We start from the raw sequence: 55,350 nt of genomic DNA, 5'->3' as shown, positions 1-55,350 counted from the left end.
TGCGGTCGGCATACGGTTCGTCCATGTAGGCGGTCCAGCTATCCAGAACACCGTCCATGAAGGCCTTTACCATGCCGGAGGATAGCCATTCAGACCGGTAGCGCTCGGCCATGACGGAGGCCTTTTCCAGCACATCGGGCGTCATGAAATTCTTGTAGTGGAAGGGAATCTGGGCCCGCACCGAGAGCGCGCCTTCGGCTTCGATCTCGGCCAGCAGTTCGAGCTGGTAGAGATTGCCGTCCATGTTGTGCAGCGACGTAATGCCCTGGCTCGCGCAATAGTCAAGGCCACGCTTGGTCATCTGCCTGTCGGCCGCGCGCTCGACGTCCGTCGGCGGACGATCGGGTTCGCCGCCGGTGATGAGACCGAGCGACAGGCGCAGTTCACCGCTCAGCTCCAGCACGGGCTCGAAGGCGCCCCATTCCCGTAGCTCGCCGCCGGCAAGCCCGTCCGCGCCCATGAGGATCTCGTTGCCGGGCGGCAGGTCCTTGCCATGCAGCAGGCCGGCCGCCTCCAAGGCGCGGGTGTTGGCCCACATCGTATGCCCCTCCGCCGCGGTCATGGCGAAGGGGCGGTCGGCGACGATGCGGTCGAGATGATGCCGTGTGATCCGCTCGCCATTGGGTAGTATTTCGTGATCCGCACCATTGGCACGAAGCACCGTAACCTCAGGATTGGCCTTCGCATGGTCGCCGATCTTCTGCGCCAGCGCATCGAAGCCACGCACACCTCCCAGATCGAGACCGCCCAGTCCCATGGCACCCCAGGCAAGATGCATGTGCGACTCGATGAACCCAGGCAGGACGGTTGCGCCCCGCGCGTCGACCATCTCGGTCGAGCCGTTGCGCAGGCCGAGAATCGCGGCCCGCTCGCCGATGGACAGGATCTCGCCGTCCTTGACGGCGATGGCCTCCGCGCGCGGAAGAGACGGGTCCATGGTCAGGATTCTGGCATTCTCGATGATCATATCGGCGGACATGGCGCAAAGCTCCATTTGGTTGTCATGCGGGGTGGCGCGGCGGTCAGCGGGACTGCAGACGCAGCCTTGTCGTGGTGAGGATCGCGATGAGCGCCAGACCGAGGAGAACGGCGGCGGTCAGCGTCATGGAGGCGACGGCGAGTTGCGGCGTGGCGGCCGAGCGCAGCGACAGCCACATCAGAACCGGCAAAGTCTGGCTATCACGGTCCGTCAGGAAGAGCGCCATGATGAACTCATTGAGCGAGATGACGAAGGCAAAGAGCGCCGAGGATAGGATGCCCGACAGGCAGCTCGGTAGCACGACCTCGATGAAGACGCGCAGCGGCCGCGCGCCGAGATCGAAGGCGGCCTCAACAAGGCGCTGGTCAAGGGTGCGAAACACCGCCTCCATCAACAGGAAGACGAGCGGCATCGCCCAGAGCGAATGGGAAAGGATCACCAGATAAGGCGACCCGAAAGGCGACGCGCCGAACATCTCTATCCTGCTGAAGGTCATGGCGATGCCGAGTGCGAGCACAACGCCTGGCATGAACAGCGGCACCACGATGGCAAGGTATAGCACCGACGCGCCGAAGAACCGATGGCGGGTGAAGACCCATGCGGCGGCAACGCCGGTACAGGTGGACAGAACCATCGTGCCGGTGGCGATGAAAAGGCTGTTCGTCAGCGCGCGCACCCATTGCGGGCTGCTCGCGAACGTGACGTACCATTTCAGCGACCAGCCGGTGATGGGAAACCGCAATTGCTGACTGCCGCTGAACGACATGACGAGCGTGACGATAATCGGGATCAGGATGTAAGCAACCAGCGTGAGGCAAAAGGCAATTCCCGCAAGGCGCAGCAGGCGGCCGCCCAGCGGCGAGGAGGCACGGACAAGGCTAGACATGGAACGACCTCTGTTCAGGTTGCAGCCAGCGAACGAGCAGGATCATCAACGATACCGCGAGGGTCAGCGCCATGGAGAGTGCTGCGGCCATCGGCCAGTGGTGCTTGCCCAGCATCTGGTCCTGGATGAAATAGCCGAGCGTCCAAAGCGTATCGGGACCGAGTGCCAGCGGCGTCGCGTAGGCGCCCATCGTCCAGATGAAGGCCTGCGCGAAGGCAGCAAGCAAGCCGACCCGCGTCTGCGGCAGGATGATCTCGGCAAAGGTCGTCCAGGGCGGGCCGCCGAGGTCGGCCGAGGCTTCGAGCGTGCGGCGATCGAGCCCGTCAAAGACGGACAGCAGGATGAAGAAACAATAGGGCAGCGTGACATAGACGAGCCCCACCAGCGCGGCGCTCTCGGTGTACATCAGGCTGATCTTGTCCTGGAAGAGCCCGGACGAAACCAGCGCATAGCTGAGCAGGCCGTTTTTGGGAAAGATCGTCCACCAGCCGAAGATCGTCGCGATTTCCGAAACCAGCATGGGAAGCAGCGCGACGCCGACGAAAAGGAGACGCCAGCGCCCCGGCCGCAACCAGACCAGCAGTGCGAAGGCATAGGCAATGGCCACCGTGGCGACGGAGGCGACGAGCGCAAGGCGCGCCGTGTTCCAGATGACCGTGAGGATCAGCGGATCGGACACCAGCCGGTGATAGTTTTCGAAGGTGAAGCCGGGCGAGAAGGCGGTTTGCGGCTCGTGCTCGTTGAAACTCATGCGCGCCATGTAGAGCGCCGGAATCCCGAAGCCCGCGACGGAGAGACAGAGCGCAGGAGCCATCACAAGCCAGGCCGCCAGGCGGCTTTCGCCGGGCCGTCTCATGAGAATATCCGCATCGCCGCGGCCTCCCAGCCGAGGGTAACATCCGCACCGGGACCGAAACCCAGATCCGCATGATGATCGGCGACCAGCGCAACCTCGCCGGCAGCCAGGTGGTAGCGCCAGCTGTCGCCGAGATATTCGACGGTATCGACGCGCATTTGCAGCCGGTTGGGCGCGGCTTCCGCATCCGGCCCGAGGCGAAGGCGCGCAGGACGCAGATAGAGCCGGTGCGATCCCGGCGGCAGGCGCTCGGCGAGGGCCAAGGGAAGAGGCACACGGCCGCTGTCACGATACCCCTCCGCGTCGGCAAGGATGTCGAGACAGGAGCTTTCGCCAACGAAGCCGTGGACGAATTCCGTGCTGGCCGCGCCGTAGACGACATCCGGGCGATCGATCTGCTCGATGCGCCCACGGTTCATCACGGCTACCCGGTCGGACAGGGCCATCGCCTCGTCCTGGTCATGCGTGACGTAAACTGCGGAGAAACCGATCTGCTGGTGGAGACGGCGGATTTCCGCGCGCAGCTGCAATCGCAGCGACAGGTCCAGCGCGGAGAGCGGCTCGTCGAAGAGCAGCACGGACGGACGGACCGCAAGCGAGCGGGCGAGCGCGACACGCTGGCGCTGGCCACCCGAGAGCTGTTCGGGATACCGGTCCTCCTTGCCGGTGAGCCTTACGACATCGAGCGATTCAGCGATCCTGCGTGCGATCTCGTCGCGCGGCACGCCCCGCATCCGCAGGCCGAAGGCGATATTGTCCGCCACGGTCTTGTGCGGAAAAAGCGCACCCGACTGGAAGATCGTCGCCGTGTCGCGCAGATAGGGCGGCAGGTGCTGTGCCGGGGCGCCATTAATGCGGATTTCACCGCCATCAGGCGCCTCGAAGCCGCCAATCATCCGCAGCGTCGTCGTCTTTCCCGATCCGGACGGGCCGAGCAGGGTCAGAAACTCGCCCTTTGCAAGCGAGAGAGTGACATCATCGACCGCGACCACCGCGGCATAAGCACGGTGGAGCCGGTCGAGTTCGAGAGCTGGTTCGGAGCGGATCATTGATCGGCCGACCGGGAGATGGACAGTTTCATGCGGCTGTCGAAGGTCGCGTAGTCGGCGGTGATCTTCTCCCAGCCCTTCATGGTGATGAGTTGGAAGCGGCCGTGAACGTCCTCATTGGTGCGCGGATAGTCCTTTGAGTGATCGGGAGCGGTGACGTCCTTGCGAGACATGAAGACCATGGATTTCGACAGGAAGCGGTCCTGCGTCTCCTTCTCCAGAAGATAGTTGGAGAAGAGATTGGCGAGATCGTTGTGCCGCGTGCCGCGGACCTTGAAGAAGCGGTCCGTCCAGCCCGAGGTGCCCTCCTTAGGCACGGCGGCGACATATTCGTCGGGGCTGTCCTGCAGGAAACCGAAGGCGTCGGAGGAATAGGTCTGCGCAGCGTCCGCCTCGCCCTGATTGAGCACGGTCGCCTGTTCCGCACCCGTCATGTACCAGCGCGCCGGGCGCAGCTTGTCGATCTCGGCAAACAAAGGTTCAGCGCTTGCCAACGAATACATCTCGTCGATCTTATGGCTCGCTCCCTTGGTCAATGCCGTCAGGGAGAGCGGCCAGTGCCAGGCAGAGCCATCCACAGTCACCTTCCCCGCGAGCCTTTCGTCCCACAGGAGATTCCAGCTGTCCGGCGCGATGTCGAGCGACTTGCGCATGAGGAGCATGCAGGTGCCGATGGCGAAGGGCACGCCAAAACCTTCCGCACCCGGCCGGGTTTCGTCGAAATAGGGATAGACGGCACCCAGATTGGGAAGAGCAGCCACTTCGTTCTTGAGGAACAGACCCTGGGCGATGCCTTGGATGGACACATATTCCTCGCCTATGGTGATATCGAAAGGCGGCGTGTCTGCCGGCGCGGCCAGAATCTGCGGTACCATCTGGTCCCAGCCGCCGGTGCTTTCCACCGCAGTTCCATATTGCGCATTGAATGGGTCGATCACGGTTTCCTTGAACACGGTCTCGTAGTTTCCGGACCATGACATGACGATCAGTTCTTCCCCCGCGAAGCTCTTCTCGGCGGAGGCGACGGATGCGCGGCCTATGATGGCCGGCGCAGCGATCAGCGCGGCGCCCGCGCCCAGAAATCTCCGGCGGGAGAGCGGGATGCTTTTGAGGTCATTGCTCATTCTGGTGTTCCCCTTTTTTAACGATGAGCGTTTGCCGAACGGCCGCTAGCGGCCGGACGACCGGGCGATTGTCATTTTCATCCTGCTGTCGAAGACCTGATAATCCGCGTTGATCTCGCCCCAGCCCTTCATCGTGATGAGCTGGAACATGCTATGGAGATCCTCGTTCGAGCGCGGATAGTTGTGCCAATGGGCGGGCACGGCGACATCCCGGCGCGACATGAAGACCATTGATTTCGCGAGGAAGCGGTCCTGGGTTTCCTTCGCCAGAAGATAGTTGGAAAAGAGGTCGGCGAGATCGCCGTGGCGTGTGCCGCGGACCTTCACGAACCAGTCCGTCCATGCCGATGTGCCCTCGTCCGGCACCGCGGCGATGTACTCGTCGGGGCTGTCCTGCAGAAAGATGAAGGCATCAGACGAATAGGTGAGCGCAGCATCCGCCTCGCCCTGGTTCAGCACGGCCGCCTGCTCCGCGCCGGTCATGTACCAGCGGGCGACCTTCAGCCTGTCGAGTTCGGCGAAGAAAGGTTCGGCGCTCGTCGTCGAATAGAGCGCATCTAGCTTCGCGCCCTGCTTCAGGGCCGCCACGGAAAGCGTCCACCACCAGGAGGAGCCGTCCAGTGTTGTCTTGCCTGCAAGCCTGTCCTCCCACAGAAGCGACCAACTGCTGGGAGAAAGGTCGAGGGACTTGCGTAACATCAGCATGCAGGTGCCGCCGGCAAAGGGCACGCCGTAGTCCTCGGCTCCCGGCCGTGTTTCGGCGAAATAGGGATAAACCGCATCGAGATTGGGAAGGGCGGCCCTGTTGTTCTTAAGCCAGATCTTCTCCGCGACACCCTGAAGCGTGATGGCCTCTTCCGTAATCGTGATGTCGAAAGGCGGATTGTCGGCCGGTGCGGCGAGGATCTGCGGCACCATCTGGTCCCAGCCGCCGACGCTTTCGACGCGGGTGCCGTATTGCGCGTTGAACGGGTCGACCACCGTCTCCTTGAAGACGGTCTCGTAATTGCCGGACCAGGGGACCACGATCAGTTCCTCGCCCGCAAAACTCGTTTTGGCCGAAGCCACGGAAGCACGCCCGATGATGGCGGGCATGGCGAACGCGAAGGCGCCGGCGCCGAGGAACTGCCGGCGCGACAATGCGGTTTTTCCTTCAATGCCCTTCATGCTTTCCTCCCTCTGTTCCTTGCGCGCGATGGCAGGCACATCACATGGCGTCGGCCGGTACAGGCTCGCCGCGAGCATTTGCCAGCAGCGCCGCCGCGAGCGTGTCCCGCTCCTGCGCATAATCCCGGGTGATCGCGTCGCCCCGCTGGCGGGTGCGCCAGTGCGGATCGGCCAATAGCGGGGCATCCGTCGCTTCCGGCAGATGCCGGCCGCGGATCAGGTCGGCCATCCGCTCCGCCAGAACGAGGGTCGGCGCGTTGAGATCGCCGGCGGTCGCCTGGGGCATCAGGGAAGCATCGACCACCCGTAGTGACGCGATGCCGCGAACGCGCCCTTGCGGGTCGGTGACCGCGCCGTCGTCCGTTCCCATGCGGCAGGTGCCGCAGGGGTGATAGGCGCTTTCCAGCTTCGCCTTGAGGAAATGATCGAGCGCCTCGTCATCCTCCACCGCGGCCCCCGGCGCCAATTCCCGGCCCCGATAGGGCGCGAAGGCCGGCTGGTCGAAAATCTCCCGCGACAGGCGGATGCAGGCGCGGAACTCGTCCCAGTCGTCGGGATGGCTCATATAGTTGAAGCGAACGCGCGGCAGGCTCTCCGGCCGCCCGTCCCGCAGGCGCACCCAGCCACGGCTCTTCGAGCGCTTGGTGCCCACATGCACCTGGAAGCCATGGCCGGAGGCCAGCGTCTTGCCATCGTAGGAGATGGCGAGCGGCAGGAAATGGAACTGGATATCGGGATAGACGATGCCTGCGCGGCTACGGATATGGCCGCCTGTCTCGAAATGATTGGTCGCGCCGAGGCCGCGCTTCATCGTCAGCCACTCGATTCCGATGCGCCCCTTGCCCCAGAGGCTTTGCGTCGGAAAGAGGCTGACGGGCTGCGTGCATTCCATCTGGAGATAGAGTTCCAGGTGGTCCATCAGATTCTCGCCGACTTCCGGTAGATCAGCCACAACCGCGATGCCATGCCGCGCAAGCTCCCCCGCCGGTCCGATGCCCGAGCGCTTGAGGATCGCCGGCGACATGATCGAGCCGGCGGAAAGAATGACCTCCCGCGTAGCCGTCGCATATCGAAGTTCGCCGGCGACCATGAAATCAACGCCCGTCGCACGTCGCCCCTCCATCGCGACCCGATTGACCAAGGCGCCGGTGACGATGCGGACATTGCCGCGCGCCTCGGCCGGGCGAAGATAGGCACGCGCCGCACCCATCCGCCGACCGCCACCGACATTCATCTCCATCGGCCCGAAGCCTTCGTGCTGGCGCTCGTTCATATTCGCGCTGCGCGCATAGCCGGCCTGGCAGCCGGCATCCACGAAGGCACCGTAGAGCGGATTTGCCGCCGCGCCACGCCGCACCGTGACCGGGCCGGCCGTTCCCCGGAGCGCGCCCCCGCCTTCGACATTCTCAAGCCGCTGGAAGTAGGGCAGAACGTTCGACCAGCGCCAGCCGGATGCTCCGAGCGCCTCCCAAAGCTCATAGTCCATCGGATTGCCGCGAACCCAGCACATGCCATTGATGGAGGAGGAGCCGCCGAGACCCTTGCCGCGCGGCAGGTTCACCTCGCGACCGCCAAGATGGGGCTCGGGATCGGTCTTCATGCCCCAGTTGAAGCGGGCGGTGTTCATGGGGATCGACAGCGCCGCCGGCATATCGACGAAGATCGACTTCTCGCTGCCACCCGCCTCGATGACGAGGATGCGCGTGGCGGGATCTTCCCCGAGACGGTTCGCCAGCACCGAGCCGGCGGACCCCGCGCCAACGATGATATAGTCGTATCGTCCTTCGTTCAGCACGGCCGGACCTATTCGATGATCACGTAGAATTTCAGCATGTCGACCGGCTGGCGCCACACGCCCTTGAACCCCTTCGGCACGAGGAAGCTGTCCCCCTTGCGATAGGTCTCGTGGAAGTCGTCCGCCTCCAGCGAAACCTCGCCCTCCAGGACGACCATGAACTCGTCGGTCGGATAATCCTCGTAACGCTCGGTATAGGCCGTCGACCGCCAGATACCGGCGCGGACACCCTTCTCGGGCCGCGAGAAATAGGCGTGATCGAGACCCAGCGGCTTTCCCGAAAGCAGCTCCGCATGCTCGAGCGCAAGATCAGGAAGGCCAAGCCAACCATCTGGTCCGGTTGATGAAAAGCGAACGGGTTTCGGCACGGGAAGTCTCCGGGATGCAGTGGTTTCGAATGGGTCCAGACTGTGGCACCCCTCCCCCGTTGACAAGTGACAAGTTTTCCCGATTCAGTAACCTGAAGTAACGGAGAAGACGATGCGCCGGCACTATTCCCTGACCGCATTGCGCGCCTTCGAAGCCGTAGCGCGACTGAAGAGCATCTCGGCCGCAGCGCAGGAACTGCACGTGACGCGACCTGCCGTCTCCAAGCAGGTGACGCTGCTGGAAGCCGATATCGGACGCTCCCTGCTTCTGCGCGTTGGCAACGCAATCGAGCTGACGCCCGCCGGCGGCGAACTTTTCGCCGGGCTACGGCAGGGGCTTGAGATCATCTATTCGACGACTGAAGCGGTCAGCCGGCGGGCGCCGGACGAGCGGCATATTCGCGTGCTCGTCTGTCGCGACTTCGCGTCAAGCTGGCTTGCCAGCCAGATCGGCACGTTCCTCGTCGCCAATCCCGGCATCTCGGTCGAGATCACCGCGGAAAGGAATGGCGTCCTTCGGCAAGATGAGGATTTCGACTTCCGTATCTTCTATGCGAACGAAGGCGCGCTTGCCTCAAAGACATTTCAGGAAAGCGTCCTCTGCCGCTGGATCGACATGCTGGTCTGCACCCCGGATTTTGCGACGAACCATCTCGGGCCTGAAAAGCCGCTCTGCGAGGCGCCCTATCTGGCTGATGCGAACTACGACATGTTCGAGGAATGGTGCAGCCTGACCGGCATCGACGCCGGCGGCGCCCGGCAACACATCACCGTCTTCAATGAGACGACGCTCTGCCTCTCCGTCGCGGCGTCGGGCGGAGGACTGACGATCGGCGATAGCTTCCTCGCTCTGCCGCCCATCCAGTCAGGCGGCTTCGTCGTGCCCTACCGGGTCGGACTCGTCAGCGCGCAGTGCTACCTTCTTTTCAAGCACAGGAACCGCCCACCGACCGTCGCGCATCGCAAGTTCGAGACCTGGCTGCGCGGCGCCATCAAGCACTACCAGTCATCGCTGCTGCAGGTTCTCGCCGACAAGGGAATCCGGATCATCGAGCGCGCCGGGCCGCCGGCGCACGAAAACGCCCCCTAGCCGGAAGAGCCGGCGAGAGGCCCGCCTTCACCGGAAAGATCGGCCGCGATGGTATCGGCAAGCCATGACCGAAACAGGGAGGCCGACCGGCTTTCCTGCGCCGCGGCGGGGCTGATCAGGCCATAACGCGATCCGTCGGGGGTAAATCCCAGCGGTGCGACGAGGCGGCCCTTGGAAACATCGTCGATCGCGAGGATCCGGGGGCACATGCAGACGCCAAGCCCCGCAAGTGCGGCCTCCACCATGAGGAAATGGTGGTCGAGAAACCGCGTGGATTCCGGCCTGTGGCGATCAGGATGGGCCGACAGCCACTTTTGCCACGCGTCCGGCCGCGTCCGCGCCGCCAGGGCCACATAGTGGCCAGCCGCGAAACGCTCGGCCATATCGGGATGCATCACGGGGCCGACCGCTTCCTCGAAAAGGGACTCGACCCGCCAATTCGCGTCGATCGAAAAATCCAGTCGCCGGATTGCCAGCGTGATGTGATCACGGGTGAAGTCGAAAGCCCCGCCGCCCACGGACAAATGCAGGTCCACGTTAGGATATCGTCCCTGGAAGGAAGCAAGGCGTGGAATGAGCCAGCGCATGGCGATCGAACGTTCGCTGGAGATGACCACGGGGGCCTCGGCGCGCGCCGAGCGCAGCCTGGCAAGCACCGTCGAGACCATGGACATGGCACCCGTTGCCGCCGCAGCCAGTTCCGCCCCGGCATCCGTCAATTTGATCCCGCGCCCCGAAGGCTCGATGAGCCTGATACCCGTATCGAGCGAGAGTTTCGCCACCCGGCGGCTGACGGCCCCGTGGGTGAGATTGAGCTCTTCCGCGGCGGCGCGCACGGAGCCCAGACGCGCCACCACCTCGAAGGCGCGCAGGTCATCCAGAGATGGGAGTTCAGCTCGTTTCATTGGTGATTTTTTATCACCGATATTCGTCAGATCATATCGATTTTTTCCTGTTTCACCGTGGCCTACTGTTCACGCATGGAACAGACAATTGACAGAAGAGAACGAATTGGAATCGTCGCCGACGATCTGACGAGTGCAGCGGACGGCGCCGCTGCCTTCCTGGCGCGCGGCTATGCACCCCTCATCTGCCGGCAGGAACACCCGGCAACCCGGGAGCTGCTGGTGTCCATCGACACCGGCAGCCGCATGCTGGACGAAGCGGCGGCCGGACAGGCGACCGGCCGGGCCGTTGCGGCACTCGCCAAACGCACTACGCTCTACAAGACGATCGATTCAACCCTGCGCGGCCATATCCGGTCGGAGATCGCCGCGGCGTTCCGGGCGAGCGGCCGGAGACATCTGGTCATCGCCCCGGCCTTCCCGGCGGCCGGCCGCACGACGGTGGCCGGCATACAGCTGCTGGATGGCGTGCCCGTCGCAGAGACCGCCTATGGCCGCGATCCCGTGCACCCCGCAGGCACATCGGCCATCAGGGACCTGATCGAGCCGGAACTGGGCAGGATAGTCATCGTTCCGGCCGACCTTGCCGAAGCCGAGATCGGCCGGCACATCGCGGATGCTCCGGTCGTCATCCTCGACGCGACCAGCCAAACGATTCTCAATCGCCGGGTGGCAACGCTTGCCCCGCGCGGATCCACGCTCTGGGTCGGTTCGCCCGGCATGGCGGCGGCTCTGGCGACGATCGTACCCTCGGCGCCGGCGACACATACACCCCAGGCAAATGCCCTCGCCCGTGTTCTCGTGCTCGTGGGCAGCGCAAACCCGGTCAGCCACGAGCAGTGCGACCGGCTAGCGGCGACGGACGTTGCGATCGCCGACCGTTCGGCGGAGATAGACACCGAGGCTTCCGTCGCCTGCCTTCGCGCGCCGCAAAACCGCTCCAGCGATCCGGCAACCGTACTGACCACGCTGATCGACGAAGCCCTGACGACGCTTTCCCGGCAACGTTACGACGCGGTCATCGCGACCGGCGGGGAAACGATGAACGCCCTGATGGAGCGGCTGTCGATCCGTAGCTTCACGCTTTTGCGCGAAATCGAGCCCGGCTTCCCGCTCGGCAGGGCGCTGTTCCCAAGCGGCCGCGTCCTTCTGCTGGCCATGAAGGCCGGCGGTTTCGGCTCGGCGGAGACGCTTCGCCATGCGGCCGACACCATCCTTGATATTGGAAGGAAGCATTCATGACGACGCTGCTGAAACCTCTCGCCCTCACCATGGGCGATCCGGCCGGCATAGGTCCCGAGATCATCGCAAGGACGATGCTGGAGAAACCCGAACTGCGGGCCAATCTCGTCATCGGCGATCCCAGAGCGATGTCGCGAGCCATTGCCATGCTCGGCGGCACGCTCGATCTCAATGTGGTCGAACACTCCGAAGCGCCCCTCCAGGAGGGCGCCGTGAATGTCCTCACATCCTCTACCCTCACCAAGCTTCCTCCAATGGGCACCGTCAGCGCCGAGGCGGGCAGGATGGCCTACGATGCCATCATCGCGGCCATCCGGCTTGCAAAGGCCGGCAAGGTCGCGGGGATTGTCACCGCCCCCATCCATAAAGAGGCGTTTTCCGCCGCCGGCATATCCTATCCCGGACACACCGAAATCCTGGCCGAGCATGGCGGCCGCGGGCGTGTGGCAATGATGCTGGCCAATGACGATATCCGCACCGTGCTCGTGACCATCCACTGCTCGCTTGCGGAAGCGATCCGCCGTGCGGATTTCCCCGCCCAGATGGCGGCAATCCGGCTTGCCCATCAGGGCGGCCGGGCGCTCGGCATCGAAAGGCCGCGCATCGCCGTGGCGGGCCTCAATCCCCACGCCGGCGAAGGAGGCCTGTTCGGGGACGAGGAGATCCACATCATCCGCCCGGCGATTGCCGCCGCGCGCGCGGAAGGCATCGATGCCAGCGGCCCCTGGCCCGGCGATACGGTGTTCATGCAGGCCCGCAATGGCCGCTTCGATATCGTCGTCGCCCAGTATCACGACCAGGGGCTGATCCCGGTGAAGTATCTCGGGCTGGAAAGAGGCGTGAACATCACGCTCGGCCTGCCCTTCGTTCGCACAAGCCCGGATCACGGTACCGCGTTCGATATTGCTGGCCGGGGTATCGCAGACCCCGCAAGCCTGCAGACCGCCATCGACTATGCCCGCCGGCTGGCCGGCACCTCATCCGATCAGGAATAACAACATGGCCCATCCCGCTTTCATCTTCATGCTGACCAGCAATGACCGCACCATTCCCGATGCACTGGAACAGCTTCCCGCCGTCATCGCCGCCGGTGTGCGCCATATCGGTTTCAAGGATATCGGCCTGCCCTTCGACGATCTCGCCACCCTGCAGCGCGCGATCAAGGCGGCAGGCGCAACGAGTTATCTCGAAGTCGTCTCGCTCGATCGTGAAAGCGAGCTTTCCTCCGTTCGCTCCGCACTCCGCCTCGGCGTCGATTATCTGCTTGGCGGCACCCATGTCGACGACGTGCTGCCTCTGATCAAAGATACAGGCATCCGTTACTACCCCTTCCCCGGCCGGATCACCGGCCATCCGAGCATCCTTGAAGGCGCGCCCGAGGACATAGTCGCAAGCGCCCGGATGCTGGCCGCACGGGAGGGCGTTCACGGCCTGGACCTGCTTGCCTACCGCGCCGCGGTCGATGTTCCGGAACTGATCAGGGCCGTCTGTGAGGCTGTCGGAAAACCGGTGATCGTCGCCGGATCGATCGACCGCCCGGAGCGCATTCACGCGGTCATCAGCGGCAAGGCCGCCGGCTTCACGGTTGGAACCGCCGCTCTCGACGGGCGCTTCCCTGCCGCCTTCCCCGGCCTCACGCACCAGCTCCTTTCCATTGCGGCCATCAAGTCGCAAGCACTGCGGCTCGCGGAGCTGTGAAGCGCATTCCCAAGTGCCATTCGATGATGTCGCTGATAAGCTCTTGAAAGGACTCGAACCGCCAACCGCGTAGTTCAGTGGGTTTTATTGGCAGCATCTTCCCAATCCGGGTAACAGGTTGCTTGCCGGAGTGGCCGGTTTAAGGCCGCAAGCAGACTGCCTGGTGTTTGTTGTCGAGAGGCTAGAGCGGACATTGTAGGATCTGGTGCCCTTGTCCGAGTTCGCCCAAAGCGGCCATTGCAACGCGACGTGCGTCACGCGTCAGCATAGCGGCTTAGGAGGCATCTGATCGGCTCCACCAACGCACGCTTGCTGGGCAGCATACATTGGCGTGCATGGAACCGTAGACGGGACGTCAGAAACATGAAGGACGCTAGCGAGAAGTGGATCGCGCCCTTCAGAACCGGGTCAGCCAGCCGTCCTGTGAAGGATCAGGATTTTTCGGGGGACTCGACATCCGAGAACACCTGGACGGCGGCGGGCAGTCTTTCGCCCCTGATTTCGATGGCGGCCACGGCCGCATTCAGTTCCGCGATTTCGGAAGACGAGAAGCTGATCGCGGGCGCGCCGATATTCTCGATCATGTGCGCCATCTGGGTGGTTCCGGGGATTGGCACGATGAACGGCGTCTGGGCCAGCAGCCAGGCCAGGGCGATTTGGCCGAGGCGCGCCTGCTTGCGTTCCGCCCAGACTTTCAGGAGCTCGACGAGAGCCAGATTGTTCGGAAGGTTGTCCGGTGCAAAGGCGAATTTGCGCCGCCTCGTCTTCGCAGACGAGAACCACGCCATGCTGTTCACGATAGCGGAAGTTGGTGGCACCCGGCGCATCGGCCGGAAGGGGTGGAAGAGCATCCTTGCTCATGGTCGATCGACCTTTTGGTTGGTCCCCACGAAGTCGAGCGCATCCTTGGCGAAGGCGTCGAGCCGTTCCGTGACCAGATCGTTATCGCCACCAAATTCGGCGGGAACATCGATCTTGAAACTGGCGAGCGCAAACCGGGCCTCAACAGCCGCCCGGAGCATATCAAACTGGTAGTGGAGGGTATGCTCAGGAGGCGATCCGCAAGAAGGTTGAGGAAACCGGCGACGGGCCAGTCTACCAGATCCCGGAAATCTTCCAGAGCGAGGACGAGGCTAAAGCTGCCGTCGAGGGCCAGCGCAACAACCAGGATCGCGAGGAGGAGAAGCTCTTACTCACGGTCCTCGGCAAGGAAACGTGCCAGGCCGAGACCATGATGACCGTTGCCGGCATTGATCGCGACGCCGATGGCCAGTGGTCGATCGACAGCATCACCCACGTCTTTACCGGCACCGCCTCTTACACCAGCACGATTGCGCGGCACGGCGCGCGCCAAGTACGGCACGATCCGTGCCCATTGGCATGACGCCCAGGAGGCGATCCGCAAGAAAGTTGAGGAAGCCGGCAACGGGCCAGTCTACGAGATCCCGGAAATCTTCCAGAGCGAGGATGAGGCGAAAGCCGCCGTCGAGGGGCAGCGTAACAACCAGGACCGCGAGGAAGAGAAGCTTTCCCTCACAGTGCTCGGGACAGAAACGCGCCAGGCCGAAGCCATGATGATGGTCGCGGGTATCCACGAACGCCTCTCAGGCGTCGTGATTGAATGCCTGCCGTGGCACTCCTTCATCGAGCGCTATGACCGGCCGGGAATGCTCTTCTATCTCGACCCTCCCTAATGGGGGAACGAAAACGATTATGGCCCGGATGCATTCGGCCGTGACCAGTTCGCGGACATGACAGTGGCCTTAAAGCGGCTTCGAGGCACCTTCATTTTGTCCTTAAACGCGGTTCAAGGCGTGTACGACACGTTCAAAGACTTCTCGATCGAGGAGCTGGACTGCTCCTACTCGATTGCCGGGAAGGGTCGAAACGGTAGCGTGAAGGAAGTTCTCATCACCGCCAAACCGCACCAGTTGGCAACGTCGCGTTGATCTGTCTAAATGACTTGAGGTTGCAGGGTGAAAGGGGGTTTGTAATGCGACGTTTCATATCAGTCTTCGCTGGGCTCTTGGCCCTATCGACGCCGGCCGTTGCCGGATTTGAAAGTTGGACCGTTGAAAGCGAGGACGACCCCTTTTCCGGGGGAAACATGACCACTGTCTCCTATTCAAGCTCAATGAGATCAGGCGTCATCATCTTCTGCGACACTGCGAAACAGGGTCTCACGGTTCGAGCTGTCCCTGGCTTCGCTTTTGAGGAAAGCCTCAATGACCTCACCCCCCGAACTAGAATTCGCGATCGACGGCAAAAGGCTGGTCGGACAGTCCGGCACTGTAGGGACGGTCGCAGACAATCTTGCAGCGTCTGAAACCGCTCTCTCTGTCGAAAATTCGGAGACCTTCGTGGTTGCGTTTTTCAAAGCTGAAAAGCAGATCGCGATCAAGGACGGTATCAGCGATCGGCCTCACCTGCTCAAAGCACGCGGATCGACCAAAGCAGGCGCCGCGCTAGTCAAATGCATGGCGGGCCAGAAAGGGTAGCGTAGCGCCATAGCTTTTGAGGGGACTAAGCCCCCTTCGGGCGACTTCGTATATCCAGTGTGCAATCCGACAGAAGTGCATATCAGCAACCTTCGCGATAATGAACATGACGAGACTTTGGGCTTATCTAGACATCTCCAATCCCGTGTGCGCTTGGGCGGCTTACCGATGCGTTTTGGTGCCGCCTCCAACAGAACCGGGCTTCCTTTCTGTGTGGTCGACGAACCTCTTACGAGACATATCGTCACCCCGTTTCGGCTATGAGGTCCAATTGGAGGAAACCAGACGCGCCGAGGCACCCCACCACGTTTCGAGGCTACACGGCTTCTATTGCTTCACCGATCAAACGAGCGCTGTTAGCGCCCGGCAATCCTGGGGCCAACACTTCAGGGCCGAGAATATGGTGGAGCTTGAGATTGATGGCGACCTTCCAGCTACGAGGCTTGATTCAAATTGGATCAAGAACTGGCGAAACCACTATCACGCCGACTGGACGTCACGTTATTGGGCGGGAGAAATCTATCCGCATGAGGAGCCGGTCTGGGAGTGCATTTTGAATGTGCCTGCCTGGATCTTCGGACAAGAATTGCGAATGAGAGCTTGGGAGCGCGTCAAAGAAGCATTTCCGCTATGTCTCGGAACACTGGAGATTAGCCGTCTGGCTGCGTTCGTCGGCTCTGATCTCGGTAGCGTCCACGCTTTCTTGGGGGGCATAAGCAGGGTGTCGAGGTCAGTTTTTTCATGAATATGCGAGATGCAGACGATCGTGACTTCCTCGATAGGCTCGGAGCGCTAGATGCCCAGGAGCACCCCATCAACCCTGAGGGGCGGGAACAGGTATTATCCGGTCAGTGGGTGACGATGGATCTCAGACCGCATAGTTTCATTGTTCCGGCCGAGGTGTCGCGTTGAACCGGGCGGGAAATCAATTGGTCTTCAAGGGGGCGTTGAGTATCGCACTAAGCCGGTTTTGACAGGTCGTTGCGATTTTCAGAAATTCGCATTCAGCGTGTCAAAAGTCGCGGCGTGCTACAGCGGTCTTTGCTGTCCGACACCGCCCCCAGAATACGAGTGGGGGATACGATGGTAGCGGAGGAGGGATTCGAACCCCCGACACAAGGATTATGATTCCTCTGCTCTAACCTACTGAGCTACTCCGCCGACCGAAGGACGATTGGAACCAAGTCCGTTTTTCATCCGGTGCGCGGCTTATAAGGGGCGGCTCCTGCGGGTGTCAAGCGACCTTTGCAGGAAAAATCGCTTTGTCCGCACAGGCCTAGGGAGACAGAGCTTTTCAGGCGGCGACCGGGGTAGCGAGGATGCGCTTCAGCGCGTCTTCGGCAGCCGCTTCCCGTTCCGAGCGCTGAATGAAGCCGCCGCCATAGATGCGGGCGTCCTCGCCTTCACCGGAATAGAGCGCGCAGGCCTGGCCGGGAGCGACGCCCGCCTCGCCTTCGGACAGCTCGACGTAGATGCCGTGCTCGTTGGAGGCGAGGCGCGCGGGGCGCGGCGGGCGGGTCGAGCGAACCTTGGCATAGCAGTCGAAGCCGCCGGCGGCTACGGCATCGAGATCACCGTCGCCGAGCCAGTTGATGTCACGCAGGTAAAGGCGGCGCGTTTCCAGCGCCTCCTTGGGGCCGACGATGACGCGGCGCGAGCGTGCGTCGAGATAGACGACGTAGAGCGGCTCGCCGGTCGCGATGCCGATGCCGCGGCGCTGGCCGATCGTATAGTGCAGGATGCCGTCATGGCCGCCGAGAACGCGCCCGTCGATATGCACGATCTTGCCGGCGAGCGCCGCATTCGGCTTCAGTTTGTTGACGATATCGGTGTACTTGCCCTGCGGCACGAAACAGATGTCCTGGCTGTCGGCCTTCTTGGCGACGACAAGACCCATCTCCTCGGCAAGCGCGCGGGTCTCGGCCTTGGAGAGATGGCCGAGCGGGAAGCGCAGATAGTCGATCTGCTCCTGCGTCGTGGCGAACAGGAAATAGCTCTGGTCGCGCTCGGCATCGACGGGGCGATAGAGCGCGCGGCGCTCCGGCGCATCCGGCTGCGGGTTCGGACGTGAGCGGATATAGTGGCCGGTGGCGAGCGCATCAGCGCCCAGGTCCTTGGCCGTCGCCAGCAGATCGGCGAACTTGACGGTCTGGTTGCAGGCGACGCAAGGGATCGGCGTTTCGCCGGCAATGTAGCTTTCGGCGAAGGGGTTGATCACCGTTTCGCGGAAACGCTTTTCATAATCGAGAACATAATGCGGAATGCCGAGCGTTTCGCAGACGCGGCGCGCATCGTCGATATCCTGGCCGGCGCAGCAGGAGCCGGCGCGGTGCACGGCGGCACCGTGATCGTAGAGCTGCAAGGTGATGCCGAGAACGTCATAGCCCTGACGTTTCAGGATGCCGGCCACGACGGAACTGTCGACGCCGCCCGACATGGCAACGACGACACGGGTATCTTCCGGCTTGCGATCGAAATCGAGACTGTTCACGCGAGGTCCGTTCCGGTGGTTTGGCCTTTGCCGCTGCGCACCTTGGCTTGGGGCCGAAACCGGCCGTTGCGGCGCCCCGCGACAACGGAGCATCCTTCGGGCGACATATAGAAACTTGCCGCACCGAGAGCAAGAGAAGGCCGGAAACCTCGTCTTTCCGGCCACGCACGGAATTGCCCTTCCGGTCCGCAGAAAGGGCAAATCTCAGCGCAAGGGGAAATCAGATGAGACGCAGGCGCAACGCGATCGCGATCGACTGCATGCGGTTGACCGCCTGCAGCTTGCGGGTCGCGCTCTTGAAATAGCTACTCACCGTATAGACCGAAATACCCAGGATAATGGCGATCTCGTCGCTGCTCTTGCCCGCCGCTGCCCAGCGCAGGCATTCGACCTCGCGGCTGGAGAGCTTTTCCCGACCGGCCGTGACCGAGACGAAGGTCTTTTCGAGGCACTCGAACAGTTGCAACGCAGTGAAATGCAGTTCCGTCAACTCGGCGCGGGCAAGCGGCGCGCGTGTGCCGGAAAACACCATCAGATAGGGATCGCCAGTCGTGGAATGCAGAAGGAAGGCGGTGGATGATGTCAGGCCGTGGCTGTCGGCAAGCGCGATTGCGCTTCCGGCCTGGGTGTTTTCCCAATCGGACGGTGCAAGGAGCGTGCTGTCGCCCTGGATCGGCAGCTTCGTCATGCCGGCTTCGATAGCGAGCCGGCTGATATGGAACAGCGTCATCGCATCATATTTGCGCACGAGGTCGGCCGGCCAGTTGCTGACGAGCAGGCGCTCGGCAAAACGCTGCTGCTCATTGGCCGGGAAGCGCGCCACCAGGAAATGGCTGAACCGGAAGTGATTTGCGCATTGGCGCATCAGGTGCAGCACTTCATATTCGGTCTGCACGGTTTCCAAATTCGCCGTGGACAAAAACTCGGGCGGCCAGCCCTGCTGCAGGAGCCTGTTGTCTGGATCTCTCATTTTCCGTTTCCAACCGCCGGCGCGCCGCGCCGGGCTCGTGTGCATTCTCGGTCCGGAAAAATCTTGGAGCATCCCTGGTCAGGCAGCGTTAAAAAACGCCACGGCCGCCGTATTCCCAAAGGAAACAGCGCGCGGAAGGAATTCATGTGGATGCTTCCAGGGAGCTCCGGTGGCACCGATCCGATACCGCCCCCTTAAATTTGGGGGCGTATTAGCAGCATTTGAATAAAATAGAAATGAAATATTTGCATGGCTCCCATGCGGCGGCCGTAAACGGGCCTCTTCCCCAACGTAGCGGAAACCAGTGCCTCGCGAGGCGAGCGCCAAGTGCGAAGCCGCTCAAAAGATTAGAAAATTGTTAGTGTGCGCTTAGGCAAATCTTAAATGTGGCGGGCTAGAGTTCCCGCATATGGTCTTGAGTTTATGTAGAGAGTCCAATGACCGAATTGATACGACCCCGCGTTAAATACGTCATCGGCCCCGATGGCAGCCCCCTGACGATCGCCGATTTGCCGCCAGCCAACACGCGGCGCTGGGTGATTCGCCGGAAGGCAGAAGTCGTCGCCGCCGTGCGTGGCGGGCTTTTGAGTCTCGAAGAAGCCTGTGAACGGTATACACTCACGGTCGAAGAATTCCTGTCCTGGCAGTCCTCCATCAACGATCACGGCCTTGCCGGCCTGCGCACCACGCGCATCCAGCAGTATCGCCACTAGCCCCGTTTTGGATCAAGACCCAAGCGGCCGCGTTTAACGCGGCCGCTGTTTTGTTGCGACTTGCGGCTCAATGCGGCCTGAGTTTCATCTGCAGAAGACCCGTCATGATCGCCGACGCTGCATAGAACCAGAGGCCGGGCTGCGTGAAGGCGGAGGCCATGCCGCTCGTCTTGGCGGCCACGATGACCAGCGCCACCAGCATCACATCCATCATCGACCATTTTCCGAGCACCGGCAGCAGCCGGGCAAGCCAATTCGCCTTGCCGCCGCCCACCTCCGCGGGTGCGGTCGCCTCCAGCGCCATGCCGAAAAGCTTGACGACCGGAAAGACGACGGAAAACAGTGCGACGAGCACGGCAAGCCCGCCGCTCCCCTGCCCCCAGAGCGAGGCGACGATGTCGATCAACGACGGCGTCTCATCGAAGAAATAGAGTTTTTCGAAGCGGACGAGCGGTAGGACGAGACCGAAGGCGAGGCAGAGGCTGGAAAGAACCAGAAGGGCTGGAGTGACGAAGATCATAGGGCGGTTCGCGTTTGAGATCGCCTTGCATAGCACCCGTTTCGGCTCGATGCAGCACGGACTGTTCACATCCTCCTGACTTGCCGGATCGGATCGAACGGGAAAGGATGGCACAGACACCCCATCAGCGAGGAGCAGACCATGGATATCCGGCACGAAGACAACGGCTCGAAGGGCCGCTATTCCGTCACCGTCGAAGGCCACGAGGCGGAAGTGACCTATTCCCGTGCCTCGGCGCAGCTGATCATCGTCGACCATACCGGCGTGCCGGATGCGCTGCGTGGCAAGGGTGTCGGCCAAGCGCTGGCGGCGCACGCAGTTGAAGAGGCGCGCAAGGGCGGCTGGAAGATCATGCCGCTTTGCCCGTTCTTCAAGGCACAGGCGCTGCGCCATAAGGACTGGGCCGACGTCGTGAACCTTTAAGCAAACGCGAAGAGCCCTCGTGAGCGGTCTTGCGGCCGCTCGCGAGGGTTCTTCAGAACCGAAACGGGATCAGGCGCGAAGCCGGACCGCGTTGTCGCGCTCTTCCAGCGCCGAAGCCTTGGCGAACTCCGCCTCGGCCTCTTCCAGCGCAAGCTCCGCAGCATCCTGCTGCACCTTCAGTTCCCGGATCGAGACCTGCAGGTTGTCAGAGCGCTGCCGCGCCGCCTTGGCGAAGGTGGGGTAAGCGAAGTGACTGGGATCGGTAATCCCGGATTTCTTCTCTTCGATAGCGATCTGGCTTTCCAGCTCCTTCGACATCCGTTCGAATTCGGACATCATGAGCTGCAATTGAGACAGCTGCCGTCTTTTGTCTTTCACCTGAAATTCCTTCAGGCGAACTAGGCTCTCACGCGACTTCATACGCAATACTCCCGTGGATAGCGAGACCCCGGCATAAAGGCTGGCGGCCGCCGAACACGATGGCGAACGCTTAACCCGGCATTTCCAAATCAGTTTCAAAACGTGGCTCTCACCACCCATTGAAGCCGGTATTTCCACCCGTGACCCGACAAAACACGTCGAGCGTTAAAAAAAACCTAGCGAGAATTAATGAATCCCTACCGCTGGTAACCTTTCGTTTACGGGCATCGTTAATCATAGGTCCGATGATTTAAGGCTCAGTAAATGCGGTTCGCGAAAAACAAGGTGGTTCGCATTGATGAGTCTAAAGAGTCGGTTAGCGTTGTTTCTTAACGAGAAAAATTAAGAGACACATTTCCGATTCACATTAGAAATCAGGAGTCTGCCTAAAATAATTAACAGATCGATACACCTTGCCAAAGTGAATCAGGATTTGTTAACCATTTCGTGGCAGCCTCCAAATCAGGCAACGACTGGATCCGTATCGCGTAGGGGGCCAGGTACCTTGAGCGGCGGAAAAGGGGACAGATATGCGGGTTCTACTCATTGAGGACGATAGCGCGACAGCGCAGAGCATCGAACTGATGCTGAAGTCCGAAAGCTTTAATGTGTATACCACCGACCTCGGCGAGGAAGGTGTCGATCTGGGCAAGTTGTATGATTATGATATCATCCTGCTCGATCTCAATCTGCCCGACATGTCGGGTTATGAAGTTCTGCGCACGCTGCGCCTGTCCAAGGTCAAGACACCGATCCTGATTCTGTCGGGCATGGCCGGCATCGAGGACAAGGTGCGCGGCCTCGGCTTCGGTGCCGACGACTATATGACGAAGCCGTTCCACAAGGACGAGCTCGTCGCCCGCATCCACGCCATCGTACGCCGTTCCAAGGGCCATGCCCAGTCGGTCATCTCGACGGGCGAGCTCATCGTCAACCTCGACGCCAAGACGGTCGAAGTCGGCGGCCAGCGCGTGCACCTGACGGGCAAGGAATACCAGATGCTCGAGCTGCTCTCGCTGCGCAAGGGCACGACGCTCACCAAGGAAATGTTCCTCAACCACCTCTATGGCGGCATGGACGAGCCGGAACTGAAGATCATCGACGTCTTCATCTGCAAGCTGCGCAAGAAGCTCGCAAACGCCGCCGGCGGCGCCAACTACATCGAGACGGTCTGGGGCCGCGGCTACGTGCTGCGCGAGCCCGATGGCGACTACGCCGAAAGCGCCTGACGGCCCGCCCTCCCCGCACAAGAATTCGACCCGCCGCTTGCCGGCGGGTTTTTCTTTGTCTGGATGAAACGCCACGTCGGAAACACAAAACGCGGCCGGCTCCTACGAGCGGCCGCGTTCGAAAATGGGGCGATTGTCGGCCGCTTAGGCGGCGATCGAGAGATTGCTGAAGACCTGGGTCAGGATCTTGCGGTCGAACGGCTTCAGGAGAAAATCGTCCGCGCCGGCGCGCTTGCCCATCATCATCTTCTTCAGGTCCGCCTCGACCACGCAATAATAGATGCGCACCGACTTGCCCTGCGGCAGGTTGCGGATATTGCCGATCAGTTCGAGCGCACCGTCCATGGTGGCGTCGACGATCAGGATGTTGGGAAGCTCGGCCTCGCAGCGTACCAGCGCTTCGAGCGAGCTTGAGGCTTCCAGCACGAGGAAATTGAAACCGGAAAGAATACGCTTGCCGACCTTGCGGACGACATCGGAACCGTCGGCGATCATCAACCGCTGCATTAGCTGCTCCTAAGGTCTCCCGCTCGTTAAGCGGGAACAGTACAGGAAGCGATACTACCGCCCACTGGCAAACAAAGCGTTAGCGGCCATGGTTAACACCAGGCCGCTTTCGCATCATTCGGCGGCCGCGGCCATGCGCGCACTGAAGACGATTTCTTCCGGGCTTGCCGCGACATCGAGCTCCATACCGGCTTCGTCGGCCAAAAGCACCGTGTAGTAGGGCTGGATGGAATGGGCATCGACCGACTCTTCCGGCGTGCCGGAGAGGATTTCGGTAAACTTCGGCGGAACGCGCAGCATGCGGCCCTTCACGGCGAGCTTGAAGACCGCGTCGAATTCCGGGTTTTCCAGCGTCACGTCAACCGAACCGCCGCGCGGAATGGCGCCGTAAGCGACGAGGAACAGGTTGAGCAGCAGCTTCACCCGGTTCTTCGGGATGATGGCGCGCGGGCCGTTCCAGGTGATCTCGGTCTTCTTTTCGGCGGCGGCGAAATCGCGCGCGGCCTTTTCGGCCTCGCCGGTATCGATCGACGCGCCGACTGAGCCGGAGGCACCGAAGGCAAGGCGTGCGAATTTGAGACGCACGGACGCGTTCAGCGCGCTGGTGCGGATGAGATCCATCGCCTCGGCATCGGCACCGCCCTCGTCGAGCAGCTCGAGACCGTTGTTGATCGCGCCGACCGGCGAGATGACGTCATGGCAGACGCGGCTGCACAAAAGTGCTGCCAGATCGGGACCTGTCAGCGTGAGGTTCGGATTTTTCGCCATAAATTTCTCCTGGATCCACGCATTTTTCATCGCGGGACGCCGTGTGAAGGCGCACGCGGGACCATTCCGCGCGACGCATAGCACGCCATGATTGCGCGAGGCGTGCTCGATTTGAATCCAGCCATAATGACACCACATTTGGTAAACCGATTGTTAAGACCATAAGATCAAATTGCAGCATGGAACGGGGCCGAGACATCAAGGAAGGCAAACGGGACATGGCTGTTACAAATCTGGTCACGACGGCATTCAGGCTCGCAATCGCGGCTTTTGTGGCGTTGCTCGTTGCTTTGCCTGCACAGGCACAGCAATCCAGCCAGTATTCGATGCAGGAAATCGTCGATGCCGGCCACGGCTTCTTCGGCGAGACCTCCGGTGGGCTTGCCAAGCTCGTCGAGCGCGCGTTCGAATCCTACGGCCTGCCGAACGGCTATATTCTCGGCCAGGAAGGCTCCGGCGCCTTCGTTGCGGGCCTCACCTATGGCGAAGGCACGCTCAACACCAAGAATGCCGGCCAGCACTCGGTGTTCTGGCAGGGCCCGTCGCTCGGCCTCGACTGGGGCGGCCAGGGCAGCCGCACGATGATGCTGGTTTACAATCTGCCCGACGTGAACGCGCTCTACGACCGCTTCGGCGGCGTCTCGGGCTCCGCCTATGTCATCGCGGGCCTCGGCATGCAGGTGAACGTCAACCGCGATATCGTGCTCGTGCCGATCCGCACCGGCGTCGGCGCCCGCATCGGCATCAATGCAGGCTATCTCAAGCTGACCCGCCAGCCGACCTGGAACCCCTTCTGATATCCTCCTTCCGAATGAACCGAGCGGCTCGGCCGTCTGGTTAACCGAGAGTTGATTTCGCGGGAACGACCCCTCCCGCAAATCCGGGCAAGCCGCTATAGTGCCCCTGCCCGACATCCCGTTTGGACCCGCCGCGTTGGATTGGGACCCGTTTTGAAGCGAGTTGATCCGTGATCGAGTATGCCCTCCTCTTCGCGCTTGGCTTTCTCGCCGCCACGCTGACCGGACTGCTCATCGCGCCGGCAATCCAGAAACGCATCGTCAAGTTCACCGAAGCCCGCATGAAGGCCACCATGCCGCTCAGCCCTCAGGAAGTGCGCGCGCAGAAGGACATGGCCCGCGCCGCCTTTGCCGCCGAAAACGCGCGGCTTTCCCAGAGCGTGCGCCGCGAGCGCGAAAGGCACACGTTGGAAATGGTGCGCAACGAAAAGCTGCTCGCCCAGGCCACCGCCATCGGCACGGAAAATGCCGAACTGCATGCACAGATCGCCGACATGAACATTGAGGCCGGCGACATGCGCTCGGCCTTTCGTCGCGAAGAGATGAAGGGCGAGCAGCTGAAGGCCGCACTGGCCGGCGCCGACCGCGAGGTGCGCAGCCGCCTGACCGCGATCGACAAGCTCAACACCACCATCACCCATCTGCAGTCCGATATCGACGCGATGAAGATCGACATTGCGACGCAGGAGACCACGATGGAGAACCTGAAGAGCCGCATCGGCAACCTGAAGGACGAGCGCGACAAGGCGCGCGAGGACCTGAAGACGGCCAGCGAAAAGGCGAAATCGCTGGAGCTGCGCCTCGGCCGCGAGGAAGGCCGCGTGCGCCAGCTCGAGACACGGCTGACGCGCGAACTCGCCGGCGCCGCCGACAAGGATAATGCAATCGAACGACGCATCGCGGAAATCACCCGCCTGCGCGACAAGGTGAAGACGTTGACCGCCGAAAACAAGGAGGTCGCCAAAGCGGCCCGCACCGCCGGCATTACCCGTGCCCTGACACCGGGCAGGATTGCCCCGCGCCGCACAGAGAAGGCGGTGCCGCCCATCGACATCGTCGCGCTGGAAGAAGACGTGCGCAGCCAGGGCACGGCCCTTTCCGAGCGGCTGCTGGCCGCCAAGGTGGGCGACAACGATACGGCCCTGCGCGAAGAGATGGCCGATCTCGCCAGCAAGATGATCGTGCTGACCGCCGCGCGCGAAGGCGCAAGCTCGCCGGTGCATGATCTCATCGCGGCGCTCGATCCCAGCCTTGATGGCGACGACCGCAGCCTTGCCCAGCGGGTGCGTGAGCAGATCGGCCGAGACGAGGCCTAAACCTAGAGCATTTCCGGTGAACTCTGGTACACCGGAAATGCTCTAGGATTTTGTTTTTAACGCATTGTCCGACGCCGAAGCGAACTCGCTTCGGCTGGAAATGCTCTAGGGGAGCACGATATGAAGACCCTCATCCTTGCCCTCGTGCTCAGCCTGACCGGCGCAAACGCGCCTTCTCCGAAACAGGAGGTCACCGCCGCCGGCCAATATTGCGGTCGGCTCTGGAGCAACGGCGCCCTGGTCCAGACCAACACCTAATTCAAGACGGAAAGCGACGGAAGGCTGACCGGCACCTACGAGTTCGCCGATGTCGGCACAATGACCTCGGGCACGCTCAACGAGCCCGCCCCCGTCACCGGTCTCGACCATACGCTGGACTGGCAGGACAAATACGGCAGCGGCAAACTCACCCTCACCTTCAAGCCCGATTACAGCGGCTTTACCGGAAAATGGCGGGACCAGTCCGGCTCGCCGAACGAATTGTGGGATGGTGTGCGCTGCTGAGCGGCGTCAGTCGACCCGGCCCATCGCCAGCGCGATCTGATAGAGCGCAATCCCGCTGGCCGTCGCGACATTGAGACTGTCGAGACCGGGACGCTGTGGGATGCGCGCCGTGCGGAACCGGGAAAGGATGCTCTGCGGCAACCCCTCGCCTTCCGTGCCGAGCACCAAAGCGATACGCCGCGCCGCCGGAATGGCCGCGACCGAAACTGCACCGCGCGGCGAAAGCCCCCAGATCTCGAAACCCTCGGCCGCCAGCCCCTCCAGCATCGCCTGGGCGCCGAGGCCGCGCGAAAACGGCACGCTCAGCACCGAGCCGACGGAAACCCGGATCGCCTTGCGATAGAGCGGATCGCAGGAGGTTTCGTCGAGGAAGATGGCATCCGCCCCGAAGGCGGCAGCATTGCGGAAGATCGAGCCCACATTGTCATGGTTGGACAGGCCGCAGCCGGCGAGCACCAGGCTCGTTTCCGGCAGCTTGCCGAGAAGCGACACCCCGGCTTCCGCTGCGGGTTTGCGGCCAAGCGCCAGCACGCCGCGATGCATGTTGAAGCCGGCAACGGCATCGAAAACCGACGCCGAGGCCACATAGAGCGGCACCGCGTCGCCAAAGGCGGCGAGAACATCGGCAAGGCCGGCAAAACGGTTTTCCAGGAGCAGGATCGCGTCGCAGGCAAAACCGTTGGCCCTTGCCGGCGCGCTGCCCAGCATGCGCAGCACCACCGTGCCCTCAGCGATGAAGCGGCCGTCGCGACCCGTCAGGTCCCGCTCGCGGATCGAGACGAAGCCCGCGATGCGCGGATCGGCGGGATCGTCGATGCGGACCGGTTCGGCTGCCATTCCCGGTCAGTTGCCCTTGATGTCGATTTCCGCGACGGTGCGGCCGGCGGCGATGTCGAAGACGAACGCCTTGCGCGCGCCATCGGGCATCACGCCGTAGAACAGGATCTGCCCGCCCGAATTCGACACCGCGGACAGCGCAAAACCGTCCGGCAGCGTCGCTGTGGCCTTGACCGGTGCATCGCTCGGCACGGCAAGCCCGCCCGAAGCGGCGGAAAGGGCGGCGTCCGGCTTGCTTTCCCGCGTGTTGATCTTATAGACAATGGCCGCGAGCACCGCCAGGAACATCAGGAACATGATGCCGCCCGAGACGAGCTGTAGACGCATCATCTTGCGGCGCACATTTTCCATCACGGGATCGAGCGGCTTGTCTTCCTGATCGTCGTTTTCGATATTGGACATGGCCAACGCCCTTCCGGCAATGAGTAGATTGAACGATGAACGACCCCTTTAAAGAAGCCGACGCCACAATGAAAGTCCTGACGGTGCCTGAAGACGCCGAAGGGCGGATCGATGCCTGGCTTGCCGCCACGCTTGCCGGCGATTTCTCGCGCAGCCGCATCAAGGCGCTGATCGAAGAAGGGGCTGCCATCGTCAACGGCACGGTCATCGACGAACCGAAGCGCAAGGTGCGCCCCGGCGACGTCATCGAATTCACCATGCCCGCCCCGCGCGATCCCGAGCCGAAGGGCGAGGATATCCCGCTCGACGTGCTCTACGAGGATGACGATGTCATCGTGCTGGTGAAGCCCGCCGGCCTCGTCGTGCATCCCGCCGTCGGCAACTGGACGGGCACGCTCGTCAATGCGCTGATCTACCATTGCGGCGAAAGCCTGTCGGGTATCGGCGGCGTGCGCCGCCCCGGCATCGTGCATCGGCTCGACAAGGAGACGAGCGGCGTCATGGTCGTCGCCAAGAACGACCTCGCCCACCGCCACCTCTCCGACCAGTTCGCCGATCACGGCCGCACCGGCCCGCTGGAGCGCGCCTACCAGGCCATCGTCTGGGGCCGCCCGCGCCAGATCAAGGGCACGATCGACGCACCGCTCGGCCGCGGCAACGACCGCACAAAGCGCGCCGTCAAGAGCGAGGACGCTGACGACGCCCGCGAGGCCATTACCCATTACGAGGTGATCGAGCGCTACGGCGAGACCGAGGACGGAACCAGCCTCGCCTCGCTGGTCGAATGCCACCTCGAAACCGGCCGCACGCACCAGATCCGCGTGCACATGGCCCATATCGGCCACCCCCTGGTGGGCGACTCTGAATACGGTGCCGCCTTCAAGACCAAGGCCAACCGCCTGCCCGAAGGGCCGAAAAGGGTCGTCGACAAGTTCCGCCGGCAGGCGCTGCACGCCTTCCTCTTGCAGTTCGAGCATCCCTCGACCGGCGAGACCATGCGTTTCGAAAGCCCGCCGGCCAAGGATATGGAAAAGCTGATCGAAGCCTTCCGGTCCATCGATGAGCCCGCCGACCCTTGATTTGCCGGCATCCGTCCCCACTTTAGCAGAGTGTCGCAAAATCCGTTTCGCCCTCCCGCCTTCACGCACCCGTGAAGCTTGCGGCGCCTTGAAACATTGTTTCGCCACACCTATCTGTAGGATCAGTGGGGCTGCCATGCCCCACGGGGAGCGTGGTTGCTGACGGGGATCCGGTTTTCAGGATCAAGCTCCGTACCAAGGCTTGCCGAACTGGAAGCCTACTCAGAAAGGGGTGCTGAATGGCCCGCAATACGCTGCCGTCGATTACGGCCGGAGAAGGTGGTCTCAACCGCTATCTCGATGAAATCCGCAAATTTCCAATGCTTGAGCCGCAGCAGGAATACATGCTCGCCAAGCGTTACCAGGAACACGGCGACCGTACCGCCGCCCACGAACTCGTCACCAGCCATCTGCGCCTCGTGGCGAAGATTGCCATGGGCTATCGCGGCTACGGCCTGCCGATCGGCGAAGTCGTTTCCGAGGGCAATGTCGGCCTGATGCAGGCCGTCAAGAAGTTCGACCCGGAACGCGGCTTCCGCCTCGCGACCTATGCCATGTGGTGGATCAAGGCTTCGATCCAGGAATATATCCTGCGCTCGTGGTCGCTGGTGAAGATGGGCACGACCGCCAACCAGAAGCGCCTGTTCTTCAACCTGCGCCGCATGAAAAGCAAGATCCAGGCGATCGACGACGGCGACCTCAAGCCCGACCAGGTCAAGGAAATCGCGACCAAGCTCAAGGTTTCCGAGGATGAAGTCGTCTCGATGAACCGCCGCCTCTCCGGCGACGCCTCGCTGAACGCGCCGATCAAGGCCGGCGAAGGCGAATCCGGCCAGTGGCAGGATTGGCTCGTCGACGACCATGACAGCCAGGAGCAGATGCTGATCGAGCAGGACGAGCTCGACACGCGCCGCGCCATGCTGGCCCGCGCCATGGGTGTGCTGAACGACCGCGAACGCCGCATCTTCGAGGCCCGCCGCCTCGCCGAAGACCCGGTCACGCTGGAAGAACTCTCCTCCGAGTTCGACATCAGCCGCGAGCGCGTCCGCCAGATCGAAGTCCGCGCCTTCGAGAAGGTCCAGGAGGCCGTGCAGAAATTCGCGGCCGAGCAGGCCCGCGCCGTCCGCGTCATCGAAGACGCATAAGCCTCTGTAACGGACTGAAATCGAAAAAGGCCCGGCATCGCTGCCGGGCCTTTTTCGCGTTTCGTTCTATCCCTTACTGCGTGCCGGCCGTCGACCAGGCCTTCATCACCTTGTCGAAGGCTTCGGTGCCGGCGGTGCCCTTGTCGAGGGTGATTAGCGCGCGGCGGCCGTTGCGGTAGGTGATCGGAATGTCGATCCAGCTGCGGGTGCGCAGCAGTTCGGTGTTCTTGGCGATCGCCTCGGGGAAGTCGTTGAGGGCGATCATATGGAAGTCGTCGGTGATCTTCGCCGGCACCGCGATCAGCGCATCGCCACGGTCCTGTTCGGTCCGCTTCATGGCTACGCGCTGCACGCTTTCGATGCCGCCACCTTCGAAGTTTTCCGGCAGCGAGAAGACCAGCTCGACGATGTGGCTCGCCGGCAGGGACTTGTCGGCGTTGCGACGGAAGGTGATGAGCGCGGTCAGGCCCTTGGAGGGCACGTTGACCTGGGCGCGCACGACCGGCTCCGGCTTGGCATCGCCACCGGGCGATTCCTCGGCGCTCGACCATGCGACCGTGCCTTCGATCGCCGTCGGCGCGGTCTGGCCGAGACGCTCCTCATAGAGGAACATCTTCTGCGCAACGCCGATTGCAGCCGGCTGTTCGCCGGTGGCGGCAGGCGTCTGCGTGTCGGTGGTCGCCTCCGTGCCGGTATCGGTGGGCGTCACGGGGGTCTGCGTCGTGCCATCCGTGCCGGTGGCCGGGGTCGCACCATCCGTCGTGCCGGTGGCGGTCGCGCCGGTGCCGGTTTCGGTGGTCGCCTCCGCCGTTTCCGGCGTCTGGGCCGCGACGGACTTGCCCTCTTCGGTCGAAACCCCTTCGGGCGCCGCTGCCGGACCTTCGTCGACCTCAGTACCATCCGTCAGGAGACGCTGGGTGAACTTGCCGCTGCTCTGGTCGGCCGAGGCGACTTCGGTCGCCGGCTTCGTTGCCGCGGCGTCGGTCTGCGTATCCGTCGGGGTCGTGTCGTTGGTCGTCGTGGAGGCCGGCAGGTTGCGGCCGCCCTCGGCGGTCTCGGCCGTGGACGTTTCCTTTGTGGTGGGCGAAGACGCCGTCAGGGACGTGACGCGCTCGTTGACCCAGCCGTTCACCGCATCGCGGTTGAACCAATAGCCGGCACCCGCGCCGCCAGCGACCGCGATGACGCCGATCAGCGCGGCAATGGCGCCGAAATTGATGCGCGACTTGCGCGGCTCGGCCCGGAAGGAGCGCTGTGGCGTGCGTGCTTCGACGGCAGGGGTTTTGGTCGCCGCATCGGTAAGACCAGCCTGCTCCATCGAGGAGGACGCCGTGGCGGCGGCAGCCCCGGCCGCCGGAGTGAAGCCGATGAGATCGTCGAGATCGCCCCATTCGCTCTTCTGCGCGGGCTGCGCCTGCTTGGGCTCTTCGGCTTGTGCCGCCTTCTCTTCCGGCCATTCCCAAGCCATCGGATCGGTACCGGCGGCAGCAGCCGGTTCACGCTTGTCCGCAGGCGTCGTGACCGGGGCGATATCGCTCCAGTCCCACTGCGCTTCGGCGGCGGGCATGCGGGCATCCGCGACGGGTGCGGCGTCCGGCACCTGCTCGTCGTGGACGTGATAGGTTTCTGCGACCGGCTCGACGACGGCGGCAGTCTCGACGGACTGCGCCTCGTCCTGCCGTTCCGCCTCCTGCCAGGAGGGAACGTAGTCGTCCGCCGGCTCGGCCTCGACCTGCCAGGACGGCTCGACGCGCGCCTCTGCGACGGCCGGCTGCTGCTCGGGCTCTGCGACGACAGGCTCTTCCGCCACGGTCTCCGCGACCGGTTCCTGTTCAGGCTCGGGCTCGGGCTCGGGCTCGGGAACCTGTTCCTGTACGACAACGGCTTCAGCCACCGGTTCTTCAACCGGCGGCTCTTCAACCCTGTTTTCTTCTGCGGGCTGCTCGGCGTCGTCAGCCGTCTGCGCGGCCGGCTCTTCCACGACCTCGGTGGCAGGCTCGGCCTCGACGGGCTGATCTTCCGGCTCCTCGACGGCGGCGGGTTCTGCCGCCACCGTTTCCACGGGTTCCGGCTCTGCAGCCTCGACAACAGGCTCCTGGACGATTTCCGGCGCAGGATCGTCGGCGGGCAGCGCCTCGGCGTGCTCGCCTTCGACATCGCCGATCGCCGCCTCGAGCTTGTCGAGCTGGCGCTTCACGAGCTCATCGGAAGGGCGCGGGTTCATGGATTCGAGTTGCCGACGGACGGCGCCGCGGGCCTTCTCGTAAACCTTCTGCCGCATCTCGGCATTGTTGTCCGAGAGGCCATCAACGGCCCTTCGAATGACTGCTACAAAATCCGCCATCAGAACTTTCCGTGGTGTCCGCGCGCTATCCTATTGGAATACGGCACGGAACTGGTGTTAGGCTTGAGATTAGTCCTCAAACGGGTCCGTCACAAGTATGGTGTCGTCCCGCTCCGGGCTGGTCGACAGAAGGGCGACCGGGGCGCCGATCAGCTCTTCGACCTGACGGACATATTTGATCGCCTGGGCCGGCAGGTCCGCCCAGCTGCGCGCGCCGACCGTCGATTCTTTCCAGCCTTCGAGCGTGATGTAAACAGGCTCGACACGCGCCTGCTGGCCCTGGCTGGCCGGCAGGTAGTCGATCTCCTTGCCATCAAGCTTGTAGCCGACGCAGATCTTCAGTTCGTCGAGGCCGTCGAGAACGTCGAGCTTGGTGAGCGCGATACCGGTGATGCCGTTGGTCTTGACCGTCTGGCGCACCAGAACGGCATCGAACCAGCCGCAGCGGCGCGGACGGCCGGTGTTGACGCCGACCTCGCGGCCGACGGTCGCCAGATGTTTGCCGATCTCGTCGTTCAACTCGCAGGGGAACGGGCCTTCGCCGACGCGCGTCGTGTAGGCCTTGGTGATGCCGAGCACATAATTGATCGCCGTCGGGCCGAGGCCCGAACCGGCGGCGGCCTGGCCGGCGACGGTGTTGGACGACGTCACGAAGGGATAGGTGCCGTGGTCGTTGTCGAGCAGCGCGCCCTGTGCACCTTCGAACAGGATGCGCGCGCCGGACCGGCGCTGCTTGTCGAGGAGATCCCAGACCCGGTCGATATAGGGCAGGATGTGGCCGGCGACCGACGTCAGTTCCTCCTCGATCGACTCGACGGAGATTTCGGCGAGGCCCATGCCGCGGCGCAGCGCATTGTGGTGCGTCAGCAGGCGCTCGATCTTCGGGCGCAGCGTTTCGGGCTCGGTGAGGTCGATCACGCGGATCGCGCGTCGGCCGACCTTGTCCTCATAGGCCGGGCCGATGCCGCGGCGGGTGGTGCCGATCTTGGTGCCGCTGGCCGACGCCGCGTCTTCACGAAGCGCATCAAGGTCGCGGTGCAGGGAGAGAATGAGCGGCGCATTGTCCGCGATGCGCAGCACTTCCGGCGTGACGGCGACGCCCTGCGCGCGCAGCTTCTCGACTTCCGCGACGAAATGGTGCGGATCGACGACAACGCCATTGCCGATGACGCTGAGCTTGCCGCGCACGAGGCCGGATGGCAGCAGAGCGAGCTTGTAGCTGATGCCGTTGATGACAAGCGTATGGCCGGCATTGTGGCCGCCCTGGTAGCGAACGATCACTTCGGCCCGTTCCGAAAGCCAGTCGACAATCTTGCCCTTGCCTTCGTCACCCCATTGAGAACCGACAACTACGACACTTGCCATTTCACCTATCCCGTTTTCGCGCGCGAACGCGCTACCGTTTACGCACACATACGCGTGCGCCTGACACAAACCCGCGCATCTATACTGTGTTGTCTTTGGGAATGCGACCCTGTTATGACGGCCCACATCCGCTTTTTAAATGACATTGTCTGCTTTTTCACCTTATCTGGGCCACCCGCCGGCGCACTCTGCCCCTCCTCTTTCTCCATCTGGATCCTGTCTCCTTGAACACGAGAGCCTATTTCTACCTGTGCGTGACCTCGCTTTTCTGGGGTGCCAACTCGGTCGCGGGCAAGATTGCGGTCGGCCATGTCAGCCCCATGGTGCTGACGACCTTCCGCTGGGTCGTGGCACTCACCATCATCCTCGTGCTGATGACGCCGCAGGTGAAACGCGACTGGCCGGTCATCCGCAAACACTGGCTCCAGCTCCTGCTCTACGGCGTCTTCGGCTTCACCGCGTTCAACGCGCTGCTCTACACCGCGCTCGGCTATACCAGCGCCATCAATGCCGTCATCGAGCAGGCCGGCATTCCCATGCTGATCTTCGTCTTCAACTTCCTGCTTTTTCGCATCCAGGCCTCGATCGCTCAAGTCATCGGCTTCACGGTAACGCTCATCGGCGTGCTGGTAACAGCCGCTCATGGCGAATTCTCGGCACTCGCCGAGCTGGAGTTCAATTTCGGCGATGCGCTGATGCTGCTCGCCTGCATCGTCTATGCCGCCTATACGGTCTCGCTGCGCTGGAAGCCGGCCCTGCACTGGCAGAGTTTCATCGCCGCCCCCGCCTTCGGCGCGCTTCTCAGCGCCATTCCGCTGTTCTTCTGGGAGCTGTCGCGCGATGCCGCCATCTTCCCGGATAAGACCGGCTGGATGGTCGTGCTCTATGCCGGCATCTTCCCGTCGCTGCTCTCGCAGGTGCTTTATGTGCGCGGCGTCGAGATGATCGGCGCCAACCGGGCCGGGCTCTTCATCAATGCCATTCCGGTATTCGGCACGCTTCTCTCCGTGCTGCTGATCGGCGAAACCATCCACGGCTTCCACTTCGCCGCCCTCCTCCTCGTGCTTGGCGGCATCGCGATTGCCGAATGGGGCCGCCCGAAGGAAACGAAGGCCTGACATGCGAAAGGCCCGCCGGATGAACCGGCGGGCCTTTCTGTCTCGTCTTGGGAGGGACGAAGGTCAGTCGACGTTGAAGACCAGCGGCTTGATCTGGCGGATCGCCGGATTGGCGCGCAGCTTGTTCAGCACGTCTTCCGAGACGGCGGCATCGACATAGAGCAGCGCGATAGCGTCGCCACCCTGCTTGTCGCGGCCAAGCTGGAAGTTGGCGATATTCACGCCGGCCTCGCCGAGCGTCGTGCCGATGAAGCCGATCATGCCGGGAACGTCGGTGTTGGTGATATAGACCATGTGGTTGCCGACGTCGGCATCGAGGTTGATACCCTTGATCTGGATGAAGCGCGGCTTGCCGTCGGAGAACACCGTGCCGGCGATCGAGCGCGTCTGGTTCTCCGTCTTGACGGTCAGGCGGATGTAGCCGTCGAAGACGCCCGACTTGTCACGCTTCACTTCCGAGAGGATGACGCCCTTTTCCTTGATCATGACCGGGGCCGAGACCATGTTGACGTCGGCGACCTGCGAGCGGATGAGGCCGGCGAGAACGGCACTGGTCAGCGCCTTGGTGTTCATCGAGGCGGTCGCGCCATCGTAGAGGATCTCGATTTCCTTGATCGCGCTTTCCGTGACCTGGCCGACGAAGGCGCCGAGCACGTCCGCAAGGCGGATGAAGGGCTTCAGGATCGGCGCTTCCTCGGCCGTGATCGACGGCATGTTGATGGCGTTGGAGACGGCGCCCTTGACGAGATAGTCCGACATCTGCTCGGCGACCTGCAGGGCGACATTCTCCTGCGCTTCCGTGGTCGAGGCGCCGAGATGCGGCGTGCAGACGACGTTTTCCAGGCCGAAGAGCGGGCTTTCGGTCGCAGGCTCGACTTCGAACACGTCGAAACCGGCACCGGCGACATGGCCGGACTTGATGGCTTCGGCAAGCGCCGCCTCATCGACCAGGCCGCCGCGGGCGCAATTGATGATGCGAACGCCCTTCTTGGTCTTGGCCAGCGCTTCCTTGTTCAGGATGCCGCGGGTCTTGTCGGTCATCGGCACATGCAGCGTGATGAAATCGGCGCGGGCGAGCAGGTCGTCCAGTTCCACCTTTTCGACGCCCATTTCCTGGGCGCGTTCGGCCGAGAGGAAGGGATCGTAGGCGATGACGTGCATGCCGAGACCGATGGCCTTCTTGCAGACGATGCCGCCGATATTGCCGGCACCGATGACGCCGAGCAGCTTGCCGGTGATTTCGACGCCCATGAATTTCGACTTTTCCCACTTGCCGGCCTGGGTGGAGGTGTCGGCGGCGGGCAGCTGGCGGGCGACGGCGAACATCAGCGCGATGGCATGCTCGGCGGTCGTGATCGAATTGCCGAAGGGCGTGTTCATGACGATGATGCCGCGGCGCGAGGCGGCCGGGATATCGACATTGTCGACGCCGATGCCGGCGCGGCCGATGACCTTGAGATTGGTCGCAGCCGCGATCAGCTTTTCCGTCGCCTTGGTGGCGGAGCGGATGGCGAGGCCGTCATAATTGCCGATGATCTCGGCGAGCTTTTCCTTGTCCTTGCCGAGCTTCGGCTGGAAATCGACTTCGACGCCGCGATCGCGGAAAATCTGGACGGCGGTTTCCGACAGTTCGTCGGATACGAGTACGCGAGGTGCCATGAGAGGCCTCCTTCAATGAAACAGGGAAGATGAGATCAAAGGTGGCTTCGCCCGAAGGACGAAGCCGGTCGCGAAAAATCAGGCCGCAGCCTTGGAAAGCGTCGCCTTCTGGGTCTCGAAGGCCCAGGTCAACCAGGGCATCAGCGCTTCCAGATCGGCGGTGTCGATGGTGGCGCCGGCCCAGATGCGCAGACCCGAGGGGGCATCGCGGTAGGCGCCGATGTCATAGGCGACACCCTGCTTGTCGAGAAGGGACACGAGGCCCTTGGCGAAAGCAGCCTGGGCGTCGGCATCGAGCGCCAGCACTTGCTTGTCGGCAATCGTCAGGCACACCGAAGTGTTCGAGCGGGTCGCCGGGTCCTTGGCAAGGTTGGCGATCCAGTCGTTGTTTTCGATGAAATCGAAGATGACCTTGGCATTGGCATCGGCGCGGGCCATCAGACCCTTGAGGCCACCGACCTGCTGCGCCCAGAGCAGCGCATCGATATAGTCCTCGACGCAGAGCATGGAGGGCGTGTTGATCGTCTCGCCCTGGAAGATACCCTCGATGATCTTGCCGCCCTTGGTCATGCGGAAGATCTTCGGCATCGGCCAGGAAGGCGTATAGCTTTCCAGACGCTCGACGGCACGCGGCGACAGGATGATGACGCCATGCGCGCCCTCGCCGCCCAGAACCTTCTGCCAGGAGAAGGTGACGACATCGAGCTTGGCGAAATCGAGGTTCTGGGCAAACGCAGCCGAGGTCGCATCGCAGATCGTCAGGCCCTTGCGATCGGCAGGGATGAAATCGGCATTGGCGACGCGCACGCCCGAGGTCGTGCCGTTCCAGGTGAAGACCACGTCACGGTCGAAATCAATCGTGGAAAGGTCGGGGAGAAGGCCGTAATCGGCGGTGATCTTTCTGACGTCGGGGAGCTTCAGCTCCTTGACGACATCCGATACCCAGCCCGAACCGAAGCTTTCCCAGGCAACCATGTCGACGCCGCGCGGGCCGAGCAGCGACCACAGCGCCATTTCGACGGCGCCGGTATCCGAAGCAGGCACGATGCCGATGCGGTAATCCGCCGGGACTTCGAGGACTTCACGGGTGAGATCGATGGCCTGCTTGAGCTTGGTCTTGCCGATCTTGGCGCGGTGCGAACGGCCGAGCGGGGCATCGGAAAGCGCTTCGAGCGACCAGTTGGGGCGCTTCGAGCACGGGCCAGAAGAAAAATGGGTGTTGTTCGGACGCACGTCCGGCGCGGTAACGGTCTTCGTCATGATCGCTATCCTTCCAGATAGATAGCCCTTCGTTGGGGAAGGGTGTCCCGCCGCCGTGAATATGGGAGAGCCGCTTTTCCGTCAAGAGGAATATGTCGCGAACGAAAAATAATCCGGCGCAATGGAAACGGCGCGCCGGTTGCCCGACGCGCCGTTGAACAGATCGAATAACGATAGATTACCAGGTGGTGATGCGGATGCCGGCGCGGATTTCGTGCTTCTGAAAGCCGTCGTCATGGCCCTTCGTGCCGCTCGCACCGAGGCTCTGTTCCGCCGGGCGATATTTGAACATCTTGCCGCCCGCCGTGTCAGAATAGCGGTAGCCGACGTCGAGCTTGATGCGGTTGGTCAGATCCACCGAGGCACCGGCCATCAGCGCATAGGTGAAGCGCCAGCTGTCCTCGCCCTCCGCCTTATCCTTGAGATAGTCCGTGCCCGAGCAGGTGCCCGTGCCGTTTTCGCAATAGGGGTTGAAGGTGGTGTCGTCCCAGCGCACGTAGGTTACGCCCGCGCCCGCACCCAGATAGGGCGTAAAGCCGGCATAGGTGCCGAGATCGATATAGCCGTTGGCCATGATGTTGGTCGCGCTGTAGTCGGCCTCATGGCTGTAGCTGCAGCTCGTTCCCGCCGGCTCGCTCGCGCTGCAACGCCGGGCGACATTCGAGCCGCCACTGAGGGTGCCGTTGAAGAAGTCGGTCGTCAGGTCGGTGCGCAGGAAATTGTTGAACTGGTAGCCGACACCCGCACCGTAGGAGAAGGGCTTGGAGAAGCGCGCGCTGTCAAAGCTCTCCTGCGCGGTCACACCACCGGAGGAGAACGTCTTGTAATCCGGCTTGCCGCCCTTCATCCAGCCGGAATAGCCGAGATCGCCGCGCAGATACCAGCCTTCGGAGACGGCGCTGCCGGATACATCGATCTCCGGCGCATTGATGATATCAAGATCGCTCGCAAACGCGCCCGTTGCCAAAAGGCCGGCGAAAACGGCGATACCAAGCGGTGCGATACGTCGAAACATGGCTTCGATCCCCCTAAGCCCGGACATGCCGGCGGTTGCGGTCGGCCTGGGCGCAAACGAGGACGTTGCTGCCTTATACCGTTGATTAACCATAGCTGTTAAGGAATGAAAAAACGGTTAAGTGCCCGAAGTCAGGGCAATCGAAACGAAACCTCGAAACGCGAAAGGCCGCCCCGAAGGGCGGCCTTGGCTGTCTGTCCCGCGAAGGGATTATTTGTAAACCGGCTGCTCGATCGGGATTTCCGCCGGCGGGATATAGGCCTGCTGGTCGCAACCGTTGAAGGAGTAGCGCAGACCGGCGCGCGCTTCGTGGCTGTAGAAGCCCTTGTCGTAGCCCGGACCGCCGCCCTCGTTGTAGCCGAACATGCCACCCTTGGTGACGTGACGGAAACGGTAGCCCACATCGGCCTTCAGGTTGCAGGTCACGTCGATTGCCGTACCGGCCATGAGGGCGTAGGTAAAGCGCCAGTTCTTCTTGCCGCGGTGAACGAAGGTCGGGTCGCAGTTCGTCGGGTCGCCGTCCTCGCACGAGGTGTTCTTCAGGTTGTCCCAGCGGACATAGGTGCCGCCGATACCGGCACCGACATAGGGCGTGAACACGCCGTAATGGCCGATATCGACATAGGCGTTGGCCAGCAGGCTGAGCGCCGTCAGGGACGCCACGTCGGTGGAGGTGCAGCTCGTCGACACGCCGCAGCTGCCGGAGGTCGAGCCACGGAAACCGGACTTGAACATATAGTCGAGCGTCACGTCCGTACGGAAGTGGTCGTTGATCTGATAACCGACACCGCCGCCGAGCGTGAAGCCGCTCTTGAGGCGCGTGGAGTCGAATTCACGGACGCTGCCGTTCGAGCCCTGGAAATATTTCGCGCCACGGCTCTTGTTATAGGCCCAGCCCATATCGCCGCGCAGATACCAGCCGCCCGTCTCGACGACGGCTTCCTGAACCGGTGCTTCAATGACATCAGGCTGATAGATGTCGGCCGCATAGGCCGACGAGCCCGTCAGCAGGACGGCGACGACGCCACTCAAAACTTTCCTCATGGCCTTGCTCCAATAGGCTTTCAACTTGGCGCGGCCGGTACGCCGGTCCCCAAGTCCCTCGATCAGGACTGGATAATGGAGAGGAAAGGTTAAGGGCCGATTAACTACAAAGATTTACCGTATTCATTAACAAGCGTTCACGGGCTTGGTAAAATTTAAATAAAAGCCACGGCAGCGGCGCCATAATTCCACCGGAAACTTGCGACACAAAGAAAAGGCCGGCGCAAAGCACCGTCCCCTTCAGAAAAATCTGGGTATAGCGAAATCAGGCGGCGCTGCGCACCGAGCCGATGACATTCACCAATTCGTCGACGATACGCTCCACCTGGCCGCGATCGTCGCCTTCGGCCATCACACGGATCAGCGGTTCCGTGCCGGACGGGCGGATCAGCAAACGGCCGTTCTTCGCCAGTTCGCTTTCCGCATCGGCGATCGCCTGGCGCACGGCCGCATCCTCCAGCGGCTTGCCGGCCTTGATACGGACATTCTTCAGCACCTGCGGCACCGGCTCGAAGCGGTTGCAAACTTCGCTCACCGTCTTGCCGCTACGCTTGACGCAGGCGAGCACCTGGAGCGCGGCGACAAGGCCGTCACCCGTCGTGCCAAAATCGGAGAGAACGATATGGCCGGACTGCTCGCCGCCGACATTGTAATCGTGGTTGCGCATGTGTTCGACGACATAGCGGTCGCCGACCTTGGTGCGCTCGAGGCCGAGGCCCTTGTCCGTGAGGAAGCGTTCCAGGCCGAGATTGGACATGACGGTCGCAACGAGGCCGTTGCCGCGCAGGAGACCGTCGGCCGCCCAGCTTTCGGCAATCACCGCCATCAGCTGGTCGCCGTCGATGATCTTGCCGGTCTCGTCGATGATCTGCACACGGTCCGCGTCACCATCGAGCGCGATGCCGATATCGGCCCGCACTTCATGCACCTTGCGCTGCAAGGTCTCGGGATGGGTCGAGCCGCATTCGAGATTGATGTTGAGACCGTCGGGCTCGTTGCCGATCGTCACGACGTCGGCGCCGAGTTCCCAGAGCGCGGCCGGAGCCACGCGATAGGCGGCACCGTTGGCGCAATCGATGGCGACCCGCAGGCCCTGCAGCGTGACGTCACGCGGCAGCGTGCGCTTGGCATGTTCGATATAGCGGTCATGCACGCCGTCGATGCGCTTGGCCCGGCCGATTTCCGCCGAATTGGCGAGCTGGGCCATGAGGTCTTTTTCGAGCAGCTCCTCGATCTCCATCTCGATCTCGTCGGAGAGCTTGTAGCCGTCGGGGCCGAAAAGCTTGATGCCGTTGTCGTAAAACGGGTTGTGCGAGGCCGAGATCATCACGCCGATATCCGCACGCAGCGAACGCGTCAGCATGGCCACCGCCGGCGTCGGGATCGGGCCCAGAACGAAGGCATCGATGCCGGCCGCGGTAAAGCCGGCGACCATGGCGTTTTCCAGCATATAGCCGGAGAGGCGCGTATCTTTGCCGATGACCACGCGATGGCGATGCGCGCCGCGGCGGAAGATGGTGCCGACGGCGATGCCGACGCGCATGGCGAGATCAGGCGTCATGGGGAAGGTGTTGGCTTTCCCCCGGATACCATCCGTGCCGAAATAACGACGTTTCATATGTGCTCCTGAAATCGCCAGTCCTAGCGGCACTCTCTGCTGCGCCCGGCTGCAAGGTGTCTGTGCACCAAGCCTAACGGCGTTATACATCAAGCCGCTAATGGACGAAATACTTTAGATCCGTAACCTGCCTTAACCTAATCGCGCCGGGCGGCGTTTTTTCTTTGCCATAAAAGCGCGGAAATAGCATCTGCCCGCAGATCAGAAATGATTACAGCTCGTTACCAAAGGAAAACGGCCGGAACGTCTTTCCGGCCGTCCTTCAATCCTTGCGGATGATTATTGCGGCTGCGGCTCGAGTCCGCCTTCCGCCTCGCCGCCCTTCTTGTGGCCGGCCTTCGGAACGGCGGAACCACGGCTGGGCGGCGTGTCGTCACCAAGATCGCGCGCCGGCTTCTCGCCGCGGATGAGCGCCTTGATCTCATCGCCCGTCAGCGTTTCGTATTCGAGCAGGCCTTCGGCGAGCGCCACGAACTCGTGGTTCTGCTCGGTGATGATGCGCTTGGCCTCGGAATAGGCCTCGTCGATCAGGCGGCGGATTTCGTTGTCGATCTTCTGCGCGGTGGCTTCCGAGACATTCTTCTGCTGCGCAACCGAATGACCGAGGAAGACCTCCTGCTGGTTTTCGCCATAGGCGACCTGGCCGAGCTGATCGGAGAAGCCCCATTGCGTGACCATGGCGCGGGCAAGCTTCGTCGCCTGCTCGATATCCGAGGAGGCACCGGAGGTGATATTGTCCTTGCCGAAAGTGATTTCTTCGGCAACGCGGCCGCCCATCATGATGGCGAGGCGCGAGACCATCCACTTGTAGCTCATCGAATAGCGGTCGCCCTCGGGAAGCTGCATGACCATGCCGAGCGCACGGCCGCGCGGAATGATCGTCGCCTTGTGCAGCGGATCGGCGAGCGGAACCTTCAGCGCCACGATGGCATGGCCGGCTTCGTGATAGGCGGTGAGCTTCTTTTCCGCCTCGGTCATGGCCGAGGAACGGCGCTCCGCCCCCATCATGATCTTGTCCTTGGCGTCCTCGAATTCCTGCATGGTGACGAGGCGCTTGTTGCGGCGCGCGGCCATCAGGGCAGACTCGTTGACGAGGTTCATGAGATCAGCACCGGAGAAGCCGGGCGTCCCGCGGGCTAGAACCTTGAGATCGACATTCGGCGCCAGCGGCACGTTGCGGACGTGAACCTTGAGGATGCGTTCGCGGCCGACGATATCGGGGTTCGGCACGACGACCTGGCGGTCGAAGCGGCCGGGACGCAAGAGCGCGGGGTCGAGAACGTCGGGGCGGTTGGTCGCGGCGATCAGGATGATGCCTTCATTCGCCTCGAAACCGTCCATTTCGACGAGAAGCTGGTTCAGCGTCTGCTCGCGCTCGTCATTACCGCCGCCAAGACCGGCGCCACGATGACGGCCGACGGCGTCGATTTCGTCGATGAAGATGATGCAAGGGGCGTTCTTCTTGGCCTGCTCGAACATGTCGCGCACGCGGCTGGCACCGACGCCGACGAACATTTCGACGAAGTCCGAACCGGAGATCGTGAAGAACGGCACATTGGCTTCGCCTGCAACGGAGCGTGCGAGCAGCGTCTTACCGGTACCGGGCGGGCCGACGAGCAGCACGCCGCGCGGAATGCGACCGCCGAGCCGCTGGAATTTCTGCGGATCGCGCAGGAATTCGACGATTTCCTCCAGGTCCTGCTTGGCCTCATCGACGCCGGCGACATCGGCGAAGGTGACGCGGCCATGTGCTTCGGTCAGAAGCTTGGCCTTGGACTTGCCAAAGCCCATCGCGCCGCGCGAGCCGCCCTGCATCTGGCGCATGAAGAACAGCCAGACGCCGAGGATCAGCAGCATGGGCAGCAGCGTACCGATATAGCTCAGGAAGCCGGAGGAGCCATCCGTTTCCGGACGAGCGCTGACGACGACATTCTTGGCCTCAAGACGCTGGACGAGCGAGTTGTCGCCCGCCGGCGCATAGGTCTGGAAGGTCGCGCCGGTCTCGACATAGCTGCCGACGATCTTTTCGCCGGTGATCACCACTTCCTTCACCCGGCTCGAGTCGACCTCCTTGAGGAACTGCGAATAGGGGATTTCCCGCGAGCCGGTCTGCGCCGGGCTCGTCTGGAACATGCTGAACAGCGCGATCAGCAGGAGGGCGATGATCGCCCAGAGGGCGAAGTTGCGAAAATTGGGATTCATCGAACGTTCCAGGTACCTTCCCGGCCGAGGTCTCCCGGCCGCTTCTTTAGCGCCTAACATAGGGTCGCCATGCGGCCTTGCCAAGGCAAAGCGCACGGGCCACGGGCATTTCTCACGCTATCGTCAACGAGAAACGCTATCTCCAACGCCTCTCGTCCACATCCGGCGGTATCCTAGCACAACGCGCAGGCCGGCGCCTTCATTCGTTCGGCGGAGACGGAAAAGCCGGATTGCCCAGAATGGCCGCCAGCGCATTGGCAAGCGGCAGGTCGAAACGCGGCAGGAACAGCCGATAGGGCGCAACGACGGCTTGAATAAAGCCCGTGTCGTCGGCCACCGTCGCCCCATCCTCGAATTTCAGGCGTGGCATGGCTTTGAGCGCGCGCAGAGCAGGCCCACGACGCCCCTCCCCTTCGTCATTCGCCTCATTGCCGGCGGCACGGATGACGATCGCCTGATGCGCGGTATTGGTCACGTGATAGCGCCCGTCCCAAACTGCCGATTCCCCCGCCTGCACTGTCATGGTCTCGATGCCACGGCACTCGCGATAGAGAGAAAGCCCATCCCGCCGCCGGTCAAACACCACGCGGCCGGCGGTAAGCCGCGACAGTCTGCCGCTGGCAAGAAAGCTGCGCAGGCGCGCGGCCGATGCCGTTTCCAGCATGTGAATGCGTCCGCCGATCATGGCGGCGAGCATCAGCAGGCCGCGCCAGGCGGCGGGATCACTCAGAGCGATGTCGATTGAACCCGCATCCAGCACGAAGGCCGCATCGTCCCTGACCACGTTCCGTGCCAAAAACGCCGCGGCCCTCTCAGACAAGGCCAACCTGTCACCTGCCTCGCGCTCATGCTCCGCCCGTCCTTCCCGCTGGCGAATGCGCACCCGCTCGAAACGAGGATTGAGGTTGCTGGGATCGTCGATCCACGTTTCGCCGCGTGAGGCAAGGAAAGCCCGGATATCGGCCCGATCCACGGAAAGAAACGGCCGCAGCAGCCAGATCGAGCCTTGCAGCAGCACGGCATCCGCCATGCCTGACAGCCCCACGCCCTCGGCCGACCGCTCGGCGCGCATGGCGACGGTCTCGTTCTGGTCGTCACGCGTGTGAGCGGACAGGACCGCATCGGCACCCGCCTCGGTCGCGGCCTCCACCAGCAAGTCATATCGATTGTCGCGCGCCGCCGCCTGAAGGCCGGTTTCGGGTTTCTCGCCATCCCACCGGCGTGTGATGTGAGGAATACCATATCGGGCGCAGAGTGCCGCGACAACCGCAGCCTCTTCGGAAGAGTCCTGGCGAAGTGCGTGGTCGATGGTACAGGCGACAAGGCTGATACCGGGATAGCGCCCGGTGGCGCAAAGCGTGGCGAGCGCCACGAAGAGCCCGGTCGAATCGCTGCCGCCAGAAATGGCGATCAGCAGACGCGCCGGGCGCTTGAAACTGTCTAGGAGATGGCCGGCTGCCGCGACGACGGACTGTTCCGCGCGGGCCACGGCCTGGTGCTCGTCTGCAATCAGCAGGACAGACGGCTCTGTTCGGACGCGACCTTGCCCTTCACAGCCTTGGAGGCGTTCGGGTAGCGCTTGCCGACTTCGCGCAGCGTCGCGCAGGCCGTCTCGCGGTTGTCGAGGGCAGCGAGCGACATGCCGAGCTTCAGCAGCATTTCCGGCGCCTTCTTCGACTTGCTGAAGGTCTGATGCGCGTTCAGGAAGGTCTTGGCCGCGTCGTTGTAGTTGCCTTGGGAATACTGGGCTTCACCCATCCAGAAATTGGCATCCGCCGCCTTCTCGCCCTTCGGGAAGATGTCGAGATAGTCGCGGAACTCGCGCTCGGCCATCTGGTAGTCGCCGGTCAGCACATGGCCATAGGCGACATTGTAGAGATCGTCGGGATTGTCGAGCGATGCGGTGGACGATTCGGATGCCGCAGGCAGATTGTTGCCGCCATCGACGCCCGGCAGACTGTTGTCGTTGCCGATTGCAGCACTTTGGTTGTCGAGGTCGGGATTGTTGGCCGCACCGATCGGGTTGCCGTTTTCGTCGAAGCGGATCGAGCCCAGTTCCTGCGGCTGCGCGCCCGTGCCGCCATTGGAAGCACTCTGGCTGTCGGTTCCGGCGGTATCATCCGCCGGAACCTGGTTCGTTGCGGTCTGCTGGTCGGCCGTGCCGCCATCCACCGGTTTGTCGAGCGCGCCGCTCTTGCCTTTGGCGCCGCCCTTGCCGCTTTCCAGGTCCTGGAAGCGGTATTCGTTGTCTTCCTGCGTCTTGCGGAGCTGTTCCTGCATCTGCAGAAGCTGGTAGCTCATTTCCTCGATCCGGCCGTTGAGGGTACGGATCTGCTCTTCGAGCTCACCGACACGCGGGTCCATGGCCTGCGCCAGAACCACATTGCCCTTCGCCGCGCGCTCGTTCTGCGCCGGCAGGAAGCCATTCGTCAGCGTCGAGAGCGGCGATGCGCTGATCGGCCCGACCATGCCTGCTACCGCTGCGAGACTGAAAACGCCTGCCGCGACAAGTTTCTTCATCTATGTTCGTCCTGTTGGTGCCGTTACACGCCGAAGCGCAGGCGCAAGAGTTTTCCAAATGCACTTAAAAAGCAACGGAGTTCGGCCAAAGTGTGTTGAAAAAAGAAAGGCGGCCGATGGGCCGCCTTTCCATGCGTTCCTCTTTTCGAGGAATTACATGCCTGCGCCACCGAGAACGGTGACGGCGCGGCGGTTCTGCGACCAGCAGGAAATGTCGTCGCAGACGGCGACCGGCTTTTCCTTGCCGTAGGAGATCGTCTTCATGCGGTTTGCCGGAACGCCGCGCGACGCGAGGTACTGGCGGGTCGCGGCAGCGCGACGTGCACCAAGCGCGAGGTTGTATTCACGCGTGCCGCGTTCGTCGGCATGGCCTTCGACCGTGATGGCGTAGTTCGGATACTGCTGCAGCCACTGGGCCTGACGGTCGAGCGTCGCGGCGGCGTCTGCACGGACCGACGATGAGTCGGTGTCGAAGAAGATGCGGTCGCCGACATTGACGGTGAAGTCCTGCTGCGAGCCCGGGGTCGCGGCACCGGCACCGCCGTTGAGGCCGAGGTCGCCGGCGCTGTTCGGCAGGTTCTTCTTGGAGGCGCAGCCTGCGAGGGCCAGCGTCATGACGAGCGCGATCATCACCGGGTTGCGGGCGATGGTCTGCATACGGCCAGCGGCCGGGGAATGAATGCGGCTCATGAGCCGGTCTCCTTGCATCAGTTTTTGCGTCAAGTTCGTTGAAGCACGGTTTTCAATCAGGGTTGCCAGACTGTAACCGCAGTCGGTTAATCCGCACTCAACGATTATGGTTAACGATTGCTTGTAAGACCGTCCCCGGCCCCTCGCATTCTCTGTTCCTTGTCCGCCCCGCCGGGAATTCACTTTACCACCGCGCGATGGACGTCATGCGAAAACGGGTCTGCCGCGTCTCGCCGTGAAGCCTGATTTACAGGACTTTGCGGCAAGAACGCGGCAGACCCGCCTTATCTGTGACCCTGTGGTCCTATTCCAGCAGCGGCGACCAGGCCGGGTCGGAGGCGAAGCCCTTGGTCTGGACCTGCTGCTCGTTGTAACCGGAAAGGTCGATCGAATAGATCTGCGGACCGCCGGCACCTGCACCCTGGCGGAAGAACATCAGCACGCGGCCGTTCGGCGCCCAGGTCGGGCCTTCATTGTGAAAGCCCGAGGTCAGGATGCGTTCGCCCGAGCCGTCCGTCTTCATCACGCCGATTGAGAACTTGCCGCCCGACTGCTTGGTGAAGGCGATAAGGTCGCCGCGCGGAGACCAGACCGGCGTGGAATAGGAACCATCGCCGAAGGAGATGCGGCGCTGGCCGGAGCCGTCGGCGCCCATCACATAGAGCTGCGGCTTGCCGCCACGGTCGCTCTCGAACACGATCTGCGAGCCATCAGGCGAATAGGACGGCGAGGTATCGATGGCCGCCGTTGACGTGAGACGGGTGGTGGTGCGCGAGCGCAGGTCCATCGTGTAGATGTTGGAATTGCCTTCCTGCTGCAGGCTCATGATGACCTTCTGACCATCCGGCGAGAAACGCGGCGAGAAGGTCATGCCCGGAAAGTTGCCGACCACTTCGCGCTGTCCGGTCTCCAGCTGGAGCAGATAGACGCGCGGCTGGTTGCCCTCGAAGGACATATAGGTGATTTCCTGGCGGTTCGGCGAGAAGCGCGGCGTGAGCACCAGCTCGTTGGAGTTGGTCAACGCGCGGGCGTTGAAGCCATCCTGGTCCATGATGGCGAGCTGACGCTTGCGGGCCGTCTTCGGGCCGCTTTCGGCGACATAGACGATGCGGGTGTCGAAGTAGCCCTTTTCACCGGTCAGGCGCTCATAGATGGCATCGGCGATGATATGGGCCACGCGGCGCCAGTTTTCCGGCTGCGTGTAGAATTGCTGACCCGTCAGCTGCTGGCCGGCAAAGGTGTCCCAGAGGCGGAATTCGGCGCGCAGGCGGCCGTCGCCTTCCTGCGTCACGCGACCAGTGACAAGAGCCTGCGCGTTGATGACCTTCCAGTCCTCGAAACGCGGCGCCTGATCGGGATTGGAGATCTTCTCGATGAAGGCCTGCTTGTTGACGGGCGCGAAAAGGCCGGACCGCTTCAAGTCTGCCGCAACCACATCGCTGATGCGCTGGCCGAGGTCACCGCTGGCGATGAAGTCCGTCACCGCGATCGGCAACGGTTCGACATTACCCTTGTTGATGTTGATTTCCACGACCGCCCAGGCCTGCGGCAGGAAAGCCGCGAGGCCGGTCAGAACGACCAGCATACGGAGGAGAGTGCGTCTGAACATCTTTTCTAGGCCTTCCTAGTTCTTACATCATCTGGCTGGGGTCGAAGTTCACGACAACTTCGCTCCAGGCGTCATATTTTTCAGGCGGCAGCCCCTTGAAGGGCCGCGATTTCATGATGGCGCGGCGAGCGCCGCCGGCAAGGGCACGGCGGGCGGCTTCCGAGCCGCCGGTCGCCGTCACTTCCGGCTCGCCGATAATGTCGCCGTTCTGATCGAGCTGCATCGTCACCTTGATGCGCACGTCGGACGCGTCGGCCATGCCGGGAATGATCGACCAGTTGTTCTGGATCTGGCCGCGCAGCGCGTCCATCTCGCTCATAGAAAGCTTGGCGCCCGTCGACGGTTTTTTGACGCCGAGTGCAGCCTCTTGCTTCGAACTCTTGGCGCCGCCACCGGCTGCCCTTTCCTTGTTGAGAAGTGCCGAAATCTCATCCGAATTGAATTCGGTTTCGTTCGTGGAGCTTGCTTTTTCCTGCTTCTTCTTCTCGTCTTTTTTTCGGTCGGGCGTCTTGGCGGTCTCGGCCTTGGCCGTCTCCACCTTCTTCTCGGCCGGCTTTTCCGCCGTCTCGGGCTTCTTCGTCTCGAGCTTTGGCTTCATCTCAGGAAGCGGGATCTTGTCCGGCAGCGCTTCGGCTTCCGGATCGACCGTCGGCTTCTCTTCGGACGGTGTCGCCTCGGGCTTCGGATCCGGCTTGACGTCCTGCTTCTTCTCGGCAACCGCTGCGACCTCTGTCGTGGGCTCACTCGCAGGCTGTTCCTGCTTTACGTCCTCAACAGGCTTGGTATCCGGCGTCTGCACGGCCTTCTCGGCCTTTTCCGGCGCAGCGGCCGTCTCGATGTCGCGCGGCTTTTCCTCCGGCGTCGGCAGATTCTTCAAGTCGACTTTGTTGTCACCGGCATTTTCCGCATTCTCGACGGATGTTTCCCTCTTGGTCGGAATGGGTGCAGCCTTTTCCTTCAGCTCGGCCGTCTTCTCGCCCTGCTGAAGTTCAGTCAGCTCCTCGATCGACACGATATCGACCGGCAGCGCCTCGACGTCGGCGACCTCAAAACTCTCGGGACTGCCGAGTGCAACCAGCGCCCAGGTCAGGACCAGGGCGTGGATCACGGCGGATGTGGCAAGGCTGCCCTTCATGGCGTGCGATTACCTGTCCGGTTTCTGCTCGGTGACAAGACCGATATTGGTGAAGCCACCGGCCTGGATGCGCGACATGACATCGGCGATGATGCCGTAAGGCGCATTGCCGTCGCCGCGCACGAAGATGCGCTCGGTATAACCCGTCGTCGCCACGGCCTGCAGCTTGGCGGCAATTTCCTCGATCGGGATTGCGGTTTCCTGCAGGTAGACCTGGCCGTCGGCCTTGACCGAAACGGTGATCGGCTGGGTATCGGCGTTCAGGGCCTTCGCCTGCGTCTTCGGCAGGTCGAGCGGCACCCCGACAGTCATCAGCGGGGCTGCGACCATGAAGATGATGAGCAGCACGAGCATGACGTCGACCATCGGCGTCACGTTGATCTCGCTGATCGGGGCCTTCTTGCCGCCCCCGCGGCGGCGGCGCCCGCCGCCCGAATTCTTTGCACCGACTGACATGCCCATTGGCGTCGTCTCCGTCTGTTCTAGCCGATCACTGCGCCGCGGCGCGCGGCTGCAGCTTCTCGTCGATCTGGCGCGAGAGGATGGCGGAGAATTCGTCCGCGAAACCTTCCATGCGCGCCGTCAGCTTGCCGGCATCGGCGGAGAACTTGTTGTAGGCGATAACCGCCGGAATTGCGGCGACGAGGCCGATTGCGGTGGCGAGAAGCGCCTCGGCGATACCCGGCGCCACGACCGCAAGGCTGGTCTGCTTGGAGCCGGCGATCGCCTGGAACGACGTCATGATACCCACGACCGTACCGAAGAGGCCTACGAAGGGCGCGGCCGAGCCGATGGTGGCGAGCGAGCCGAGACGCGCTTCCAGCGTTTCGGATTCCCGCGACAGCGTCACGTCCATCGCCCGGTCGATACGCATCTGCAAACCGATCGGCGAGCGCGCGCCGCGCTCGAAACTCTTCTTCCATTCGCGCATCGCCGCCACGAAGATGGCGCTCATGCCCGAGGTCTGGCGGTCGGAGAGTGTGCGGTAAAGCTCCTCCAGCGACTGGCCCGACCAGAAGACCTGCTCGAAGCTGTCGAGCTGGCGACGCGCCTTGCCGTAGCTCACCGCCTTGTCGACGACGATGGCCCAGGTCCAGACGGACGCGGCAAGAAGGCCGAGCATGACCAGCTTCACGATGAATCCGGCCTGCATGAAGAGACCCCAGAGGGACACATTCGCAGCCGCTTCCAAACCCACTTGTTCCATAGACCTATGTCCCCGAATCCAAACACCCGGCACGGGCGCTAACGGCTCGAACCGGGTCACATTCACGCCGTGCGGTCTCCTGGGAGGTCGAGCCGCATCGGCATTCACAGAACGAACGTCGCTCGTGGAGTTTTGCCCCCATCCGCTTCGCATATCCGTCAAGAATGTCCGGTTGATGCCGCCGGCTGCCATGCCGGTCAAACGCTTACAACCTGCCTTCTTCACGGCAATTTTGGTTAAAGGATGACGTGCAGTGCACAAAATCCTCACGAACCGAGTAAGACATCATTATGGTTAAGGGAGTGTTACCGCGAAGGCGCGCCGGACGCGTCTTGCGCCTTGGCAAGAAAACGCACTGCCAAACCTTCCGGCAGACGGCGCGGCCGCCCGGCGGCGTTGATGACGGCGATGACGACGCGCGCGGCGATCAGCAATTGCTCGCCCCGGCGGATTTCCTGGCTGAGGATCATCTTCGCACCGCCCGCCTTCTCGGTGGCAGTCTGGATGGTCAGGATATCGTCCATGCGCGCAGGCGCCTTGAAGTCGATCTCCATGCGGTGCACGACGAAGACCAGCCCCTCGCGGTCCTCTTCCAGAACGAGGCTGCCCTGCTCCACGCCGAGCAGGCGCAGATAGTCCGTTCGGCCGCGTTCAAGGAAATGCAGGTAGCGGGCGTGATAGACGACGCCGGAAAAATCCGTGTCCTCATAATAGACCCGCTGCACGAGCCGGTGGCCGGCTTCAGTCAACTCGCCGGAAAGGAGATGGGGCAGATCGGTCAAGGGAGAGCTTCCTTCGGCAAGCCTTCGCGGACGATGAGATGTTCGCCCGCGGCCGGGAGGGTTTCGATGCGGTCGGCGATGAAGCGCGGTTTCAGGCGATGCCCGGCAAGTGCCGCGGGCGTCGCCCGCAGCCAGCGGAACTCCACTTCGACACCGTCTTCCACCCGGTGAACGACATCCGTTTCGTGGAACGGGAACGGCTCTTCCAGCGAAAGCAGATAGTAGAAACCGAGTTCGTGCGCGGCATACCCCTCATAGCTGAAGAAGTTCTCGACCGTCCACAAAAGCCGCTCGATGCGTACCGGCCGATCCAGCTCCTCACGCATTTCGCGCAGAACCGTTTCTTCCGAGCTTTCGCCGATTTCCGCCCGCCCGCCCGGCAGCGCCCAGTAGTCGTCCTTCGCACCGCGCTGGGCGAGAATATAACCGTCGCGGAAGATCAGGCCGGCCACGCGAAAGCTGAAAAGCTGCGGCTTGCGATCGATCCGGATCATATGCCGGTCCGGCTCACTCATCCTCGAGGCTCAGGCGGAACTGCGTCGCTTCCAGATCCTTCGGCGGCGTCAGCCCCATATGCTTCCAGGCATTCACCGTCAGCACGCGGCCGCGCGGCGTGCGCTGAATGAAACCCTGCTGGATCATATAGGGCTCGATGATGTCCTCGATCGCATCGCGCGGCTCGGACAGTCCAGCCGCAATCGTCTCGATACCGACGGGGCCACCGCCGAAATTGTGGGCGATCATCGAGAGATAACGCCGGTCGAGCTGGTCGAGACCCATATTGTCGACGAGCAGCCGCGTCAGCGCCTCGTCGGCGATCTTCTGCGTGACCGCTTCGGCCCGCGCCACTTCGGCGAAATCCCGCACCCGGCGCAGAAGCCGCCCCGCGATACGCGGCGTACCGCGCGCGCGCCGCGCGATCTCGCGCGCGCCTTCATCCGTCATGCCGAGGCCCATCAGCCGCGCGCCGCGGCGCACGATCGATTCCAGTTCCTCGACCGTGTAGAAATTGAGCCGCACCGGAATGCCGAAACGGTCGCGCAGCGGCGTGGTGAGCAGGCCGAGACGGGTGGTGGCGGCGACGAGCGTGAACTTCGACAGGTCGATCTTCACCGAACGCGCGGCAGGGCCTTCGCCGATGATCAGGTCGAGCTGGAAATCCTCCATGGCCGGATAGAGGATTTCCTCGACGGCCGGGTTGAGACGATGGATTTCATCGATGAAGAGCACGTCGCGCTCTTCGAGATTGGTGAGCAGTGCGGCGAGATCACCGGCCTTGGCGATGACAGGCCCGGAGGTCGAGCGGAAATTGACGCCGAGCTCCTTGGCCATGATCTGGGCGAGCGTCGTCTTGCCGAGACCGGGCGGGCCGACGAAGAGCACATGGTCGAGCGCTTCACCGCGGTTCTTCGCCGCCTCGATGAAGATCTTGAGGTTCGCGCGGGCTTCCGCCTGGCCGGTAAAATCGTCCAGCGTCTGCGGCCGCAGCGCTGTATCGATGTCCTCGCCGCGCTTTTCCGGCGCCAGCAGTCTGTTCTCGTCGCTCATCGCGCCCTAATCCCATTCCCGGCCAAGGAAGGCAACTGCCTCACCGCGACAATTCCTTGAGGCCGAGCCGGATGAGCTTGGCGCTGTCGGCCCCCTCCCCGCCGTTCTTTAGCGCCGCCGCGATGGCATTGGCCGCCTGGTCGCGCGAATAACCGAGATTGGTGAGCGCCGAGACGGCATCGGAAACCGGTGCGGAAGCGACCCCTTCGCCAAGCTCCTGCTTGAGCCCGATGGACGCGGCGGCCTCACCCGCGAAGGCCGGCGCCTTGTTGCGCAGTTCCGTCATGATGCGCACCGCCACCTTCGGCCCGACGCCCGGCGCCCGCGACACCGCCGTCTTGTCCTGCAGCGCGATGGCATTGGCCAGTTCCCCCGGCGTCAGCGTCGAAAGTACGGCCAGCGCCACCTTGGAGCCGACGCCCTGCACGCTCTGCAACAGCCGGAACCATTCCCGCTCCAGCGCCGTCAGGAAGCCGAAAAGGCGGAACTGGTCCTCGCGAACATAGGTCTCGATGAACAGCACCGCCGCCTCGCCGGCCGAGCCGAGCTTGCCGAGCGTGCGCGCCGAGCAATGGGCGACATAGCCGACCCCGTGCACGTCGAGCACCACATGGTCGTCGCCGATCTCGTCGATGGTGCCTTTGAGTTTGCCGATCATGATGGGTGTCCGTCAGGGATGGGTTTCGGGAGAGATGATGTCGAGAGCGGGGAAATAGCTGCGGTAACGGGCTGCATCGCGGGTGAGGAGGCGATGGGAGCGCGCTGCGGCATGCGCGCCGACGAGGAAGTCCGGAAGTGTCCGCTCGCGCAGCCCGCCTGCCCGCCGATAGGCGTAATGCGCCTTGCCGGCGGCAAAAGCCGCTTCATAGGACAAAGCCTCGCGCCGCATGCGCAGCCAGCCGAAAGCCAGATTCAGCTCAAGTTCACTAAGCGGCGACGTCGCAAGCTCGGACCAGACGATGGAATTGAGGACCAATTCTCCCTCTTCCAGGCACCGCTTAAGTGCAGCGAAGGACCAGGCCCGCTGCGGCCGATCCGGCCCCAGCATGTCGATCAGCACATTCGTATCAACGAGGGTCGAGGTCATCACGCGGCCCTCGCAGCCATTCGAAATATTCGTCCGGCGTCATGCCATCGAGATTCCACGTTCCCTTGACGCTCGCCGCCCAAGCCTCGAAATCGTCGAAATCCGCCTTGCCGTCACCGACCTTGACCAGCATCACACCCTCGTCGGAAACGACGAAATCGACCTCCGAGCCCGGCTCGATAGCAAGCCGGTCCCGAATGGATTTGGGAATCGTCACCTGACCTTTTTCCGTCACACGCATGGTAATACCTCTGCGGTATTACTTATCGCCGCGACCAGAACAAGTCAAGAACAAATCAGCCAGCGAGCTTGGCGAGGCGGCCGGAGAGGCCCTGGCGGTTGTGGGCGTGGCAGATGGCGATGGCAAGCGCATCGGCGGCGTCGTTACCCACAAAGGTCGCCTTCGGCATCAGCACCTTCAGCATCATATGAATCTGTTGTTTCTCGCCATGGCCGACACCGATGACCGCCTTCTTGACGGCATTCGGCGCATATTCGGCCACACGCAGGCCGGCGCGGGCGGGTACCAGCATGGCGATGCCGCGGGCCTGGCCGAGCTTCAGCGTTGCGGTCGCATCCTTGTTGACGAAGGTCTGCTCGACGGCGGCTTCCTGCGGCTGATAGCTGTGCACGATATCGGCAAGACCGTCATGCAGCTGGCAGAGGCGCGAGGCCAGATCCATGTCGCCATCGGATGTCACGGTGCCCGAGGCGACGAAGCGCAGCGAATTGCCGAGCGTCTCGATGATGCCCCAGCCGGTGCGGCGAAGCCCCGGATCGATGCCGATGATGCGAATCGTTTCCTGCATGCGAAAATCCTAGCCCTGTCCACCGGACCCTGCCAGCGAAATGTGAACAAAACAAAAACATCACGCAAGCGCGAGAAAACCCGCTCCGGCTTTCTTGGATTTCGCAAAACTGAACCTACATGGGAGGACGATCAAATTACCTTACAGAGGCCGCTCCCATGGTGCCCTTCTCCATTCTCGACCTGTCCCCGGTCATCGAAGGCGGCACCGTCGCCCAGTCGCTGGCCAATTCCCGCCGCCTCGCGCAGGAAGCGGAAGCTTTTGGCTACAAGCGCTTCTGGCTTGCCGAGCATCACGGCATGCGCGGCATCGCCAGTGCCGCCACGTCCCTCGTCATCCAGCATGTCGCCGCCGGTACGGAGAAAATCCGCGTCGGCTCCGGCGGCATCATGCTGCCGAACCATTCACCGCTGGTGATCGCCGAGCAGTTCGGCACGCTGGCGGCGCTCTTCCCCGATCGCATCGATCTCGGCCTCGGCCGTGCGCCGGGTACCGATATGCGCACCGCGCAGGCGCTGCGCCGCAATCTCGACAGCGGCGCGGAAAACTTCCCGCAGGAT

The 55,350-nt window shown here is 62.7% G+C and carries 58 protein-coding genes, 1 tRNA gene and 1 pseudogene (2 of these 60 cut by a window edge); 19 read left to right on the top strand and 41 right to left on the bottom strand.

Annotated elements, in window-relative coordinates; all coding sequences use genetic code 11:
- The 8 genes in view from AC27VQ_RS07885 to AC27VQ_RS07850 are tightly spaced (at most 45 nt apart) and all read right to left on the bottom strand, a layout consistent with a single transcriptional unit that may run on beyond the window.
- Nucleotides 1-979, bottom strand: the 5' portion of a protein-coding gene (locus AC27VQ_RS07885) for an amidohydrolase (RefSeq protein ID WP_488715831.1). It extends 689 nt beyond the left edge of the window; only the first 979 of its 1,668 coding nucleotides appear in the window; the start codon lies at nt 977-979; its stop codon lies off the left edge, out of view.
- Between the two features lie 43 nt (nt 980-1,022).
- Nucleotides 1,023-1,865: an ABC transporter permease gene (locus AC27VQ_RS07880; protein WP_488715830.1), complete on the bottom strand. Its 843-nt coding sequence runs from the start codon at nt 1,863-1,865 to the stop codon at nt 1,023-1,025.
- Entirely contained in the window at nt 1,858-2,721 is an 864-nt protein-coding gene (locus AC27VQ_RS07875) for an ABC transporter permease (RefSeq protein ID WP_488715829.1), read from the bottom strand. The genes AC27VQ_RS07880 and AC27VQ_RS07875 overlap by 8 nt, the downstream gene beginning before the upstream one ends.
- Nucleotides 2,718-3,770: an ABC transporter ATP-binding protein gene (locus AC27VQ_RS07870; protein ID WP_488715828.1), complete on the bottom strand. Its 1,053-nt coding sequence runs from the start codon at nt 3,768-3,770 to the stop codon at nt 2,718-2,720. The genes AC27VQ_RS07875 and AC27VQ_RS07870 overlap by 4 nt, the downstream gene beginning before the upstream one ends.
- A complete protein-coding gene (locus tag AC27VQ_RS07865) occupies nt 3,767-4,894 on the bottom strand; it encodes an ABC transporter substrate-binding protein (RefSeq protein WP_488715827.1) in 1,128 nt (375 codons plus the stop codon). The genes AC27VQ_RS07870 and AC27VQ_RS07865 overlap by 4 nt, the downstream gene beginning before the upstream one ends.
- 45 nt (nt 4,895-4,939) lie before the next feature.
- Nucleotides 4,940-6,061, bottom strand: coding sequence for an ABC transporter substrate-binding protein (locus tag AC27VQ_RS07860; protein ID WP_488715826.1), 1,122 nt, complete (start codon nt 6,059-6,061; stop codon nt 4,940-4,942).
- Between the two features lie 40 nt (nt 6,062-6,101).
- The gene (locus AC27VQ_RS07855; RefSeq protein WP_488715825.1) at nt 6,102-7,856 is read right to left on the bottom strand and encodes a choline dehydrogenase; all 1,755 of its coding nucleotides are present in this window, start codon (nt 7,854-7,856) and stop codon (nt 6,102-6,104) included.
- Between the two features lie 8 nt (nt 7,857-7,864).
- Nucleotides 7,865-8,224 (bottom strand): cupin domain-containing protein, encoded by a 360-nt coding sequence (locus tag AC27VQ_RS07850; protein ID WP_488715824.1) that lies wholly within the window; start codon nt 8,222-8,224, stop codon nt 7,865-7,867.
- 112 nt (nt 8,225-8,336) lie between these two features.
- Here AC27VQ_RS07850 and AC27VQ_RS07845 point away from each other — a divergent pair, with 112 nt between their 5' ends.
- Nucleotides 8,337-9,314 (top strand): LysR family transcriptional regulator, encoded by a 978-nt coding sequence (locus tag AC27VQ_RS07845; protein WP_488715823.1) that lies wholly within the window; start codon nt 8,337-8,339, stop codon nt 9,312-9,314.
- Here the strand turns inward: AC27VQ_RS07845 and AC27VQ_RS07840 are convergent.
- Nucleotides 9,311-10,219, bottom strand: a complete 909-nt coding sequence (locus AC27VQ_RS07840; protein WP_488715822.1) for a LysR family transcriptional regulator — start codon at nt 10,217-10,219, stop codon at nt 9,311-9,313. The two genes, AC27VQ_RS07845 and AC27VQ_RS07840, sit on opposite strands and share 4 nt — an antisense overlap.
- A gap of 75 nt (nt 10,220-10,294) precedes the next feature.
- Between AC27VQ_RS07840 and AC27VQ_RS07835 the strand changes: the two genes are divergently transcribed.
- From AC27VQ_RS07835 to AC27VQ_RS07825, 3 genes are read left to right on the top strand one after another with little or no spacing between them, the layout of a single operon-like run.
- Nucleotides 10,295-11,461: a four-carbon acid sugar kinase family protein gene (locus AC27VQ_RS07835; RefSeq protein WP_488715821.1), complete on the top strand. Its 1,167-nt coding sequence runs from the start codon at nt 10,295-10,297 to the stop codon at nt 11,459-11,461.
- On the top strand, nt 11,458-12,456 hold the full coding sequence (pdxA, locus tag AC27VQ_RS07830; protein WP_488715820.1) for a 4-hydroxythreonine-4-phosphate dehydrogenase PdxA: 999 nt from the start codon (nt 11,458-11,460) through the stop codon (nt 12,454-12,456). The genes AC27VQ_RS07835 and pdxA overlap by 4 nt, the downstream gene beginning before the upstream one ends.
- 4 nt (nt 12,457-12,460) lie before the next feature.
- Nucleotides 12,461-13,159 (top strand): 4-hydroxythreonine-4-phosphate dehydrogenase, encoded by a 699-nt coding sequence (locus AC27VQ_RS07825; RefSeq protein WP_488715819.1) that lies wholly within the window; start codon nt 12,461-12,463, stop codon nt 13,157-13,159.
- A 431-nt stretch (nt 13,160-13,590) separates the two neighbouring features.
- Here AC27VQ_RS07825 and AC27VQ_RS07820 read toward each other — a convergent pair whose 3' ends face one another.
- Nucleotides 13,591-14,010, bottom strand: coding sequence for an aldo/keto reductase (locus tag AC27VQ_RS07820; protein ID WP_488715818.1), 420 nt, complete (start codon nt 14,008-14,010; stop codon nt 13,591-13,593).
- Nucleotides 14,011-14,040: 30 nt separating this feature from the next.
- Between AC27VQ_RS07820 and AC27VQ_RS07815 the strand changes: the two are divergent.
- The 4 genes and pseudogenes from AC27VQ_RS07815 to AC27VQ_RS07800 all read left to right on the top strand — a co-directional run.
- A pseudogene (locus AC27VQ_RS07815) lies at nt 14,041-14,232 on the top strand (aldo/keto reductase); the annotation flags it as partial.
- A 158-nt stretch (nt 14,233-14,390) separates the two neighbouring features.
- Nucleotides 14,391-14,543, top strand: a complete 153-nt coding sequence (locus tag AC27VQ_RS07810) for a hypothetical protein (RefSeq protein WP_488715817.1) — start codon at nt 14,391-14,393, stop codon at nt 14,541-14,543.
- Entirely contained in the window at nt 14,491-14,853 is a 363-nt protein-coding gene (locus AC27VQ_RS07805) for a hypothetical protein (protein WP_488715816.1), read from the top strand. Before AC27VQ_RS07810 ends, AC27VQ_RS07805 begins: the two co-directional genes overlap by 53 nt.
- 531 nt (nt 14,854-15,384) lie before the next feature.
- Nucleotides 15,385-15,657: a hypothetical protein gene (locus AC27VQ_RS07800; protein WP_488715815.1), complete on the top strand. Its 273-nt coding sequence runs from the start codon at nt 15,385-15,387 to the stop codon at nt 15,655-15,657.
- Nucleotides 15,658-16,741: 1,084 nt separating this feature from the next.
- Here the strand turns inward: AC27VQ_RS07800 and AC27VQ_RS07795 are convergent.
- The 3 genes from AC27VQ_RS07795 to AC27VQ_RS07785 form a co-directional block, all read right to left on the bottom strand.
- Nucleotides 16,742-16,818, bottom strand: a tRNA-Met gene (locus AC27VQ_RS07795).
- 133 nt (nt 16,819-16,951) lie between these two features.
- Nucleotides 16,952-18,148, bottom strand: coding sequence for a tRNA 2-thiouridine(34) synthase MnmA (mnmA, locus tag AC27VQ_RS07790; RefSeq protein WP_488715814.1), 1,197 nt, complete (start codon nt 18,146-18,148; stop codon nt 16,952-16,954).
- Nucleotides 18,149-18,368: 220 nt separating this feature from the next.
- Nucleotides 18,369-19,118 (bottom strand): helix-turn-helix transcriptional regulator, encoded by a 750-nt coding sequence (locus AC27VQ_RS07785; protein WP_313531545.1) that lies wholly within the window; start codon nt 19,116-19,118, stop codon nt 18,369-18,371.
- 437 nt (nt 19,119-19,555) lie between these two features.
- Between AC27VQ_RS07785 and sciP the strand changes: the two genes are divergently transcribed.
- Nucleotides 19,556-19,831 carry a CtrA inhibitor SciP gene (gene sciP, locus AC27VQ_RS07780; protein WP_007769470.1) on the top strand — a complete coding sequence of 92 codons (276 nt, stop codon included), beginning with the start codon at nt 19,556-19,558 and terminating at the stop codon, nt 19,829-19,831.
- A gap of 67 nt (nt 19,832-19,898) precedes the next feature.
- Here the strand turns inward: sciP and AC27VQ_RS07775 are convergent, their stop codons facing one another.
- On the bottom strand, nt 19,899-20,351 hold the full coding sequence (locus AC27VQ_RS07775) for a paraquat-inducible protein A (RefSeq protein ID WP_488715813.1): 453 nt from the start codon (nt 20,349-20,351) through the stop codon (nt 19,899-19,901).
- A 141-nt stretch (nt 20,352-20,492) separates the two neighbouring features.
- On the opposite strand from AC27VQ_RS07775, the gene AC27VQ_RS07770 reads away from it, so the two are divergent.
- Nucleotides 20,493-20,774 (top strand): GNAT family N-acetyltransferase, encoded by a 282-nt coding sequence (locus AC27VQ_RS07770; RefSeq protein ID WP_313531541.1) that lies wholly within the window; start codon nt 20,493-20,495, stop codon nt 20,772-20,774.
- 69 nt (nt 20,775-20,843) lie between these two features.
- Here the strand turns inward: AC27VQ_RS07770 and AC27VQ_RS07765 are convergent, their stop codons facing one another.
- A complete protein-coding gene (locus AC27VQ_RS07765; RefSeq protein ID WP_244762352.1) occupies nt 20,844-21,194 on the bottom strand; it encodes a flagellar export protein FliJ in 351 nt (116 codons plus the stop codon).
- A gap of 530 nt (nt 21,195-21,724) precedes the next feature.
- Between AC27VQ_RS07765 and ctrA the strand changes: the two genes are divergently transcribed.
- Nucleotides 21,725-22,423 carry a response regulator transcription factor CtrA gene (ctrA, locus tag AC27VQ_RS07760; protein ID WP_018327818.1) on the top strand — a complete coding sequence of 233 codons (699 nt, stop codon included), beginning with the start codon at nt 21,725-21,727 and terminating at the stop codon, nt 22,421-22,423.
- 144 nt (nt 22,424-22,567) lie between these two features.
- Here ctrA and AC27VQ_RS07755 read toward each other — a convergent pair whose 3' ends face one another.
- Both AC27VQ_RS07755 and chpT read right to left on the bottom strand, forming a co-directional pair.
- Nucleotides 22,568-22,930, bottom strand: coding sequence for a response regulator (locus AC27VQ_RS07755; RefSeq protein WP_298094858.1), 363 nt, complete (start codon nt 22,928-22,930; stop codon nt 22,568-22,570).
- A 114-nt stretch (nt 22,931-23,044) separates the two neighbouring features.
- The gene (chpT, locus tag AC27VQ_RS07750; RefSeq protein WP_313531536.1) at nt 23,045-23,698 is read right to left on the bottom strand and encodes a histidine phosphotransferase ChpT; all 654 of its coding nucleotides are present in this window, start codon (nt 23,696-23,698) and stop codon (nt 23,045-23,047) included.
- 218 nt (nt 23,699-23,916) lie between these two features.
- On the opposite strand from chpT, the gene AC27VQ_RS07745 reads away from it, so the two are divergent.
- The 4 genes from AC27VQ_RS07745 (at nt 23,917) to AC27VQ_RS07730 (ending at nt 26,315) form a co-directional block, all read left to right on the top strand.
- The gene (locus AC27VQ_RS07745; protein ID WP_313531534.1) at nt 23,917-24,495 is read left to right on the top strand and encodes a DUF1134 domain-containing protein; all 579 of its coding nucleotides are present in this window, start codon (nt 23,917-23,919) and stop codon (nt 24,493-24,495) included.
- A gap of 170 nt (nt 24,496-24,665) precedes the next feature.
- On the top strand, nt 24,666-25,811 hold the full coding sequence (locus AC27VQ_RS07740; protein WP_488715812.1) for a hypothetical protein: 1,146 nt from the start codon (nt 24,666-24,668) through the stop codon (nt 25,809-25,811).
- 120 nt (nt 25,812-25,931) lie between these two features.
- Nucleotides 25,932-26,069 carry a hypothetical protein gene (locus tag AC27VQ_RS07735; protein ID WP_488715811.1) on the top strand — a complete coding sequence of 46 codons (138 nt, stop codon included), beginning with the start codon at nt 25,932-25,934 and terminating at the stop codon, nt 26,067-26,069.
- A 60-nt stretch (nt 26,070-26,129) separates the two neighbouring features.
- A complete protein-coding gene (locus tag AC27VQ_RS07730) occupies nt 26,130-26,315 on the top strand; it encodes a hypothetical protein (protein WP_488715810.1) in 186 nt (61 codons plus the stop codon).
- 6 nt (nt 26,316-26,321) lie between these two features.
- Here the strand turns inward: AC27VQ_RS07730 and AC27VQ_RS07725 are convergent, their stop codons facing one another.
- Complete coding sequence (locus AC27VQ_RS07725; protein WP_488715809.1) at nt 26,322-27,152, bottom strand: TrmH family RNA methyltransferase; 831 nt, start codon at nt 27,150-27,152, stop codon at nt 26,322-26,324.
- A 6-nt stretch (nt 27,153-27,158) separates the two neighbouring features.
- Complete coding sequence (locus tag AC27VQ_RS07720) at nt 27,159-27,554, bottom strand: hypothetical protein (RefSeq protein WP_313531527.1); 396 nt, start codon at nt 27,552-27,554, stop codon at nt 27,159-27,161.
- Nucleotides 27,555-27,589: 35 nt separating this feature from the next.
- On the opposite strand from AC27VQ_RS07720, the gene AC27VQ_RS07715 reads away from it, so the two are divergent.
- Nucleotides 27,590-28,633 carry an RluA family pseudouridine synthase gene (locus AC27VQ_RS07715; protein WP_488715808.1) on the top strand — a complete coding sequence of 348 codons (1,044 nt, stop codon included), beginning with the start codon at nt 27,590-27,592 and terminating at the stop codon, nt 28,631-28,633.
- A gap of 239 nt (nt 28,634-28,872) precedes the next feature.
- A complete protein-coding gene (gene rpoH, locus AC27VQ_RS07710; protein WP_313531524.1) occupies nt 28,873-29,778 on the top strand; it encodes an RNA polymerase sigma factor RpoH in 906 nt (301 codons plus the stop codon).
- Nucleotides 29,779-29,851: 73 nt separating this feature from the next.
- Here rpoH and AC27VQ_RS07705 read toward each other — a convergent pair whose 3' ends face one another.
- Together AC27VQ_RS07705 and AC27VQ_RS07700 are read right to left on the bottom strand one after the other, a co-directional pair.
- Nucleotides 29,852-32,122: a hypothetical protein gene (locus AC27VQ_RS07705; RefSeq protein WP_488715807.1), complete on the bottom strand. Its 2,271-nt coding sequence runs from the start codon at nt 32,120-32,122 to the stop codon at nt 29,852-29,854.
- Nucleotides 32,123-32,191: 69 nt separating this feature from the next.
- On the bottom strand, nt 32,192-33,487 hold the full coding sequence (locus AC27VQ_RS07700) for an adenylosuccinate synthase (protein ID WP_313522068.1): 1,296 nt from the start codon (nt 33,485-33,487) through the stop codon (nt 32,192-32,194).
- Between the two features lie 224 nt (nt 33,488-33,711).
- Between AC27VQ_RS07700 and AC27VQ_RS07695 the strand changes: the two genes are divergently transcribed.
- Nucleotides 33,712-34,605, top strand: coding sequence for a DMT family transporter (locus AC27VQ_RS07695; protein ID WP_488715806.1), 894 nt, complete (start codon nt 33,712-33,714; stop codon nt 34,603-34,605).
- A gap of 63 nt (nt 34,606-34,668) precedes the next feature.
- Here AC27VQ_RS07695 and serA read toward each other — a convergent pair whose 3' ends face one another.
- The 20 genes from serA to ruvC all read right to left on the bottom strand — a co-directional run bounded on the left by serA (nt 34,669) and on the right by ruvC (nt 54,790).
- Entirely contained in the window at nt 34,669-36,264 is a 1,596-nt protein-coding gene (gene serA / locus AC27VQ_RS07690; protein WP_421589884.1) for a phosphoglycerate dehydrogenase, read from the bottom strand.
- Between the two features lie 78 nt (nt 36,265-36,342).
- The gene (locus AC27VQ_RS07685; RefSeq protein ID WP_421589883.1) at nt 36,343-37,524 is read right to left on the bottom strand and encodes a phosphoserine transaminase; all 1,182 of its coding nucleotides are present in this window, start codon (nt 37,522-37,524) and stop codon (nt 36,343-36,345) included.
- A gap of 178 nt (nt 37,525-37,702) precedes the next feature.
- Nucleotides 37,703-38,539, bottom strand: coding sequence for an outer membrane protein (locus AC27VQ_RS07680; RefSeq protein ID WP_488715805.1), 837 nt, complete (start codon nt 38,537-38,539; stop codon nt 37,703-37,705).
- Nucleotides 38,540-38,749: 210 nt separating this feature from the next.
- Complete coding sequence (locus AC27VQ_RS07675; RefSeq protein ID WP_421589881.1) at nt 38,750-39,583, bottom strand: outer membrane protein; 834 nt, start codon at nt 39,581-39,583, stop codon at nt 38,750-38,752.
- A gap of 265 nt (nt 39,584-39,848) precedes the next feature.
- Nucleotides 39,849-41,201, bottom strand: coding sequence for a phosphoglucosamine mutase (gene glmM, locus AC27VQ_RS07670; protein ID WP_313522057.1), 1,353 nt, complete (start codon nt 41,199-41,201; stop codon nt 39,849-39,851).
- 279 nt (nt 41,202-41,480) lie between these two features.
- The gene (ftsH, locus tag AC27VQ_RS07665; protein ID WP_313522055.1) at nt 41,481-43,403 is read right to left on the bottom strand and encodes an ATP-dependent zinc metalloprotease FtsH; all 1,923 of its coding nucleotides are present in this window, start codon (nt 43,401-43,403) and stop codon (nt 41,481-41,483) included.
- 199 nt (nt 43,404-43,602) lie between these two features.
- Nucleotides 43,603-44,892, bottom strand: coding sequence for a tRNA lysidine(34) synthetase TilS (gene tilS, locus AC27VQ_RS07660; protein ID WP_488715804.1), 1,290 nt, complete (start codon nt 44,890-44,892; stop codon nt 43,603-43,605).
- A gap of 20 nt (nt 44,893-44,912) precedes the next feature.
- Nucleotides 44,913-45,923: a tol-pal system protein YbgF gene (ybgF, locus tag AC27VQ_RS07655; RefSeq protein ID WP_421589878.1), complete on the bottom strand. Its 1,011-nt coding sequence runs from the start codon at nt 45,921-45,923 to the stop codon at nt 44,913-44,915.
- Between the two features lie 153 nt (nt 45,924-46,076).
- Nucleotides 46,077-46,613, bottom strand: a complete 537-nt coding sequence (gene pal, locus AC27VQ_RS07650; RefSeq protein WP_298094914.1) for a peptidoglycan-associated lipoprotein Pal — start codon at nt 46,611-46,613, stop codon at nt 46,077-46,079.
- A gap of 304 nt (nt 46,614-46,917) precedes the next feature.
- Nucleotides 46,918-48,222, bottom strand: coding sequence for a Tol-Pal system beta propeller repeat protein TolB (tolB, locus tag AC27VQ_RS07645; protein ID WP_488715803.1), 1,305 nt, complete (start codon nt 48,220-48,222; stop codon nt 46,918-46,920).
- A gap of 22 nt (nt 48,223-48,244) precedes the next feature.
- Complete coding sequence (locus tag AC27VQ_RS07640) at nt 48,245-49,357, bottom strand: hypothetical protein (RefSeq protein ID WP_488715802.1); 1,113 nt, start codon at nt 49,355-49,357, stop codon at nt 48,245-48,247.
- A 9-nt stretch (nt 49,358-49,366) separates the two neighbouring features.
- Nucleotides 49,367-49,819, bottom strand: coding sequence for a protein TolR (tolR, locus tag AC27VQ_RS07635; protein WP_313522043.1), 453 nt, complete (start codon nt 49,817-49,819; stop codon nt 49,367-49,369).
- A 28-nt stretch (nt 49,820-49,847) separates the two neighbouring features.
- A complete protein-coding gene (gene tolQ / locus AC27VQ_RS07630) occupies nt 49,848-50,564 on the bottom strand; it encodes a protein TolQ (RefSeq protein ID WP_117370501.1) in 717 nt (238 codons plus the stop codon).
- A gap of 305 nt (nt 50,565-50,869) precedes the next feature.
- Nucleotides 50,870-51,346, bottom strand: coding sequence for a tol-pal system-associated acyl-CoA thioesterase (gene ybgC / locus AC27VQ_RS07625; protein WP_488715801.1), 477 nt, complete (start codon nt 51,344-51,346; stop codon nt 50,870-50,872).
- Nucleotides 51,343-51,840 (bottom strand): NUDIX hydrolase, encoded by a 498-nt coding sequence (locus AC27VQ_RS07620; protein WP_313522039.1) that lies wholly within the window; start codon nt 51,838-51,840, stop codon nt 51,343-51,345. The genes ybgC and AC27VQ_RS07620 overlap by 4 nt, the downstream gene beginning before the upstream one ends.
- A 13-nt stretch (nt 51,841-51,853) precedes the next feature.
- Complete coding sequence (ruvB, locus tag AC27VQ_RS07615; RefSeq protein ID WP_313522037.1) at nt 51,854-52,894, bottom strand: Holliday junction branch migration DNA helicase RuvB; 1,041 nt, start codon at nt 52,892-52,894, stop codon at nt 51,854-51,856.
- A 40-nt stretch (nt 52,895-52,934) separates the two neighbouring features.
- Nucleotides 52,935-53,552: a Holliday junction branch migration protein RuvA gene (gene ruvA / locus AC27VQ_RS07610; protein ID WP_117370504.1), complete on the bottom strand. Its 618-nt coding sequence runs from the start codon at nt 53,550-53,552 to the stop codon at nt 52,935-52,937.
- A gap of 12 nt (nt 53,553-53,564) precedes the next feature.
- Entirely contained in the window at nt 53,565-53,981 is a 417-nt protein-coding gene (locus tag AC27VQ_RS07605; RefSeq protein ID WP_199564185.1) for a type II toxin-antitoxin system VapC family toxin, read from the bottom strand.
- Nucleotides 53,962-54,222, bottom strand: a complete 261-nt coding sequence (locus tag AC27VQ_RS07600) for an AbrB/MazE/SpoVT family DNA-binding domain-containing protein (RefSeq protein ID WP_488715800.1) — start codon at nt 54,220-54,222, stop codon at nt 53,962-53,964. The genes AC27VQ_RS07605 and AC27VQ_RS07600 overlap by 20 nt, the downstream gene beginning before the upstream one ends.
- A gap of 55 nt (nt 54,223-54,277) precedes the next feature.
- A complete protein-coding gene (ruvC, locus tag AC27VQ_RS07595; protein ID WP_298094948.1) occupies nt 54,278-54,790 on the bottom strand; it encodes a crossover junction endodeoxyribonuclease RuvC in 513 nt (170 codons plus the stop codon).
- A 158-nt stretch (nt 54,791-54,948) separates the two neighbouring features.
- On the opposite strand from ruvC, the gene AC27VQ_RS07590 reads away from it, so the two are divergent.
- Nucleotides 54,949-55,350: the start of an LLM class flavin-dependent oxidoreductase gene (locus AC27VQ_RS07590; RefSeq protein ID WP_488715799.1), read on the top strand. It continues 600 nt past the right edge of the window; 402 of the gene's 1,002 nt are visible here — the first part of the coding sequence; the start codon lies at nt 54,949-54,951; its stop codon lies off the right edge, out of view.

Source organism: Shinella sp. 20P9.1.1 (assembly GCF_057798995.1).
The sequence above is the reverse complement of the archived record's forward strand: the minus strand, read 5'-3'. Positions and strand labels throughout refer to the sequence as shown.

Coding starts and splice junctions, on each gene's coding strand:
- AC27VQ_RS07745 (WP_313531534.1), top strand. CDS start 23,917: ATGGCTGTTACAAATCTGGTCACGACGGCATTCAGGCTCGCAATCGCG.
- AC27VQ_RS07775 (WP_488715813.1), bottom strand. CDS start 20,351: ATGATCTTCGTCACTCCAGCCCTTCTGGTTCTTTCCAGCCTCTGCCTC.
- AC27VQ_RS07825 (WP_488715819.1), top strand. CDS start 12,461: ATGGCCCATCCCGCTTTCATCTTCATGCTGACCAGCAATGACCGCACC.
- AC27VQ_RS07860 (WP_488715826.1), bottom strand. CDS start 6,061: ATGAAGGGCATTGAAGGAAAAACCGCATTGTCGCGCCGGCAGTTCCTC.
- AC27VQ_RS07765 (WP_244762352.1), bottom strand. CDS start 21,194: ATGAAGTCGCGTGAGAGCCTAGTTCGCCTGAAGGAATTTCAGGTGAAA.
- AC27VQ_RS07820 (WP_488715818.1), bottom strand. CDS start 14,010: ATGCTCTTCCACCCCTTCCGGCCGATGCGCCGGGTGCCACCAACTTCC.
- AC27VQ_RS07620 (WP_313522039.1), bottom strand. CDS start 51,840: ATGATCCGGATCGATCGCAAGCCGCAGCTTTTCAGCTTTCGCGTGGCC.
- glmM (WP_313522057.1), bottom strand. CDS start 41,201: ATGAAACGTCGTTATTTCGGCACGGATGGTATCCGGGGGAAAGCCAAC.
- AC27VQ_RS07735 (WP_488715811.1), top strand. CDS start 25,932: ATGAAGACCCTCATCCTTGCCCTCGTGCTCAGCCTGACCGGCGCAAAC.
- AC27VQ_RS07875 (WP_488715829.1), bottom strand. CDS start 2,721: ATGAGACGGCCCGGCGAAAGCCGCCTGGCGGCCTGGCTTGTGATGGCT.
- AC27VQ_RS07720 (WP_313531527.1), bottom strand. CDS start 27,554: ATGTCCAATATCGAAAACGACGATCAGGAAGACAAGCCGCTCGATCCC.
- AC27VQ_RS07605 (WP_199564185.1), bottom strand. CDS start 53,981: ATGACCTCGACCCTCGTTGATACGAATGTGCTGATCGACATGCTGGGG.
- AC27VQ_RS07865 (WP_488715827.1), bottom strand. CDS start 4,894: ATGAGCAATGACCTCAAAAGCATCCCGCTCTCCCGCCGGAGATTTCTG.
- ctrA (WP_018327818.1), top strand. CDS start 21,725: ATGCGGGTTCTACTCATTGAGGACGATAGCGCGACAGCGCAGAGCATC.
- AC27VQ_RS07725 (WP_488715809.1), bottom strand. CDS start 27,152: ATGGCAGCCGAACCGGTCCGCATCGACGATCCCGCCGATCCGCGCATC.
- rpoH (WP_313531524.1), top strand. CDS start 28,873: ATGGCCCGCAATACGCTGCCGTCGATTACGGCCGGAGAAGGTGGTCTC.
- sciP (WP_007769470.1), top strand. CDS start 19,556: ATGACCGAATTGATACGACCCCGCGTTAAATACGTCATCGGCCCCGAT.
- tolQ (WP_117370501.1), bottom strand. CDS start 50,564: ATGGAACAAGTGGGTTTGGAAGCGGCTGCGAATGTGTCCCTCTGGGGT.
- ruvB (WP_313522037.1), bottom strand. CDS start 52,894: ATGAGCGACGAGAACAGACTGCTGGCGCCGGAAAAGCGCGGCGAGGAC.
- AC27VQ_RS07810 (WP_488715817.1), top strand. CDS start 14,391: ATGATGACCGTTGCCGGCATTGATCGCGACGCCGATGGCCAGTGGTCG.
- AC27VQ_RS07600 (WP_488715800.1), bottom strand. CDS start 54,222: ATGCGTGTGACGGAAAAAGGTCAGGTGACGATTCCCAAATCCATTCGG.
- ruvC (WP_298094948.1), bottom strand. CDS start 54,790: ATGCAGGAAACGATTCGCATCATCGGCATCGATCCGGGGCTTCGCCGC.
- ruvA (WP_117370504.1), bottom strand. CDS start 53,552: ATGATCGGCAAACTCAAAGGCACCATCGACGAGATCGGCGACGACCAT.
- AC27VQ_RS07680 (WP_488715805.1), bottom strand. CDS start 38,539: ATGTTTCGACGTATCGCACCGCTTGGTATCGCCGTTTTCGCCGGCCTT.
- AC27VQ_RS07800 (WP_488715815.1), top strand. CDS start 15,385: ATGACCTCACCCCCCGAACTAGAATTCGCGATCGACGGCAAAAGGCTG.
- serA (WP_421589884.1), bottom strand. CDS start 36,264: ATGGCACCTCGCGTACTCGTATCCGACGAACTGTCGGAAACCGCCGTC.
- AC27VQ_RS07785 (WP_313531545.1), bottom strand. CDS start 19,118: ATGAGAGATCCAGACAACAGGCTCCTGCAGCAGGGCTGGCCGCCCGAG.
- AC27VQ_RS07835 (WP_488715821.1), top strand. CDS start 10,295: ATGGAACAGACAATTGACAGAAGAGAACGAATTGGAATCGTCGCCGAC.
- AC27VQ_RS07880 (WP_488715830.1), bottom strand. CDS start 1,865: ATGTCTAGCCTTGTCCGTGCCTCCTCGCCGCTGGGCGGCCGCCTGCTG.
- pal (WP_298094914.1), bottom strand. CDS start 46,613: ATGAGCCGCATTCATTCCCCGGCCGCTGGCCGTATGCAGACCATCGCC.
- AC27VQ_RS07675 (WP_421589881.1), bottom strand. CDS start 39,583: ATGAGGAAAGTTTTGAGTGGCGTCGTCGCCGTCCTGCTGACGGGCTCG.
- AC27VQ_RS07870 (WP_488715828.1), bottom strand. CDS start 3,770: ATGATCCGCTCCGAACCAGCTCTCGAACTCGACCGGCTCCACCGTGCT.
- AC27VQ_RS07715 (WP_488715808.1), top strand. CDS start 27,590: ATGAACGACCCCTTTAAAGAAGCCGACGCCACAATGAAAGTCCTGACG.
- AC27VQ_RS07755 (WP_298094858.1), bottom strand. CDS start 22,930: ATGCAGCGGTTGATGATCGCCGACGGTTCCGATGTCGTCCGCAAGGTC.
- AC27VQ_RS07840 (WP_488715822.1), bottom strand. CDS start 10,219: ATGAAACGAGCTGAACTCCCATCTCTGGATGACCTGCGCGCCTTCGAG.
- AC27VQ_RS07845 (WP_488715823.1), top strand. CDS start 8,337: ATGCGCCGGCACTATTCCCTGACCGCATTGCGCGCCTTCGAAGCCGTA.
- pdxA (WP_488715820.1), top strand. CDS start 11,458: ATGACGACGCTGCTGAAACCTCTCGCCCTCACCATGGGCGATCCGGCC.
- AC27VQ_RS07705 (WP_488715807.1), bottom strand. CDS start 32,122: ATGGCGGATTTTGTAGCAGTCATTCGAAGGGCCGTTGATGGCCTCTCG.
- ybgF (WP_421589878.1), bottom strand. CDS start 45,923: ATGAAGAAACTTGTCGCGGCAGGCGTTTTCAGTCTCGCAGCGGTAGCA.
- AC27VQ_RS07700 (WP_313522068.1), bottom strand. CDS start 33,487: ATGGCAAGTGTCGTAGTTGTCGGTTCTCAATGGGGTGACGAAGGCAAG.
- AC27VQ_RS07770 (WP_313531541.1), top strand. CDS start 20,493: ATGGATATCCGGCACGAAGACAACGGCTCGAAGGGCCGCTATTCCGTC.
- tolB (WP_488715803.1), bottom strand. CDS start 48,222: ATGTTCAGACGCACTCTCCTCCGTATGCTGGTCGTTCTGACCGGCCTC.
- chpT (WP_313531536.1), bottom strand. CDS start 23,698: ATGGCGAAAAATCCGAACCTCACGCTGACAGGTCCCGATCTGGCAGCA.
- AC27VQ_RS07730 (WP_488715810.1), top strand. CDS start 26,130: ATGACCTCGGGCACGCTCAACGAGCCCGCCCCCGTCACCGGTCTCGAC.
- AC27VQ_RS07640 (WP_488715802.1), bottom strand. CDS start 49,357: ATGAAGGGCAGCCTTGCCACATCCGCCGTGATCCACGCCCTGGTCCTG.
- AC27VQ_RS07685 (WP_421589883.1), bottom strand. CDS start 37,524: ATGACGAAGACCGTTACCGCGCCGGACGTGCGTCCGAACAACACCCAT.
- ftsH (WP_313522055.1), bottom strand. CDS start 43,403: ATGAATCCCAATTTTCGCAACTTCGCCCTCTGGGCGATCATCGCCCTC.
- tolR (WP_313522043.1), bottom strand. CDS start 49,819: ATGGGCATGTCAGTCGGTGCAAAGAATTCGGGCGGCGGGCGCCGCCGC.